Annotated in this window: 31 protein-coding genes and 1 tRNA gene (1 of these 32 running past the window's edge); 25 read left to right on the top strand and 7 right to left on the bottom strand. The window is 45.4% G+C overall.

Going from position 1 to position 41,988, the window contains the following annotated elements; translation table 11 throughout:
- Positions 1-173: 173 nt before the first annotated feature.
- The 4 genes from ACTQ3A_RS02115 to ACTQ3A_RS02100 all read left to right on the top strand — a co-directional run bounded on the left by ACTQ3A_RS02115 (position 174) and on the right by ACTQ3A_RS02100 (position 7,271).
- Positions 174-246, top strand: a tRNA-Thr gene (locus ACTQ3A_RS02115).
- 108 nt (positions 247-354) lie between these two features.
- Positions 355-1,722 (top strand): citrate/2-methylcitrate synthase, encoded by a 1,368-nt coding sequence (locus ACTQ3A_RS02110; protein ID WP_441099309.1) that lies wholly within the window; start codon positions 355-357, stop codon positions 1,720-1,722.
- A gap of 735 nt (positions 1,723-2,457) precedes the next feature.
- Positions 2,458-5,901: an EAL domain-containing protein gene (locus tag ACTQ3A_RS02105; RefSeq protein WP_441099308.1), complete on the top strand. Its 3,444-nt coding sequence runs from the start codon at positions 2,458-2,460 to the stop codon at positions 5,899-5,901.
- 203 nt (positions 5,902-6,104) lie between these two features.
- Positions 6,105-7,271 (top strand): iron-containing alcohol dehydrogenase, encoded by a 1,167-nt coding sequence (locus ACTQ3A_RS02100; RefSeq protein ID WP_441099307.1) that lies wholly within the window; start codon positions 6,105-6,107, stop codon positions 7,269-7,271.
- A 185-nt stretch (positions 7,272-7,456) separates the two neighbouring features.
- Here ACTQ3A_RS02100 and ACTQ3A_RS02095 read toward each other — a convergent pair whose 3' ends face one another.
- A complete protein-coding gene (locus tag ACTQ3A_RS02095; protein WP_441099306.1) occupies positions 7,457-8,845 on the bottom strand; it encodes an MATE family efflux transporter in 1,389 nt (462 codons plus the stop codon).
- Positions 8,846-8,978: 133 nt separating this feature from the next.
- On the opposite strand from ACTQ3A_RS02095, the gene ACTQ3A_RS02090 reads away from it, so the two are divergent.
- The 4 genes from ACTQ3A_RS02090 to ACTQ3A_RS02075 all read left to right on the top strand — a co-directional run bounded on the left by ACTQ3A_RS02090 (position 8,979) and on the right by ACTQ3A_RS02075 (position 14,961).
- On the top strand, positions 8,979-9,413 hold the full coding sequence (locus ACTQ3A_RS02090) for a hypothetical protein (protein WP_441495231.1): 435 nt from the start codon (positions 8,979-8,981) through the stop codon (positions 9,411-9,413).
- 190 nt (positions 9,414-9,603) lie between these two features.
- The gene (locus ACTQ3A_RS02085; RefSeq protein WP_441099304.1) at positions 9,604-10,965 is read left to right on the top strand and encodes an MFS transporter; all 1,362 of its coding nucleotides are present in this window, start codon (positions 9,604-9,606) and stop codon (positions 10,963-10,965) included.
- Between the two features lie 114 nt (positions 10,966-11,079).
- Positions 11,080-12,420, top strand: coding sequence for a carboxylesterase/lipase family protein (locus tag ACTQ3A_RS02080; protein ID WP_441099303.1), 1,341 nt, complete (start codon positions 11,080-11,082; stop codon positions 12,418-12,420).
- A gap of 180 nt (positions 12,421-12,600) precedes the next feature.
- Positions 12,601-14,961: a GH39 family glycosyl hydrolase gene (locus ACTQ3A_RS02075; RefSeq protein WP_441099302.1), complete on the top strand. Its 2,361-nt coding sequence runs from the start codon at positions 12,601-12,603 to the stop codon at positions 14,959-14,961.
- 119 nt (positions 14,962-15,080) lie between these two features.
- Here ACTQ3A_RS02075 and ACTQ3A_RS02070 read toward each other — a convergent pair whose 3' ends face one another.
- Together ACTQ3A_RS02070 and ACTQ3A_RS02065 are read right to left on the bottom strand one after the other, a co-directional pair.
- The gene (locus ACTQ3A_RS02070) at positions 15,081-15,626 is read right to left on the bottom strand and encodes a nitroreductase family protein (RefSeq protein WP_441495230.1); all 546 of its coding nucleotides are present in this window, start codon (positions 15,624-15,626) and stop codon (positions 15,081-15,083) included.
- 60 nt (positions 15,627-15,686) lie between these two features.
- Positions 15,687-16,091: a ThuA domain-containing protein gene (locus ACTQ3A_RS02065; protein WP_441099300.1), complete on the bottom strand. Its 405-nt coding sequence runs from the start codon at positions 16,089-16,091 to the stop codon at positions 15,687-15,689.
- A gap of 238 nt (positions 16,092-16,329) precedes the next feature.
- Between ACTQ3A_RS02065 and ACTQ3A_RS02060 the strand changes: the two genes are divergently transcribed.
- Positions 16,330-16,494: a hypothetical protein gene (locus tag ACTQ3A_RS02060; RefSeq protein ID WP_441099299.1), complete on the top strand. Its 165-nt coding sequence runs from the start codon at positions 16,330-16,332 to the stop codon at positions 16,492-16,494.
- Between the two features lie 15 nt (positions 16,495-16,509).
- On the opposite strand, the gene ACTQ3A_RS02055 is transcribed toward ACTQ3A_RS02060, so the two are convergent.
- Positions 16,510-17,307, bottom strand: a complete 798-nt coding sequence (locus ACTQ3A_RS02055) for an alpha/beta hydrolase (protein ID WP_441099298.1) — start codon at positions 17,305-17,307, stop codon at positions 16,510-16,512.
- Positions 17,308-17,930: 623 nt separating this feature from the next.
- Here ACTQ3A_RS02055 and ACTQ3A_RS02050 point away from each other — a divergent pair.
- The 13 genes from ACTQ3A_RS02050 to ACTQ3A_RS01990 all read left to right on the top strand — a co-directional run bounded on the left by ACTQ3A_RS02050 (position 17,931) and on the right by ACTQ3A_RS01990 (position 33,464).
- A complete protein-coding gene (locus ACTQ3A_RS02050) occupies positions 17,931-19,001 on the top strand; it encodes a Gfo/Idh/MocA family protein (protein WP_441099297.1) in 1,071 nt (356 codons plus the stop codon).
- Positions 19,002-19,113: 112 nt separating this feature from the next.
- Positions 19,114-20,733, top strand: coding sequence for a response regulator transcription factor (locus ACTQ3A_RS02045; RefSeq protein ID WP_441495229.1), 1,620 nt, complete (start codon positions 19,114-19,116; stop codon positions 20,731-20,733).
- A gap of 117 nt (positions 20,734-20,850) precedes the next feature.
- A complete protein-coding gene (locus ACTQ3A_RS02040; RefSeq protein WP_441495228.1) occupies positions 20,851-21,687 on the top strand; it encodes a sensor histidine kinase in 837 nt (278 codons plus the stop codon).
- Positions 21,680-23,077 carry a hypothetical protein gene (locus ACTQ3A_RS02035; protein WP_441099294.1) on the top strand — a complete coding sequence of 466 codons (1,398 nt, stop codon included), beginning with the start codon at positions 21,680-21,682 and terminating at the stop codon, positions 23,075-23,077. The genes ACTQ3A_RS02040 and ACTQ3A_RS02035 overlap by 8 nt, the downstream gene beginning before the upstream one ends.
- 147 nt (positions 23,078-23,224) lie before the next feature.
- Positions 23,225-24,292 carry a sugar ABC transporter substrate-binding protein gene (locus ACTQ3A_RS02030; RefSeq protein WP_441099293.1) on the top strand — a complete coding sequence of 356 codons (1,068 nt, stop codon included), beginning with the start codon at positions 23,225-23,227 and terminating at the stop codon, positions 24,290-24,292.
- A gap of 108 nt (positions 24,293-24,400) precedes the next feature.
- Positions 24,401-25,879, top strand: coding sequence for a sugar ABC transporter ATP-binding protein (locus ACTQ3A_RS02025; protein ID WP_441099292.1), 1,479 nt, complete (start codon positions 24,401-24,403; stop codon positions 25,877-25,879).
- A 13-nt stretch (positions 25,880-25,892) separates the two neighbouring features.
- Positions 25,893-26,855, top strand: a complete 963-nt coding sequence (locus ACTQ3A_RS02020) for an ABC transporter permease (RefSeq protein WP_441099291.1) — start codon at positions 25,893-25,895, stop codon at positions 26,853-26,855.
- A 54-nt stretch (positions 26,856-26,909) separates the two neighbouring features.
- Positions 26,910-27,878: a flavodoxin domain-containing protein gene (locus ACTQ3A_RS02015; protein ID WP_441099290.1), complete on the top strand. Its 969-nt coding sequence runs from the start codon at positions 26,910-26,912 to the stop codon at positions 27,876-27,878.
- Between the two features lie 303 nt (positions 27,879-28,181).
- On the top strand, positions 28,182-29,168 hold the full coding sequence (locus tag ACTQ3A_RS02010) for an NAD(P)H-dependent oxidoreductase (RefSeq protein WP_441099289.1): 987 nt from the start codon (positions 28,182-28,184) through the stop codon (positions 29,166-29,168).
- A 508-nt stretch (positions 29,169-29,676) separates the two neighbouring features.
- Positions 29,677-30,930, top strand: coding sequence for an IS110 family transposase (locus tag ACTQ3A_RS02005; RefSeq protein WP_441099315.1), 1,254 nt, complete (start codon positions 29,677-29,679; stop codon positions 30,928-30,930).
- A gap of 468 nt (positions 30,931-31,398) precedes the next feature.
- Positions 31,399-31,674 (top strand): putative quinol monooxygenase, encoded by a 276-nt coding sequence (locus ACTQ3A_RS02000; protein ID WP_441099288.1) that lies wholly within the window; start codon positions 31,399-31,401, stop codon positions 31,672-31,674.
- A gap of 354 nt (positions 31,675-32,028) precedes the next feature.
- Complete coding sequence (locus tag ACTQ3A_RS01995) at positions 32,029-32,484, top strand: C-glycoside deglycosidase beta subunit domain-containing protein (protein WP_441099287.1); 456 nt, start codon at positions 32,029-32,031, stop codon at positions 32,482-32,484.
- A complete protein-coding gene (locus ACTQ3A_RS01990) occupies positions 32,481-33,464 on the top strand; it encodes a sugar phosphate isomerase/epimerase family protein (RefSeq protein ID WP_441099286.1) in 984 nt (327 codons plus the stop codon). The genes ACTQ3A_RS01995 and ACTQ3A_RS01990 overlap by 4 nt, the downstream gene beginning before the upstream one ends.
- 166 nt (positions 33,465-33,630) lie before the next feature.
- Here ACTQ3A_RS01990 and ACTQ3A_RS01985 read toward each other — a convergent pair whose 3' ends face one another.
- Positions 33,631-34,440, bottom strand: a complete 810-nt coding sequence (locus tag ACTQ3A_RS01985) for a MurR/RpiR family transcriptional regulator (protein WP_441099285.1) — start codon at positions 34,438-34,440, stop codon at positions 33,631-33,633.
- A gap of 373 nt (positions 34,441-34,813) precedes the next feature.
- On the opposite strand from ACTQ3A_RS01985, the gene ACTQ3A_RS01980 reads away from it, so the two are divergent.
- The 3 genes from ACTQ3A_RS01980 (at position 34,814) to ACTQ3A_RS01970 (ending at position 38,509) form a co-directional block, all read left to right on the top strand.
- The gene (locus ACTQ3A_RS01980; RefSeq protein WP_441099284.1) at positions 34,814-35,593 is read left to right on the top strand and encodes a TIM barrel protein; all 780 of its coding nucleotides are present in this window, start codon (positions 34,814-34,816) and stop codon (positions 35,591-35,593) included.
- Between the two features lie 130 nt (positions 35,594-35,723).
- Positions 35,724-36,788 carry a Gfo/Idh/MocA family protein gene (locus ACTQ3A_RS01975; RefSeq protein WP_441099283.1) on the top strand — a complete coding sequence of 355 codons (1,065 nt, stop codon included), beginning with the start codon at positions 35,724-35,726 and terminating at the stop codon, positions 36,786-36,788.
- A gap of 62 nt (positions 36,789-36,850) precedes the next feature.
- Complete coding sequence (locus ACTQ3A_RS01970) at positions 36,851-38,509, top strand: ABC transporter substrate-binding protein (protein ID WP_441099282.1); 1,659 nt, start codon at positions 36,851-36,853, stop codon at positions 38,507-38,509.
- Between the two features lie 136 nt (positions 38,510-38,645).
- Here ACTQ3A_RS01970 and ACTQ3A_RS01965 read toward each other — a convergent pair whose 3' ends face one another.
- The gene (locus ACTQ3A_RS01965) at positions 38,646-41,009 is read right to left on the bottom strand and encodes a helix-turn-helix domain-containing protein (protein WP_441099281.1); all 2,364 of its coding nucleotides are present in this window, start codon (positions 41,007-41,009) and stop codon (positions 38,646-38,648) included.
- A 99-nt stretch (positions 41,010-41,108) separates the two neighbouring features.
- Positions 41,109-41,988: the 3' portion of a GH39 family glycosyl hydrolase gene (locus ACTQ3A_RS01960; protein WP_441099280.1), read on the bottom strand. It continues 1,511 nt past the right edge of the window; only the last 880 of its 2,391 coding nucleotides appear in the window; its start codon lies beyond the right edge, outside the window; the stop codon is at positions 41,109-41,111.

Genomic DNA, 41,988 nt, shown 5'->3' with positions numbered 1-41,988 from the left:
TCGCATAGCATTTGATATTTTACCCCATAAAAGCACGTTTAGATTGGATAGGGGTTTTTTGCGCTTTTTTAATGGGGCTTGGCCCCACAACTTATTAGGCTATACAGTAAAAACATGTTGAATTTTATGTAAAATTATGTATAATAATGGTTGTGCCACTTTTATGTGGACATGCCGGAATAGCTCAGCAGGTAGAGCACTTCACTCGTAATGAAGGGGTCATCGGTTCGAATCCGACTTCCGGCTTAATCAGGCGATTAATTCGGGCAGTGCTGCCATGAGTTAATCGCTTTTTTACAATCTGCCGGCGGAACGTCGGCACCTGACAGGACATACCAGGGAGGATATGAGTCTATGAGCTTTACAGCAACGGAACAGGATGCCAAGATCAGAGAACTGGTTGAGTTCAGCCGAAGATCCGGAAAGATCGATCTGAGTCTGTATCAGGAGTACGATGTCAAGAGAGGCCTCAGAGATAATACCGGAAAGGGTGTTCTGACGGGTCTTACGGAGATTTCCGATGTTATGGGAACAACGCTGAACGACGAGGGCGAGTCGGTGCCCTCAGAGGGGCGCCTGTATTATCAGGGATATAATGTCAATGATCTGGTGGGCGGGATGAAAAACCGCCGGTTCGGTTTTGAGGAGATCACATATCTTCTTCTGTTCGGATCACTGCCGACGGAAAAGCAGCTGAATGATTTTATTGAGATTCTGAGCAGCTACCGGGAGCTTCCGGAGGAGTTCACCAGGGACGTCATCATGAAGGCACCCAGCTACAACATGATGAATTCTCTGCAGAAGTGTATCCTGACGCTGTATTCCTATGACGCGCATGCGGACGATATTTCAATCCCGAACATCCTGCGGCAGGCACTATCCATGATCGCGAAGATGCCTCTTCTGGCCGTGTACAGCTACCACACGCACAGACATTATCATCTGGGGCAGAACCTTATCATCCGAAACCCGAAGCCGGAGCTTTCACTCGCTGAAAATCTGCTTCAGATGCTGCATCCGGACGGTCAGTATACGCAGCTGGAGGCGAAGGTGCTCGACACGGCTCTGATTCTGCATGCCGAGCACGGCGGCGGCAACAACTCGACCTTTACGACGCATGTGGTATCTTCTACAGGAACGGACAGCTATTCCGCGGTGGCGGCTTCCCTGGGCTCCCTGAAGGGACCGAAGCACGGCGGTGCAAACCTGAAGGTTCTGCAGATGTTTGAGGACATCAAGGAGAACGTTCATAACTGGGACAATGAGGATGAAATCCGCGCCTATCTGAACAAGATTCTTGACCGTGAGGCGTTTGATCACGCGGGGCTGATCTATGGAATGGGGCATGCGGTCTACACGCTCTCAGATCCCAGATGTGTCATTCTGAAGGAATACGCGAAGAAGCTCTCGATTGAGAAGGACATGGAAGACGAATTTCATCTCTATGAAAATGTGGAAAGAATCGGAAAGGAGTGCATGATTCACAAGCGCCGTCTCGTAAAGCCGATCTGCGCAAATGTCGACTTCTACAGCGGCTTCGTGTATTCTATGCTTGATTTTCCGAGAGAGCTGTTTACTCCGCTGTTTGCGATCGCGCGGATATCGGGATGGTCGGCTCACCGGATCGAGGAAATGGTCAACGGAGGCAAGATCATCCGACCGGCATATAAATACGTCGGTCATCACAGAAGATATATCCAGCTGGAGAACCGCGAGGACTGACAGAGGAGAATTTTATCTGAATTTGAAAAAGAGACAATCCGTTTCCGCGGATTGTCTCTTTTTCAAATTGCATGTACTATATACAAGGAAAGCGATGCTCCTGCTCAGGTGTTTTAAGACCGTTTTGCAGAAAATCCGTGTTTGGCTGATGCATCAGCCAGGAAAACGAGGATTGACAACGTTGCCGGAACTATTAAATCTTTATGATATGAAGGATTAGAATGGTTGGGAGATGGTTCGAAAAACACGTGGAATTATGATGGATGATGGTTTTGGGATTCAATTCAACAATGAATCGGTTACATGGGAGGAGGTAAATCCATGGAAAACTATCAACTGAAAAAAGGGCTTCTGGTCAAGACCTTTGGAAGCAGCATCGCGCAATTACACTATTAGAAATCCAGCTAAAAAAATATCGTCGTATCATCGGGTTGAAATGAGAAAAATTTAGAAATCGGAATGAATTACATCTGAATGCTTCGGGAATTTCTGCATGCCTTAACATACAGAAATTTCTGATAAATATAGAAGAGAAAAGAAAAACATTAATCTTTTTAATATAACGGTTGGGAACCTGTATTCGCATTTCCACAAAATGTGATATACTAATCCTGTGAAAATATGTTGGATCGAGTGACAGTCCGGGTACAGATGGCAATAATTTTGTCTTGCAATACAGTCAGCAGACTGGCTGCGCCCGGTTTGAGTCACGGTGTGTATATTGGAGGCGGCCGGATGAGCGTTGCCGTATATAAATTAACATCTGAAGAACAGCAGATTCTTGAGAATCTTCCGAATGCGGTGGGTGTATTTCAATCTGTCGATGGGAAGATGATGCCGGTATTTCTCTCAGGACAATTTCTGAAACTGTTCGGGTATGATTCGGGAGAACAGGCGATGGAAGCGCTGCGGAGAGACCTGTACCATGATATACACCCGGGTGATGCCGCCAGAATTGCGGAAAAAGGATACGGGTTCGAGCGGGATGATACGGAATATGATGTTATTTACCGCAACCGGAATAAATATCAGCCGGATTATCATATCATTCATGCAGTCGGGAGACATGTGTGGAAAGAGGGTGTGAGATTTTCGTATTTTTCATATACAGATGAAAGCCGGATTCTGAACGGAGGGCAGGAGGAACTGCAGTTATCAGAGTCATTTTCGCGGACAATTTCACTTGACAATGACCTGCATCGCAATCAGTTTGATGATCTGACGGGACTTCCGACGGTCAGCCGGTTTCTGCAGACCATTCCCGCGAGAATCCTCGAGATAAGGAGAGAACACAGGATTCCTGCGATTTTATGGATGGACTACAGCGGATTCCGTGAATATGAGACGTTGAACGGATTTGAGACGGGCGATGCCCTGATCCGTGGACTGGGCTGGCTGATTCGCGGCCGGTTCGGAGTCAGGAATACGGCAAGATTTAACAGTGATCACTTTGTAGCATGCGCGTCGACGGATAAGTTGGAACAGAATATCCGCAGTGTGTTTGAAAATGTTGCAAAATTGAATAGGGGAAATTCCCGTCCGATTGCTGTTGGCGTTTATGTGATCGATAGTGATGAGGTCAGCCTGACATCCGCAATTGACCGCGCGAAGCTTGCGTGCGATTCGCTGAACAATCCGTTGCACTCTTCCTACGCGTATTTCGATCAGGAGATGCTGGTCAAGGCAGAGCGGAAGCAGTATCTGCTGCAGAACTATCAGAGGGCAATGGCTGAGGGCTGGATTCAGGTCTATTACCAGCCGGTGATGCGTACTATCACGGGAAAGCTCTGCGGAGCAGAGGCGCTGTGCAGGTGGAAGGATCCGGTATACGGGATGATCTCTCCTGGAGAGTTTATACCGGCTCTGGAGGATGAGGGCAGAATTACTGATCTCGATCTCTTTATGTTCGAACAGGTCTGCCGTGACGGCCGGGAACGGATCAAGGCAGGCATGAATATCGTGCCGGTATCGGTGAATCTTTCCCGCAAGGATTTCCGTAAGCCGGATCTGGTCGACAGAATAGAAGGCCTGGCGAAAGAATATAAGATTCCGCGTGAGCTCATTAATCTTGAGATCACAGAGAGCGCATTCATCCGCCATCCGGAGAGGCTGAGTCAGTATATCAGCCGTTTCCATGAGCTGGGATTTCAGGTCTGGATGGACGATTTCGGCACCGCTTATTCTTCTCTGGGCTCTCTGAAGGACCTGAATTTTGATGAGCTGAAGATCGATATGAGCTTTCTGAGTACCTCGACGGAAAAAGCAAGAAACATCATCACGTCTGTTGTGGATATGGCGAAGAAAATTGGAATCCAGACGCTTGCCGAGGGCGTTGAGACCTGTGAGCAGTACGAATTCCTGAAGCAGATCGGATGCGAGAAGGTACAGGGATACTATTTCGGAAAGCCAATGGACAGGGCATCTTTCTCGCAGCACTGCCGGGATAGAAAAATCGGGGAAGAACGGCTCCGGTGGAAGAACTATTACGATGCTTTAAGCAGGATTGATTATCAGACGGATGAGCCTCTGTGTGTCATTGAGGATGACGGCAAAACCATGCGGCTGCTTTTTGCCAATGAGGCGTACAAGGATGTGCTTAGCCGTGACGGCATCAATGACATTGATTCATGGATTACGGAAATTAACACAGACAACAATCCGATGCATGTCTTCCACCGGCGGTATGCCAATGAGCAGCTGCGGAAGCTTAAGGGACCGCAGGTGATCACCTATCCGTCCGGTGATCATTATATGGAGCTGACCGGGAACGTCATTACGCATAATGAGAAGTCTTATATCTATGCCATGAATATCCGGTACATCCGGCTGAATACGACATCAAAGGATCAGCACAGAGCATATTACATACAGAGCATCTATTATCTGTGCGGTGATATTGCGGTTTGTAATCTTATGGACAATACCATGTACGGGCTCAAGTCCGTAAATTCTGCCCAGCCGATCGGAATCGGAGGCGAAAGCATTGATTTGATGCGGGCAGAGAAGATTTATACAGAGAAGTTTATCTATCCGCCGGATCAGAAGCGATTCCATGCTTTCTTCAATCTGAAGACATTAAGAACAAGGATGATGGAGAAGAAAGGACAGGATCTGAAGGGCTTTTTCCGAAGCAAAATGCCGGACGGCGAATATCACTGGATGCTGCACATGTGCATATCTATACCGGCAACGGATTTCTACCAGGTCCTTCTGGTAACTATTCCTGTAGACTTCAATTCGGAGGTCCGCGGACTTCTTCTGGGTGACCCGGACCAGAGTGGAGAGCCCGGGACTTATCAGGAGACGGATGAGAGGAGTATCACGCCGGCTCTGCTCTGGAGGAATCTGGAGAACTATTCAGATGCGATGTATTTCTGGAAGGATGTGAACCGGAGATTTGTGGGCGCAAGCCGGAGCTTTCTGGATTTTTATGGTTTTGAATCCGAGAAAGACATTATCGGGAAAACAGATGAGGAGATGCACTGGCATGTTGAGACAGAGCCCTTTAAGAACGATGAGCTCGATGTTCTGGCGAATGGTGAAAGAGTAAGTCTCGCAAAGGGAAAGTGTATCGTCCGGGGGAAACAGCGTACGATTCTGGCCAATAAGATTCCAATTTACAGAGACGGGAAGATCATCGGCCTGATGGGGAATTTTTTCGACGCAGAGAATCTGTATCAGCTTCTGGACGATCGGTATCAATCGGAATCGATCGATGCGGTGACGGATCTCCTGAATGCGACAGGACTATCCGGGAGCTTCAGAGACTATCTGGAGGCGCTGTGGACGGATAACAAAGTGTTTTCACTGGTACAGATCTATATTCCGGAATATGAGGATTTCGCCAGAAGATATGGAGAAGAGGCGGGACACACGCTGCTCCGCAGTGTCGGAGAGCTATTGCGAAAGGTGTTCGGTAGAGAAAGCACCATCGGGAGACTGACCGGGAGTTACTTCACCATTCTGGTTCAGGATGAGGATTCGAAGAAATTAAAGGCAGCACAGGAAAGATTTGAAGAAAAGATTTCAAGGCTGAGAAAGGTCGGTCAGTGGCAGTGTGCGCTGACTGCTGTAATAAGGGTGTCCGTGATGAATCAGACCAATGCGAGCCAGGAAAAATATGCGAAGAATCTGAATCATATGTGGGCAGGATTGAGCGTATATAAGCCGGAGGCATGAGCGCAGCCGGCGGCCGGCGCCCGCGGAAATTACCCCTTCTATTGACCGGAGGTTCAATGGAAGGGATTTTGTAATGCCTGATTGTGCTTCAGGGATCTTCCGGCAGATTATTTTCGGGGAAGTAAACATTGACAGGCAGGAATGTCTGGCGTATATTTATTATACCCATAGGGGGTATTGACTCGTTTGACAGGAGGTAATACATGTATAATTTCAGATTTAGTGTTCCTACAACGATTTATTTTGGTAAAGGGCAGATCTCACATCTGTCAGAGCTTGCTGATTTTGGCTCCAAAGTACTCCTTGTCTATGGTGGAGGGAGCATCAAGCGAAATGGTATCTATGATACAGCATTGAAAATCCTCGGAGATGCCGGGGTAACGGTCACGGAGCTGTCCGGTGTAGAGCCGAATCCCAGAATAGAGACGGTTCGAAGGGGCGTTGAGCTGTGTAAAGAGCAGAAGCTGAATATGGTTCTGGCAATCGGAGGAGGCAGTGCGATCGACTGTGCAAAGGTTGTGGCTGCCGGCGCGATGTACGACGGGGATGCCTGGGATCTTGTGCTGGATCCTTCTAAAATCAAAAAGGCTCTTCCGATTTTCTCCGTATTGACATTAGCGGCCACCGGCTCCGAGATGGATTGTTTTGCGGTTATATCAGACATGACAAAGAATGAGAAATGGGGAACCGGCGCGGATGTTTTGAAGCCAACCATGTCAGTCCTGGATCCTACATATACCTTTTCGGTGTCCAGAAAACAGACCGCTGCCGGTACGGCGGATATGATGAGCCATACCTTTGAGAATTACTTCACCAAGGAGCCCGGCTGTGATGTGCAGGCAAGATTTGCCGAGGGCCTTCTGAAGACAATGATCAAATATGGCCCGGTCGCTCTTGAGGATCCGGAGAATTATGATGCCCGTGCAAATCTGATGTGGGCGGCAAGTCATGCAATCAACGGGCTGATTGCGAATGGAAGTCAGCCAGCCTGGTGCGTACATCCGATGGAGCATGAGCTGTCCGCATTTTATGACATCACACATGGCCAGGGACTGGCGATTCTCACTCCGGCATGGATGGATTTTGTCCTTGAGAAAGATCCTTCAACTGCCGCAAATTTTGCAGAGTACGGAAGAAATGTGTGGGGAATTTCGGAAACAGAGGATGAGAAAGCTGCGAGGGAGGCGATTGCAAAAACCAGAACGTTCCTGTTTGAGACCATGGGACTTCCGGAGAACCTGCGCGCCGTTGGAATTGACAGCGAGGAACATTTCGAAGTGATGGCAGAAAAAGCGGCAAAGGGCAGTGTGGGCTGTTTCGTTCCTCTCACAAAAGAGGATATTGTGAAGATTTACAAGGCTGCCTTTTAATTCATATCAAATGCTGGTGTGAGGAGATTGAAAGCGTTCGTACAGATATCATCATAGTGCACTTGAAAGCGTTCGTACAGACTTCTAAGGCCGAGTAATGTAAAAAACACCCGTAAAGTCCTGCCAGGCAAGACTTTGCGGGTGTTTTCCTGCAGTGCGCGAAACATTCAGAAATTGATTCGCGATCACTCTACACCGTCGTCCGGAAGGGGCGAAACATCGCTTCGGTAGACCTTCCGGAAGAAGGTCAGCGACAGAATAAAGGAGGCGATTTCCGCGATGAAGAAACACCACCAGACGTTGTTGACATTTCCGGTCATTGAGAGAAGCCAGGCGGCCGGGATCAGGATGACAAGCTGTCTTCCGAGGGAGACAAAGAGGGAATAAAAGCTCTTTGAGAAGGCCTGGAAGATGGAGCTCATGATGATGCCCATGGCTGCAATCGGAAAATGAATGGCTATCGTCCGGAGCGCGACGACACCCATCTGTTTCATTTCCGCTGAGGCATTGAACAGATCAAGAAGTCTGTCTGGTATCAGCTCGAAAGTTGCAGTTCCGCAGAGCATCACACAGATAGCAAGCAGCATGGCAAATTTGAGAGCCTTGTTGATTCTCCGTTTGTGTCCGGCTCCGTAGTTGAAGGCCAGAACCGGGATCAGTCCGTTGTTCAGACCAAAAACCGGCATAAAGAAGAAACTCTGAAGCTTGAAATACACTCCGAAGACGGCGGTTGCGGTTGTCGAGAAGGAGATCAGGATCAGATCCATCAGGTAGGTCATGACCGATCCGATGCTCATCATCAGGATCGATGGTATGCCGACAAAGTAAATTCTGCCGATGGTTTTTTTATCCGGATGAAGAATGGCTCCGGCGCTGATATGAATATCGCGGTTTAATTTCAGATTCATCACAAAGCCGAGAACCGAGGCAATCGTCTGTCCGATGACGGTTGCATAGGCGGCGCCCGCCACTCCAAGTTTCGGGCAGCCCAGAAGGCCGAAGATCATAACCGGATCAAGGAAAATATTGATGATGGCGCCGGTGAGCTGCGAGATCATACTCAGCATGGTTCTTCCGGTGGACTGCAGCAACCGCTCAAAGGTGACCTGCATGAAAAGTCCGAAGGAAAGAGTCATGACGATGCCGAGGTAGGCATTGCCATACTGAATAATATCTGCCGAGGATGTCTGGCTTCGAATAAAGGGCCCGGTGATTGTCAGACCGAGAATCGCGGAGACGATAAAGCTGAAGAAGGCCAGAAGGATGCCATTATTCGCTGCCTTATCTGATTTGTCAAACTCCCGTGCGCCGAGCGCCCGGGAAAGCAGAGCGTTGATACCTACTCCGGTGCCGGCGCCTACCGAGATCATGAGGTTCTGCATGGGGAACGCAAGAGTAACCGCTGTCAGCGCATCCTCACCGATCTGCGCGACGAAAACAGAATCCACGATGTTGTAAAGAGCCTGTACCAGCATGGAAATCATCATAGGGACGGACATGTTGACGATCAGCTTCCGGATGGGCATGATACCCATTTTGTTGTCGGACCGGGGGTCTTGTGTTGATTGTTTCATTACGAAAATATCTCCTGAGGTTTTGATGAAGAGCAGATCGATTACCATTTGTGCCTTTCTTATAGATATTGGTACGGGCAGTCGATCAGCCTTCTTATACTAACACAGAATGAAGATTTTTGGTATACATCTCATGTCATTCTGGCTGCACGCAGTAAAAAAACAAAAAAGAGACGGTCGCGATAGCCTGTGGTATGAGAATGGCTTATGCGAAGGTCTCTTTATGTTTGCTATTTCATTTAGGGGAGGGAAAAATGGAGTATTTTTATGCTTGAATTCGTCATTTTTCGGAATCGGCCTCGACAGAGACGGAGATAGAATAGAACCATTTATCCATGATCGGATTAAGAAGTCTGCAGAACTGACGGGCAATATAGCCGACGATGATGGCAGAGATCACCGTTCCCTCCCGTACGCTGTTGACACCGCGGAAGAGGACAAGGGAAAGAATAACCGCGGACGCTATCATACTGACATCTACGAAAATTTTTACGATTCCAAGGCGTTTTTGTGGTGTATTGAAATGAAATTATGCAAAACAATGGCATCGCGAGCTGCACCACAGTAGTGTTTCCATAAAAGCATATGACAAAAAAGACAAGCAGAGAATATTTTTTGCGCACAACCGGAATTGAATGCAATAAATTGCTGCAAATAATGCAAATTTCCATGCCCATCGATTAGTGAATCAAGCGTTCCTCTGGTACACTTGCCTCATAAACAACGGGAGGGGAAATACCCGCATGAAGGAGGTTTTTATGGGAAAGAAAAAAGAAGTGGGTGCGCTTCAGGTCGGTATGTACGGTATGGGTAATTTTGCGGCGCAGCTGTCATGGACGATGGTCAGCACATACCTGGCAGTATTCTACACAGATGTTGTAGGGCTTGCACCGGCTGCTGTGTCACTGCTGATGCTGGTGGCGAAGGTTTGGGACGGCATTAATGATCCGATGATGGGTGCGATCATGCAGAAGACGAATACGAAGTACGGGAAATTTCGTCCGTATATTGTCGTTGGCGCGCTGGTGTTGATAGTATTCACTGTTCTGACATTTTCAGTTCCGGGATTTTCAACGCCGGGCAAGCTTGTTTGGGCGTATGTGACATATATTGGTCTTGGAATGTCGTATACGGTTGAGAATGTACCTTTTAACGCACTTCCTTCCCGTATGACGCGAAATCCGGAAAAAATCAATTCTCTTTTTGCGTCCTCGCTCACAGGTGGTGCAGTGGGTTCTATGCTTTTGATGAACATTACACTTCCGATCATTATGGTTCTGGGGCATGGAGATCAGGCAAAGGGATATCAGAAAGTCGCAATTCTGTATTCCGTCGTTGCGGCATTTCTCACGATTCTTGCAACGCACTTCTGCAAAGAGAACGTTGAGGACACAGAAGATGCGGAGAGGACAACGAAGATTCCGCTCAGAGAGTCTTTTAAGGCAATATTTGTGAATCGAAATCTGATGAAGCTCTTCATTTTTACACTTCTTCAGATGACTGCGGTTATGGGACGCGTAGGAGTGATGTTTTATTTCTATATGTATTGCGTTGGCAATCCGATGCTGATCGGAATTTTGATGACTATTCCGAGTGTGTCTGGAATCGGATGCATGATTCTGGCACCGGCTGTGATGAAGAAATTCGGAAGAAAAGCGATTCTTATTCTGGGTGCCGTTCTGGGTGGAGTCGGCCTGGCGATGATGTTCTTTGGCCCATATACGAATATTCCGTGGATGATCGTATCCAGTGTGATTTACGGCGCCTACAGCATTGGAATGCCTGGTACAGGAGGAATGATTGTGGATGCTATCGATGAATATGATCTGAAAACGGGAGTACGTACAGACGGACTTGCTTTTGCTGTAAACGGATTGATGAACAAAGTCGGTGGAGGAATCGGATCCGCGATCGGCCTGGCGCTTCTTGGAGCCTATGGATACAGGCAGGGTGTTGAAATCACTCCGCATATAGTGTCCGGAATCAACCTCGGAACGAATCTGATTCCAATGATTCTCTCTTTTGTATCGGTGATACCGATTCTGCTGTATAACCTGACAGAGGAGAAAATGGCAGGGGTTCGCAGTGAGCTTGAGAAAAGGAACAGCCTTAGCGAATAAGCTTGTTGAGAACGTGAACATCTGTGGCGATGAAGGAACAGAAAGAGCAAAGCTGGTGCACAGCGAATATAGATCCCGGAGTCGTTAATGAGGTGTTGTAGAAGGAGGAAACATATGAATGTGAAGGTAACGACAAAATGCGGACAGGTTCAGGGAGTGAAAGAGGGTGTTTCTGTAATTTTTAAAGGCATTCCTTTTGCAAAGCCGCCGGTAGGAGATCTTCGCTGGAAGGCACCGGTACCGGTGGAGCCGTGGGAGGGAGTTTATCAGGCAGATCATTTCGCGCGGATCTGTCCGCAGACGCTGGCGCAGGAGCCGAATCCCTATCACAAGGAGTTTTATGCGGATACCGCCTACATTCGTGAAATGAGTGAGGACTGCCTGTACCTGAATATCTGGGTTCCGGAGACGGCAAGTCCTTCGGATAAACTTCCGGTTGCATTTTATATTCACGGCGGTGGTTTCGGCGGCGGCTACAGTTCAGAGATGGAATTTGACGGGCAGGCGATTAATCGGCACGGAGTCATCTTTGTATCAATCGCCTATCGGCTTGGCGTTTTTGGATTCCTTGCGCATCCGTGGCTTACGGCAGAGAGTGAGAAGGGGATAAGTGGAAATTACGGAATTATGGATCAGATCATGGCGCTCGATTGGATTTATGATAACATCGAAGCGTTTGGCGGAGATCCGGCGAATATCACAGTTTATGGACAGAGCGCAGGATGCATGAGTACACAGGTGCTGGTATCAAGTCCGCTGACGGAAGGCAGGATTGCCAAGGCTATTCTGCAGAGTGGCGTAAGCTGCAAAAATCCGATGCTTCAGGCACCTTCTCTGGAAGAAGGAGAGGAGTACGGAAAAGCGGTTGTTGCAAATACGGGTGCAGCAAGTCTGGAAGAACTGCGGGGCATGGATGCAGCTCAACTCCTGGCGGCAAAGAATGCTTTTGACGCAGAATGTTTTAAGAAATATGGTTTTGACGGTGCCCTTCGAATTGTGCCTTATGTAGATGGGGTAATATTAAAAAAGAATGTCCGCGAAATCTATGAAGAGGGGACGATGGCGAAAATTCCGTATATGGTCGGCTGTGTGACAGAGGATCTCGGCACGCATGAAAAGGACCGGTGCAGAAGAGTTCCGGGTCTAATGCTGGATGAATGCAAGGCATGGGCATCCAGGCAGGAAGAAACAGGCAATCCCCCCGCATATGTCTACTGGTTCGATCACACGCTCCCGGGGGACGGGAAGCCGGCATGGCATACTCTGGAACTTTGGTATACAATGGGCACACTCCATAGGAGCTGGAGACCGATGAGGCAGGACGATGATGATCTGTCAGAGGAATGTGTTACGTATTGGACAAACTTCATGAAGACAGGTGATCCGAACGGGGATAGCGTTCCGGAATGGAGACCATACTTGAAAAAAGATGGTTTTGTAGCAAGACTGGTTTAATAATAATCAAACAGGGGCTGCCACACGAAGTAGTGTGGCGGCCCTTCGTATGATGAAAGGTGTCGATGCACCATCTAATATCACAGCTTTCCTTTTCAGCACTGCAGAAAGAAGATATACTTATTAGTAATTTTAGTGCCTGCTGAGCAGGGTAATGCGTTTAGAAATCTGGAGGAAGATATGAATCGTGGCAGAGTTGTATACCTGAATGAAGATCAGAAGCTAGTTCCCGCAGATCAGGTCAAGCTGGTGTATTGTCTTAGAGGCAGTATGAGTGTTACCGTCGGTGAAAAAAAACTGAGACTTGGTATGAAAGATCTTGTTGTGGTGAATTACAGGGAAAACTATGGTTGGACACTTTCCCCGAAGACGGTTGTAATGATGGTGCAGATCAATGACCTGGAATTAGTGAGAATGCTTGGACGGAAGGGTGACATTAATCTAAGCAGTACCGAACATCGGTCCAGAGACTATGGTCAAATCCGTTTTCTGCTGGATTCTATTTTGAAACATTCTGTCGGGCAGAAGAACGAATTCAAGATCTCGAGCTTATATTACATGCTATGGGATTATATCTGTGAGCAGTTTATTGCGGAGGAACCTCCGGAAAAACAGGACAATGTGAAGAAAATACAGAAGATCCTCAGTGACATTGAGGAAAATTATGCACAGGATATGAATCTGAGCACGCTTGCCAGAAAATATCATATGTCCGATTCTTCTTTTTCACGATATTTTCAAAAAAATACTGGAGAGAAATATGTCGATTATCTTCGCAGGGTAAGGATGACACATGCTCGTGAGTTTCTCCTTACAACGGACCGAACGGTAACGGAAGTGGCCTATGACTGCGGGTTCTCAAATCTATCCGTGTTCAATCGCAATTTCCGCGCTTTTTACCATAAAACCCCGCTGGAAATGCGGGAAATGGAACGCGCGGAACAGACAAAGGCGTTTGGTTCTTCCGAATTGTCAGCGAGAACGCTGGAGGCAGTTGTTGCCTTGTCTGACAACGAGCCGCGCCATTCCTCCTGTCCGATCTTTATTGATGCAGGCAATGAGAGCAGACCGGGGATAAAGACAAAAGTGGATATGATCAATATCGGACAGGCGGAAGATCTTCTGGATGTACGAATTTGCGAACAGATGGATGAAGCGGTAAAAGGATTAAAAATCCGTTACGTACGCATTGCTAATATTTTTTCGTCTTCTTTACGTATTCGAAGAGGACATGATGGCAGACGTTTGAACTTTGAACGACTGGATCTTATTCTGGATCATCTTGAGCAGCAGCATCTGATTCCTGTCATTGAACTTCCTGAAAAAGAACGCCGTGTTCTGATTAATATATCTTATCCGGGGACAAGGGCAGACGATAATTCTATTGAGAATGAACAGGTTTTTACCAGCCTTGATGAGTGGCAGGAAGTTTTGGATGGTTTTCTGGTGCATATTATTGACCGGTATCTGGTGGAGACTGTGAAACAATGGGTATTTGAATTCCGGTATGACGCTTTTCGGACAACAGGTGCCGGAAAACTCCAGTTTTTAGAAGTATATAAAACCGGATATCGTGTGCTTCGAGAACGGCTTCCGGAAGCACAAATCCTGGCAAGTGGTATATGCTGCAGCATCAGTCGCGAGATACTGCGGAAGCATCTTGTATTTTTTCGTGAGAAAGATCTCCTTCCGGATGGGCTGTCACTTATCATATACCCATATCATCTTGAGCAGAGGGAAGGCGTGGGAAATGAGTTAAGCGTTGTTTCAGATACAGCTTTTGTGGAAAATGAATTGAATCAATATACAGAAGTTTTAGAGGAATTGTCTTATCCGGATCTTCCGCTTTGGATAACGGAATGGAACACATCACTCTCAAATAGAAATGCTTATAATGATACGACTGCCAAGGCCTGCCATATGCTGACACAGATCAGGGATGCGTATGGACGAGTAGCTCATATGGGATATTGGAATCTGTCTGACTGGAGTGCACAATACATCGATACAGATAAGCCGTTTATGGGAGGTGTAGGAATTATCTCAAAGGATGGAATCAGGAAGCCCTCTTATTTCGCATTGCAGTTCTCGTGTCTGCTGGGAGAATCAATTTTGAAAAAAGGGCAGGGATATCTCATAACAGAAAGGATGGGTCACAATTATTGTGCTCTTCTGTTCAATCCGAGAAGGTTCGGATTTGCTTATCAACAGAGGCAGGAGGGAGATTTTAAAGCGGAGGATTTATCCTATGTATTTCAGGATAATCATTCTGTCAGTTATCATCTGAATTTTTCAAAACTTGTTCCGGGAGATTATCAGATTATCAGTTACAGAATGTATTCTGACCAGGGGAATCCTCTGTCTGAGTGGAAAAAACTGAATTATCGCGGCGCTCTCCGTTCCCACGAGGTATCTTACTTGAAATCAATCTGCATCCCAAGAATGGAATATGTGAATGAAAAAACTGCGGATGGATCTCTGCAGCTGAAGGTGACGCTGGGACCGAATGACTTTTCTGTTATTCTGATAGGTGCGCAGTAAACACTCATACAATACTTTGCGCACAAATTGCATTAGGGATGTGCAAATCACATGCCGAGTGAAGTGGGCGTATGGCAGATGTATTTCGGTTGTGCCCCGCAGATGCGGGGTACAGGAATTCAACGAATGATCCGGTAATAATCTTTTTTGTGTTCAATAGGGGACGGAAATCCAACGGAAGGATAACCAAGGATGACATTTCCGACACCGGCATATTTGCTGGCATCAAGCGCTGCTGCACGGAGCAGTTCTTTGCCCAGCTGATCTTCCAGCATACCGTCCGCCCGGTTGATCCACCTTCCGCCGAGACCAAGGGCAAATGCTGCATTCAGCATATTGCCGATTGCGAGCGATCCGTCCTTGATGTAATCCGGTGAATCGGTAGATCCGGCAACCACAATCAGTGTCGGAGCACCGTAAAAAACATCCCATCCCTCCGGAGCGCCTGCAATCCTGGCATTCAGTACACGCAATTTATCAAGCCATTCGCGATTCTGAACAACGATAAAAACGGAAGACTGACGGTTGCCTCCGGAAGGCGCGTTCATGCCGGCTTCAAGCACAAGCTTCAGCTCTTCATCGCTGATTTGATCTTTCTTGTATTCTTTTACACTTCTGCGTTTGATGAGGTCATTTATGGTTTCTCGCATTTTTTCTCCCTTCATAATTTTATAATACAAATTTATGCTTGCGATTTTCTGTGTGCTCCGCACGCTCGCAGTTTTTTAGTAGTATGGCCACGGACGGAAGCGGTTTTCCCCGGTTCTGTCAGGCTTTTCCAGCGTGACTTCTTTTCCGCAGCACCACTGACAGGCACGGACAAACATTGTAATATAATCGAAACGACGAAAGGTATCGATTCCGTGTCCGATTGAACATCCGAAAACCCTTCCATTTCCGTAGTGGTGCATCCATGCGATCGGCGTGTCTGTATTGACGCCACGCATATGCTCCAGTTTTCCATCCGGGACATCTACCGGGTGATGCTTTGGCGGCCAGCCCGGAACCCGATAGGCATCAATATCATCAAAATCACCGGTTGCTTCCAGCATAATCTTAAGATCACGGTTCATCTCCGTCATGTTGTGCTCGCTAGCCACTTTTCCGGATAGTATCAATACCTTGTTCATTAGCTGATCCCCTTCGTGTCATTATTACTATGTGTTGTACAGCACATGCCTGTCTTTCTCCGATGTTATATTGAAAGAAGAGAATGATCAACTACATTTTTTGCCTGATAAAAGCAAAAATTTTCTGTATTAAATATACTGCATTGGATAGATATTGCGATAGATTCATTATTTAACGCAAGAATGAATATTTATATATGAAATTTATTAGAATTCATAAGAAGTGAAGAAGAATACTATGAAGGACATCAGAATTGCTATTATCGGGCATGAATTTATAGGCCATGAGCATGAGATGATTCTCGGCAATTTCCCGGGAACCAGTCCGGTAGGATTTGCGGATAGAGATCCGAAACAGCTTGAAAACGTAACAGGACGGCCTGAAGAGATATTCCAACAATGAGGAACTGCTTCGGAACTAAGCGAAGCAGCTTCTGTTGTCTTCCTTAAGCCAGCGGAGGGCCGGCTCAATATTTTCTGACCAGAAGTTCCAGTCATGACCGCCGTCTGCGGCGCAAAATTCACAAGGAAAGCCTGCTGCGCGGGCATCTTTTGTGAAGGCGGTATTTGCCTGATAGAAAAAGTCTGATGGAGAGCATGCAAGGTAGAAGGACGGGGAATGTGTCAGATCTCCGTAAGGTTTTCTGGCAATCGAAGACTGCAGCAATGTCTTAAGGCTGTAGGATGGATCCTTTGAATGATAGAATGCGGCAGGAAAAGGTGCTCCCAATACATGCATAAAAGACGTCGCTTTGTAAAAATCAAGTGCTCCCGACAGAGAAATAACCTTGGAGTACTGGTCCGGATTCCTTAGAGCTGCATAGCAGGCACCGTACCCGCCCATGGAGTTTCCACCGATGAAATTATCGGAAGAGTCCCAGGAAAATGGAAAGATCAGGTGCGTATATTCGTAGAGTTCATGAGCGATAAAGCTGTACATCGGCAGACCATCCGGGGCATCCAAATAGAAAGTGTTGCCCACGGAAGGAAGGACAATTGCCAGATCAAAAGTATCCACCAGTTCTGCAATTCGGGAGTTTTGGATCCAGTCACTGGCACTTTCCATAGCGCCGTGAAGCAGATAGAGAACCTGAAATGGACCGCCGTCTTGCTTCGTCTCCTGAAACGGTCCGGGTTTGGACTTGGGGAGAAGGACATGGAAGGTCACAGGTGTCCCGAGAACTTTGGATGGGTAAGTGCTGATGATGTGATTCATAAGAATGCCACCTTTTAAAATTGTGTTGAAGTTTGCAAAATGCAGTCCAGCTGGTAAGAATGGCGAAGTGGATAATGCCATGAGAATATTATAGTCGAATTAACGGGGATATTCTATGTAATTTTTATTTGTATTTTTTGATCTCCTTCCAGAGAAAAGCTGCAAAGGGAATGGAGAATAATCCAACGTTTTACTTTTAGGACGTAAGCATAGCGAAGGAAATTGTCAAGTTCTTTGCAAATGCGATGGAAGGGATACCGGAAGAAATTGGTCAGAATCAGATCATGATGAAGAATATTCTGGGGTATTGAGACTGGTGACAGGTATGAACTTCCGGACACAGGATGATGTTGCTGAGATCATTGATGTTAAATATTTGATTGAAAAATGAAATTAAAAAAAAAGTATTCATGTATAATCTTAAATTTCTCCTGAAATAATCACGTTAAATGTAAAATTAAGAGCGCCATAAGGCGTAAATTTATGGAGAATAACAATAAATAGAAAAATATGTGTCTGTGATTTTAGTCGCTCGTCAGACTGGATATGGACTGATGGGAATGTATTTTATACAGCAGAGAATTTTATTTCAGAAATTTTCAGGAAGAAAAGAGGAGAATACTATGGAAGACATCAGAATTGCTATTATCGGGCATGGATTTATGGGACATGAGCATGAGAAGATGCTCAGTGATTTCCCGGGAATCAAGCTGGTAGGATTTGCGGACAGAGATCCGAAACAGCTTGAGGATGTAACGGAGGGTTTGAAGAGATATTCCAGCAATGAGGAACTGCTGGCGGATCCAGATGTTGATGTTGTACTGATTGCGGCCAATAACAATCAGCATAAGAAATTGGTGATCCAGGCGGCAAATGCCGGAAAGGACATCATTTGCGAAAAGCCGGTTGCTATGAGCCTGGAAGAACTGGATGAGATGGAGGCCGCTGTAAAGGCAAATGGAGTGAAATTCACCGTTCATCATCAGAGAAGATTTGATCCGGATTTCCGTACTGCAAAAGCTGTATATGATTCGGGCACTTTGGGAGACGTATACTCAATCAAAAGTCAGCTCTATGGATTCAACGGAAACATGCACGACTGGCATGTATTTGTAAGTGAAGGCGGAGGGATGCTGTACGACTGGGGTGTACATCTTCTTGATCAGGTGTGCTGGATGTTCCCGGGCGCAAAACTGAAGTCTGTTTATGCTGATATCCGAAATGTAATCAATAAGGAAGTAGATGATTACTTCCAGATTATGATGCGTTTTGATAACAATGTTACGGCGACGGTAGAGCTTGGTACATATTATCTGTCAGACAAAGTAAATGATAAATGGTTTGAGCGTCATTGGTTCGTAGCCGGGAACAAGGGCACTGCTTATGTAGACGGGTTCTTCCCTGAGGGAAAGATTGTCAGGACGACGCACCTTCTGACAAATGTCAGCGGACACAGGACGATGACTGCTGCCGGTCCGACCAGATCGTTCGGACCGGCTCCGGAAGGCACAATCATCACAGAACCGCTTCCGGAGGTTCATACTGAGCACAGGAATTACTTTGAAAACTATGTGAAGGCATATCATGGGGAAGAGGAATTCCTGGTGAAGATTCCTGAAACCAGAAGAATTTTGAAGCTGATGAACGCTGTAAGAGAATCAGGAAGAACCGGAAAATCAATCGACTTTGAATAATGATTTACAGTAAGGAGCTGCCTCGGAACTAAGCGAAGCAGCTCCTTTTGTCTTCCTTGAGCCAGCGGAGTGTATTATCCGGATATTTTGGGCATATTGCTAAAGTTACGTCATGGAAGGAAGAAAAATGTTGAGAGTGATTATTGCGGATGATGAGAACCTGATATGTCAGATGATTGTGAAGGTGGTTGACTGGGAAGGATTGGGCATGAATGTGTGTGGAATTGCTCATGATGGCCTGACGGTATTGCGCCTGATTCAAACAGAAAAGCCGGACATTGTAATTACTGATATTCGGATGCCTGGAATAGATGGTCTCGATATGATTCGAAAGGCGGAAGCAATCGATGAGCATGTCAGGTTTCTGATCATTAGTGGATACAGAAGCTTTGATTATGCCCATATGGCAATAAACCTTGGAGTTAGTCATTATCTTCTTAAGCCGATAGATCATGTGGAATTGGAGGACACATTAAAGCAATTATATTATGAAATAACTAAAGAGCAGGATGAAAAGAATGCAATTGAGGAGCTCAGGTATAAGTCACAGAATAATAAGACCCAACTACGACGGCATTTTTTAAATGATATCATTCATAAAAAAAATATTCATGATAATTCTCATGAATTTGATAATGAATTGTCGGGTACAGTGGAATTCAGTGGGCAGATATTTCGTGCTTTTATTGTCAAATTGGATATGCCGGAAGTGAAAGACAGCTCTGAAATTCTTAATATACTCGTTTGTAAAGTGGAACAGTTTATGGCAAAGCAGAGCTTTGAATATGTGAACAGTACATTGAATACGGGAATTGTTTCGATTGTGAATTATACATCCGGACAATCCGATGAAATCAGAAATATCCTCTTGGATCTTGAGAAGAAACTTCAGTATGAAACTGGCAAATTTGAAAATTGCACAGTTACGATAGGTGTCGGTACGGAACGAAATGTGATCCGGGAAGTAGCTGACTCGATTGAGGATGCTGTGACGGCAGTAAATTGCAGAATAAAAAAAGGAAGAGACTGTGTGATATTCTATGATGAACTTTCTTACGGCCTGTTTCCTGTTGATGACTTCCTTAATATGGAGAGAAAAATTCACATCAGTCATATTGTGGAGGCTCTGGATGCCCAGGCTATTCACGAAGAAGTGGACGGGTTTTCAAAATATCTGAAATTCCATCCGAATTACCATCCAAAGATTGTTTTTGATTACGTCAAATGTATTGAGCAGATCGTGAAAGAGGTCCTGACCAGAAATCATGTAAATGAAGACATCATCATGGATTTTGGAAAAGAGATTGAAAAAGCTTTGGATATAGAGATCGATACTAATAATATTCTCTGGTCGATCAGCACTTTGTGTCAAAGAACGTTTGGAAAAATTCTTGAAGACCGCAAACAGAATACGGAATTACCGATCCGAAAAGCAAAAGCATACATGGCTGAACATTTTTTCGAAAACATCACGCTGGATACGGTGGCAAATTTTGTCGGATGGAATGCAGCTTATCTTAGTATGCAGTTTAAAAAATCTGCGGGAATTGGATTTTCTGAATATCTTACTTTTCTTCGCATAGAGAAGGCGAAACAAATGATAAAAGAGACAGATACTCCGATAACGCAAATCGCAGAGGCTGTCGGATACTTTGATTATCGGTATTTCAGCCGGATTTTTAAAAAGAATATAGGACTTAAGCCAAGTGAATATCGGAAATTATATCAGTGAGGTAAATAGCTTTTGTATATTTCATGGATGGTGTTAGGTGTATTGTTGGGATTATTGGTAGCTGAGGAAGTGAGAAACTGGAGAAATGGAAATCTTCTTCAGAAAATGCATCAACAGATGAATGAGGAAAGAAAAAAGGTGGGACTTTCGTCCATCCCGTTTAAGACACAGCGTGTTTGGAACTCTTCTGATTCGTTAAGAAGAATGAATGTGGCATTATCAGAGCTTTTTGACATAGAGGAGAAAATGCGGAGATCGTCGCTGGAACAGGAATTAATGACCGAGAAAATGCGCTTCACACAGCTTCAAAATCAGATCAATCCACATTTTCTTTACAATACACTGGAAAATATCAGGGCCAGAGCGATCATTGATGACAATCTAATAGTTGCAGATATGACAGAAGCATTATCGCAGTATTTTCGATACAACATCAGCAAAGGAAATGACATTGTAACACTTTCCGAGGAACTGAATAATATCAGGCTTTATATGAAGATTCAGAGATTTCGATTTGCCGACAGGATGTCTTTTCAGCTTTTTATTCACGATGATGGTGGAATTGCGGATCATTGTCAGATTCCGAAGATGACACTGCAGCCGATTGTGGAAAATGCGATTTTTCATGGGTTGGAAAATAAACGTGAGAAGGGAACCGTAACGATCCATGTAGAGTTTACAGATGCTCATGTCGTTATCTGGGTTACAGATGATGGAGTGGGAATGTCACCTTTGCAACTTAAGAATCTGAGAATCAGCTTATCGCGCAATCCACTTTATAGTGTGTACACTCACCGGGGAGGCGGTGGGATCGCTTTGAAAAATGTGAATAATCGATTGAAATTATTATATGGAAATGAGTGCGGTATTGTAGTCAACAGCACGGAGGGTGTGGGAACGCAGGTTCGGCTGGAAATCCCTTTGATTTTGAAAGATGGAATCAGACATGAATAAAGAACTCCTTAGAGCGAATGAATTAAAGCTGAATTATGAGAATGACACTGCGGAATCCTTTACTTTTATTCTGTATGTGGGCGAAATCGTGGAGATGCTGGGAAATGAGAATTCAGGAGGTCGGGCTCTCTTTGCTTTTCTGGAAGGGAAAATACCGGTTATGGCCGGTACCCTATGGTTTCGGGGACACCTATATTGTGCCGGAGAATATTTTAATCAACCGCTGATTATTAATATTATTGGAAAAAGACCTGCGCTGATTCACAGTCTGACGGTTGGAGAAAATATGATCCTTTTTTCCGGAAGTCGCAGGCTGATGCAGATCATACGGAAAAAGAATATTATGAATCAGGCAAATTTTCTTCTAGCACAGGTTGATGCAGGATTCAGGGCAGAAAAAAAAGCAGAGGATCTGGATGCAATACAAATGTGTATGCTGGAGTTGTTGAGAGCAATCTATGCGAATGTTTCACTTGTTTGCATAGATAATTCGTTTTCGGAAATAGGCCAATCGGGAATCAGTCATATTTGGAGGGCTCTTTCATTTTTGAAGAAAAGGGGAATCAGTGTAATTTACAGAGGAGAAGGCGTGCCCAAAATGGTCTCTCTGGCGGATCGGGTAATGATCGTCAGAAATGGACGGGTGATCAGAGAGTGTTTTGAGAATGATTTTACGATGGAGCAGTTTTTGGCATGGATGCGGGGTGGAAAAATCGTATTGGCCGAGAAGGGGAGAAATAAGGAAGGCGGAAAAGAGGTGCTTCTTCTTCGTAAATTGACCGGCCCTAAATATCTCAATCAATTTGATCTTCGAATTTGCGAAGGACAGATTGTAGGAATTTATGATATGAATAATCAGGCGAATCGGGAACTTGCGTCAATTTTGACGGGCTCAGTAAAGGCTGTGAGTGGTGAAATATTTCGTGAGGGCAGACTGTTTACTCCAGACGGCAAATTCGGGGGATGGCTAGCCTATCTGCCATTGGAGTTTCAACGATGCAGTGTAGTGGCGGGATTATCGCCGGAAGAAAATCTTATGCTTCCTGTGATGCGCAAGACGCAATTTTTGGGCGGAATTCTGAATGTAAGAGTAAGGAATTTTCTTCGAGAGGAAAACAAATGCTGGCTTCCAGATCGTCATGAAATAGAGCATGACGGCATCGGAAGCCTTAAGAAAATGCGAATGTTCTATGAGAAAATTCTACTTCAGAAACCACAGCTGCTTGTGAGTGAGGTGTTCAACACCGAGGCAGATGTGGATTTTTTTCAAATGCACAGAAATTATCTGATGCAACTCTCCAAAAATGGAACAGCAATAATTATTGTCTCTCAACAGTATAACGATTTGCTTAAGCTATGTGATCGGGTGGAGATTGTCAATTCTGACTGAAATATTTGAGAGACACTTCATATCATCTAAAAAAAATCCACATTTTCAATAAAGCGTGGCATCGTTAACCGCTGCGCGTATGACTATAATTAATGCATCGATAAAGCAAAACTATATATTTTGCAGGGACAGAAAAGGAGAAGATATATGAAGAATAAGGTTTTGGGTATGATTTTAGCTGTTGCGATGACTGCGGGAATTGTTTCCGGATGTGGCAGTACTACAGCATCCTCTGACGCAAATGCAGACTCCGCGGGTACTGTGGAAACCTCTGCATCAGCAGGTGTTTCTGATGAGGCAGCCAAAGAAACCTCAGAAGCTGCAAAAAAGACAGACGATAAGCAGCTCTTTATAGGTGTCACATTTCCTACGGTAGCAAATGATTTTGCCGTGGCTCTTCGCGATGGGACGATAAAGGCTCTTGAAGCAGCAGGGTGTAAGGTACAATTTGATTCTGCCGACGGAGATGTTACTGCTCAGGCGAACCAGGTTGAAAATGATATCACCTTGGGGTGCGATGCAATTGTTGTCTGGCCGGTTAATGGAGACGGTATTGCGAGTACTGTAAAAAATGCAGTGGATGCAGGTGTAGAGGTTCTAGGGTTCGCAAATGCAATTCCGACAGCTACTGCAAATAATGTAGCAGCAAGCGATGGAGATATGGGAAAAGCTCTTGCACAGATGGCTGGTGATTGGATCGATCAAACTTATGCTGATGCAGGTGATGGCGATGTTACTGTACTTTGCATTACGGCTTCTAATACCCCACAGGCGATTGAACGAAGTGATGCGATGAAGACAATTCAGGATAATTCAAAGGTGAAAATGATTACCGCAGATGTCGACTGGGACAGCCCGGATCAGTCAAGACAGCTTGTCGAGAATCAGCTCCTGGCTAATCCGGATATTGATGTAATCCTGACCCCTGGCAATACTCCGGGAATTGCTGCGAACAACTATGTCATGAGTTCGTCTTCTCCAATTAAGGATAAAAGCAAGTTTGCCGTGTTTACAGTAGATGAAACAGAGGAGGTCACTTCTGCAATTAAAGCCTCCGAAAACAATGAAGCCGTTCTTAGAGGAACTATTTCGATGGGCTCAATCGACAATACAATTAATCAGTTGATGAAATCGGTACAACCCTTCATTGATGGCGGTGATATGGCAGATGTAAAAGGCGATGCGACTGTTGTCACAGCGGATACTCTGAAATGACTGTGTTTATACAGCGAAAACGATTAAAGCCTTAGAGAAAAGGAGCCTTCGCGGGTTAACCTGCGAAGGCTTTTGTGTCTAAACGGCAATGTCTGAAGGAGGGAATGGATGAATAAAGAAATAATACTGAAAATGCAGGATATTTCTAAATATTATCCTGGGGTTAAAGCGCTGGATCACGTAAGTTTGGAAGTTCATACGGGAGAGGTACATGCTCTGCTGGGTGAAAATGGAGCTGGAAAATCAACTTTGATTAAGGTCCTTTCCGGAGCTGTTGAGAATGATGAAGGAACGATCTATATTCAGGACAGAAAGTTTGATAAAATGACACCCTCACTGTCGGGTCAGAATGGCGTTCAGGTTATATATCAGGAGTATAACTTGATCCCATGGCTGACAGTGGCAGAAAACATATATCTTGGCAATAAAATGCATGGATTGATTGATTTAAAAAAACAAAGACAAGAGGCAAAAGAATTGCTACAGAGATATAAAATCAATCTTGATCCGGGTGCTTATGTAGGACAACTGCCTCCGGCTAAACAGCAACTTGTTGAAATTGCAAAAGCGGTTTCGAAAAATCCTAAAATTATCGTAATGGATGAACCTACTGCACAGCTTACGCTTGCAGAAGTACAAAATCTATACAGTCTAATACGTATGTTGAAAGAAAAAGGGTGTGCAATTATTTATATTTCACACAGACTGGAAGAATTATTTGCTGTAACAGATTGTATCACGATTATGCGTGACGGGAAGTATGTTACAACAGTCAGAACCAGCGAAGTAAATAAGGAGCAATTGATTTCGCTGATGGTTGGACGAGAGTTGAAAAACAACGGCCAGAGAAAGAGCTGTGCCACAAATGAGGTTGTCCTCAAAGCAGAGCATATCACTGGATATGCAAATACAGACTGTAGTTTCGATTTAAAAAAAGGCGAAATACTCGGATTTGCCGGGCTTGTCGGTGCTGGAAGGACCGAATTGCTGCGGGTGATTTTCGGTGCAGACAAAAAACTTGATGGAAAAATCTATATCCATGGTAAAGAGGTAAATATTACAAGCCCGGAAAAAGCAATTCATTACGGAATAGGACTGATCCCTGAGGACCGTAAAATGCAGGGATGTTTTTTGAATCAGCCCATAGCCTGGAATATTGGTATGGGTAATATGTATTCAATGACCAGACATGGATTGATCAGTGAAAATATTATTTCTGAAACGGCTTTAAAGTATAAAAAGATGCTGAATATTAAGACGCCATCTCTTAACCAGTTGGTCAAAAACCTTTCAGGCGGAAATCAGCAAAAAGTAGTTCTTGCTAAGGTTCTGAATGCACATACAGACATTATTATTTTTGATGAGCCTACAAGGGGAATTGATGTAGGGGCAAGAGCAGAAATTTATGAATTAATGGATCAGTTGGTTAAAGAAGGGAAATCTATTATCATGATAAGCTCAGACATGGAGGAGCTTCTTCAGATGTCTGATCGCATAATTGTTTTGTCAGAGGGAAGGATAACCGGGGAAATTCAGAAATCAGAGTTTTCACAGGAACGTGTGTTGAGTCTTGCTTCAGTAAATTAAGAGGGAAAAGAAAATGGAAAAGACAACGATGTCTTCTTTTATAAAGAAGAATATGATGTGGGTAATTTTAATTGTGCTGATGATAGTTTTTGCGATTCTGTCGCCGAACTTCCGTTCATTTCGTAATCTCATGAATATCCTGACACAGAACGCTTATTTCATAATTGCTACAGTAGGTGTTGCAATGATTATGATTAGCGGAGGTACAGATCTTTCGGTTGGTAATGCCATGGCAGTGATGGGAGTCAGCGTTGCTTTGATGATGGAACATGGACTGCCGGTACCTCTGGCTGTCATTATAGGAGTTTTGATTGGTGCTTTACTTGGAGGATTTAACGGTTTTTCCTCGAATCTGCTCAAAATTCATCCGATGATTGTTACTCTTGCGACCATGACAATGTTTAAAGGAATTTCTTATATTCTTTCCGGATCTAAGTCTTTCTATAATTTCGATCAGAGCTATTTGAACATCGGGCAGGCAATGGTTGGAGTAATTTCCGTACCCGTTATTATTATGATCATTATTTGTATTCTGGTCAGTTTTGTTCTCAATAAAACAGTATTCGGCCGATTTATTTACGCGGTTGGCGGGAATGCTGAAACAGCAAGACTGGCAGGGGTGAATGTTCATAAGATCAAATTTCTTACGTTTTCCTTTGCGGGCGCATTGTTTGGAATCGCTTCTATTATTCTAACTTCTCGCGGCGGATCAGCCAGTTCGCAGATCGGACCAGGTGTTGAATTTGACGCGATTACAGCCTGTGTCCTTGGAGGCGTTTCATTCATCGGCGGCGCAGGACATGTTTCGGATGCGGTAGTCGGTTGTTTGATTCTCGGTGTACTTACAAACGGAATGCAGATGATCGGTATGGATGTTAACTCTCAGTATGTAGTGAAGGGTATTCTGCTTCTTGTATCGATTGGCTATGATACTTACCAGCAGCAGGCAAAGGCCAGGAAAAAGCTGACGAAATAATCCATTAAATAATTGGGTATCGCATGAAATATTTGAGGGCTAGGGAAAAATAAGATGAGAATTCTGATTGTGTATTATTCACAGACGGGGAATACACAGAAAATTGCACGTGCTATTAGAAGTGGGTTAAGAGAAAATGGAGATGAAGTAACGCTGCGTTTCCTGAAGGAGGCCTCATACAGGGAGCTGGAAAATTATGACGCTTTGGGATTTGGGTCGCCGGTTTGGTATGAGATGCCTCCAAACATGCGAAAGTTTGTAGAGGAAATGCCTGATCAAAAAGGAAAGCCTGGATTTTCATTTTGCACTCATGGAACGATGCCCGATTTATATTTCCCGTTGGTAGTCCCAAGACTTGCAAGAGTGGGTATGAAGATTGTGGATTGGAAAGATTGGTATGGTAACTGCTCTATCCAGATATTTCCCGAACCTTATTATACAGCCGGTCATCCTGATAAGGTGGATTTGTCAGAAGCGGAAGAGTGGGGGAAAGATCTCTCAAGAAAACTGGACAAGGTCTATAGAGGGGATGACCGGGAGATCCCGCGCTGTCCTGCTCCTGATATGATGCCGGCACATGCTAATGCGGCTATTGATCATCTCGGAGGGTTTCATAATGTGCATGGAAGCTTGATTCGTGATCCCCAAAAGTGTTTATGGCCAAAATGTCACATATGTATGGATAACTGTACTATGAATTATATCGACTATACTGTAAATCCACAAAGATTTGGCTCAGAGGGGAACAGGTGTGACGACCGTCACGGTTGTACTTACTGCGAAATGTTGTGCCCGACGGGTGCAATTAAGCCGATGGTACCATATGAGGAAGCTGCGCCTGTCGGAATTGACCATGGATCAGAGCTTTTTTGTATGGTACTAGAAAAAGCGGAAAGAGAAGGAAAATTCAGACGTCTGACCCCTTTATCGGAAGTCGGAACAACAACCCCATATTATTCCGTTCATACTGGACATCCCAGGATCAGGCAGATTGATACAAAGAATGATAATTATGAGAAATAAACAGCGCAGGTGCCAGAACATATCAACGGATGGTCGTGTCTTTGCCTTCCATATATGTTGTGAATGATTTATTACGTTTTGCTGGTTATAATTGAATCATTTTATTTGACCTGATCCTGGGATATCATAAACTGTAATAGTCAATTTATTCTTCATTTCCGGTGAGTATGCGAGAATACAGAATTTGGGTGTAATGTTAATATGATAGGAGTACTGAGAGATGTACATACTAAAAAAGCGTGCGCTCGAAACTACTGCTAATCCGGAACATTCGGATTCACAAAATGGAAAGTGAGAAATCATATGAACATTCTTGGAATTTCATTTGGCAAAAAAAATGCAAACACGGACATTCTGGTCAAGGAAGCCCTCTACGGCTGCCGTGAGGCAGATGCGGATGCGGAGATCCGTTTTGTTAATACCTGCAATATGAACATTGGAAGGTGCAGGGGATGCGGGGCCTGCTCCACTGCGTTGGAAAAGGGAAAAGATAATGACTGCGTTTTCAAGGATGATTTTCAGGAACTGGAAAACCAGGTCCGCTGGGCAGATGCCATTATTCTTGGGGCTCCCGTCTATGTTCTGCAACCTGTGGGTCAGTTTAAAGATTTTGTAGATCGATTCTCTTGCAGACATGACTATTCGGCAATTACCTGGGTTCTGGACAAAAGAAGAAAGGGAGAAATGCCGGGTAATGCAGATGACTTCCCAATGGAACGGTTGAAGAAGAGAACAGTTTCTTATATTTCTGTAGGCGGGGCGTCAACAGAGAATTGGACATCCATGGGAACCGCGACGCTTCATCTGTTCGGATTCCCACCTATGATGAAGGTAATGGGAAATTACAATGCAAACTCCATGGGTACGATTGCAAATCCGTATCTTGACGATCAACTGATGAATGATATGCATGAAATGGGGAGACGGACGGTTCAGGGATACGATGATGACAGCGTAGAGTTCTTCCAGAGCACAGCCAAGCCGGCAGGGGTATGTCCGGTTTGCCATCAGAGAATCATCACCATTCTTCCGGGTACTACCCGTGTAGAATGCCCGATTTGTGGAATCGAGGGTGAGCTTTCCATCGAAAATGGCGCGGTTCATGTCGAATTTTCCAAGGAACAGCAGGAGCGGGCAAGAGGAACCTTCAAGGGACTTCGCGAGCACACCGTGGAAATTCAGGGCTTCGGAGCGATTTGTGCGCCGAAGATCATGAATAATAAAGAGAAGCTGGACAAACTGATGAAGGAAAGAATCCGGAATTTCGATACGGCTATTCAAAATAAGTAAAGATACAGGTACGGCTTGTCACAGGTGGCGCATGAGAAGAGATCCATGCAAAACCACGGTGACAAGCCGGTTTTTTAGGAATCTTTTATTCCGGATGTCGGTTTTGTGTCGAGATAGAGCCGACGGTATATTTCACTGAGCGTCAGTATAAATGTTTCAGAAAGAAGGACGCTTTCAATCAGATTCCGAATTAACAAAATCGTGGTATGGAATGGAAGTAATACACTCAAATACTTTTTTCACAATTGGACGCTGTGAACGGCTTTGAGCGATTATGTATCTGGTACATTGGGGTTCAGAGATCGGTATAAAGCATACTTGGGGTGGGGCGGGAGTTCTGGCAGGAGCCAGGGCGACACCGATTCCTGCGCGGCATTCCTGTAATTCATATATAACGCCAATTGAATAAAAAGAAACCTCAGGTAAGATTGAGGTGTCATCTGACCGGATGAAACACACAACAATCGAATCGGAGGTTTCACTATGAAATACTAAACAGAATGAACGGATTTCTCAAGTCTCTTCGGATACTCTTGTTATCGGAGTCGATATCGGCGAGGAGAAGCACTACGCAAGGGCGTTTGATTACAGAGGTCTAGAGTTCTCAAGAAGAGCTCTTTCATTTAGCAACTCAGCTGCCGGATTCAACATATTTTACAAGTGGCTGGAAGAAATAAAAGAACGTACCAGAATGAAGAAGGTAATCATCGGCTGTGAGCCGACGGGGCACTACTGGTTCACATTTCAGAAGTTTCTCCATGATCACAAACTGAAACTGGTAGTTGTAAATCCGTACAGTGTTAACAGAAGCAAGGAACTTGATGATAACAGTCCTGAGAAGGACGACATCAAAGATCCCAAGACGATAGCCGGACTGGTAAGGGAAGGCAGATACAGTACAGCATATATACCGGAAGGTAACTATGCGGAGATCAGAGAAGCACAGGTGTGCCGGGATCAGATCATGAAACAGCACGTAAGACTATCGAATCAGATCCAGACATGGCTACAGCAGTACTTCCCGGAATATCTGGAAGTTTACAATAAGTTCGATGCAGAAAGCGGGTTTCTGGTACTTGAGAAGGCACCACTTCCAGCAGACATCATAAAGCTTGGTGCAGAAGGGATAAAGCAGATCTGGAAGGACGCGAAGCTGCGCGGGAGATTAGGAATCAGCAGGGCACAGACCCTTATAGAAGCAGCGCAGGAAAGCGTCGGACTGCAAGGTGGAGAAGCAGCCAGGTTCCGTATCTGGGTGCTGATCAGCGATTACCGCAGGAAGCAGGAACAGCTTGAGCGGGTTGATGAAATTCTGCAGAAAAAGGTGATGTTAGTACCGAACGTGGAGAAACTGTTCGCCATAAAAGGAGTAGGGTTCAGCTCGGTTGCGGGATTTATAGCAGAGGTAGGTGATATCGGACGTTTCACCGATCCGAAACAGATCCAGAAACTTGCGGGACTGGAGATTACAAAACTTAGTTCCGGTAAGCGGAAAGGCAAGCCCGGGATCAGCAAGCGCGGGAGGCGAAGACTGCGCAGGGTGATGTATGAAGCAGCAAGGGCGTTGATGATATGGGATCCAGCGTTCGGCGATCTGTTCCTGTATTATCGCAACAGGATGTGTCATCCGCTGGGTAGCATGCAGGCAAAGATAGCGGTGGAATGCAAGGCAATACGGGTGTTCTACGCGATCCTGAAGCATGGATGTGACTATGATCCGAAGAAGCTGCAGAAGGACATCATCAGGCCGGCAACGGCATAACAGCAACAAGTAAACAAACAGCACGAATGTAACAGGGAACGTCCGCCAGATGATCAATTGGCGCTGAATTACAGGAGTGCTCCCTACGAAGACAAAGCAGAGCGAAGCTGCTGAAGCATATCGTTTGGGGCAAGACCCCGTATAGGAGCAAGAGCGGCGCCCGAACTATGGACAGGCTGAACGAAGGAATTTGGGACATCAGCTGAGCAATGGATGATCCTGTTAGACATGAGAGGGTGGCAGCCATAGGGAACCAAGGGGAACGATTCGCCTTCATAAAAAGGATGACGTTTTATTTCATGAACCTTTATTCCTGGAAAAGCAGCACAGAGAAGCATCAGGATGCAGCTTTTCGCCCATACATTGTTTTGTCTGTAGTCCAAGAAACTTTATGACACTGCCAGAGATGGCTTGAAATCAGGCTTCTTTGGTAAATATGCATAAAAGAAAGTAGAGAGATAAAAAGATATGGTAATCGTATTAAATGATAACAGAGTAAAAGATGTAGCGGCATATATGCCTCTGGCAAAAGCATTTGCAGAAGATACAAAAACAGAAAAAGGCTGTATTGAAATGAATGTCGGAGTTGATCACAAAGTTCCAGGCAGAGTTATATTTGTATCAAAATGGGAAACGAAAGAAGATTTTATGAATAGTATTGGCGGACCTGCTTTTCAGAAGCATATACCTATGATGGGACAGTACTATATCTCCGGACAGGATATTTTTCTGGAAGAATGTTAATGAAAAATCTGCCCCTTTTGGTTCGGCTGTGAAATGTGAAAAGTCTAGAACCAGTCTGACAGCAGATTTTTCGATTGGTTATTTAATGGTTAAAGCGGATCAGCTTAGGCGTCAGAAGAGATAAAAGGTTTATTATACAGTGATCCAAAATAAGTGATCCGGATGAAAAAGTCATAACTGGAAAGGAAATTTTGACTTCAAATTAAAAAGGCAAAGATAAGAGTTCTGAAAAAAGGGTTCACGTCACGTGCAAGGAAGCAGCTGGTTTAATACAGTTTGTGGCACGACTTATCGTATGGGCGTTTACTTAACATGTAGACGTTTGGTTCCGGCAATCCGGAAGGGAGGAAGATCATGGGATTTGCGATGAGAATGAATCTGAACGGATCGATTGTAAAGACTGATACCTTCAGAAACTATTATATTAACGGGAGAAAAAACGGTTTTGAATTTGATGTTCAGCTTGCCTATTATAGAGGACATTATCTCTCGGACATCGATTTGCTGGAAGTATGGTTGGATGGAGAGAAGATGCCACAAGAGGCAGTGACCTTTGAATTAAATGGAAAGGAAATGCCGGTTTACAAACTTTCTTATGCAGTTACAGAGTTTTGGAGCCAGGTGCAGCCGGCCAGGATTCGCGTTATCCGAAAAGGCGGCGTAGGAGATGGGAAGCATGAGCTGGATTTCCGTCTGATGCTTCGCGTTCCGTATATGCAAATCGGACCGGGACATGACTTTATGGCACTTGATTCGGGAGAAAAAGTTACTGTCAATGTAAAGGACCAGAAGGAAGGTGAGACAGAATGAGCCAGATGAAGCTGGGTGCAACCCTGTTTTGCTACGGAACAGAATATGCAAGATTTCAGTATGATTTTGAGGAATGCGTAAAGCAAGCGGCACTTGCAGGAGCATCGGGGTATGAGATCGTTGCGACGCAGATGATTCCTTCTTACCCGAATGTCAGTGATGAATTTCTGGGACTGGTTAACGATTTGAAACGTAAATACGGAATAGGTCCGGTGTCCTACGGAGCAAATAACGATAAAGGAATGCGGACAGACCGAAATCTGACGGATGATGAAATGCTGGCTGATGCAATCATCGATCTGAAATCGGCAAATAAGCTTGGATGTAAGGTCATGCGGGTTCAGTACATGATGAGCCCGGAGGCATTTGCCCGGCTTGCGCCATATGCGGAGCTCTTTGATGTACGATGCGGCATTGAGATTCACAACCCGGAGACACCGGGTTCGCCTGTGATGCAGAGATATCTGGATGTTATCAGACAGACCGGATCTAAATATCTGGGGTTTGTGCCGGATTTTGGATTTCTGGCAGTACATCCGAATCGTCCGCAATGGATCAAAGCCTTAAAAGCAGGAGTAAAGGAAGAGCATCTTCTGCTTGCCCAAAGGTTGCGTGAGAAAGGCGTGTCTCAGGAGACAGCGGTGAAAGAGGTTATGGCGGCCGGCGCCTCTGCAGCGATCATGCCTGCTCTTGCCGGTATGTGGGGATATGTTCAATTTCATGATGAGAGCGCACTCTCCGGTCTGCTTCAGGAACTGAAAGACATTCTTCCGTACAGCGTGGAGTGTCATTGCAAATATCACTATCTTGATAAGGATTTCCAAGAGGCAAGCATTCCTTATGCCAGGATCTTTCCGGTGTTAAAAGATTCAGATTTTAACGGATATCTGATTTGTGAATACGAAGATGAACTTGGCTGCGGCGGGACTGAATATACAAAGAGAATGTTCCAGATGGAGAAAAGGCTGCTGGATTTGTAACGCGTTTGATATGGTGATACATAATCAGGGATTCGGATGAGGGAAGTATAGGAGAAAACACATTTTAAGTGATAGGACAGTATAAGTGATAATACAGGAACGGCTTGTCACATGCGGCGCGTGAGAAAGATTCACGTAAACTGCAGGTGATAAGCCGTTCTTGTTTTTAAGAATTTTTTGTTCCGGATGCCGGTTTTGTGTCGAGATAGAGCCGACGGTATATTTCACTGAGCGTCAGTATAAATGTTTCAGAAAGAAGGACGCTTTCCAGGGCATTGGAAATATCCACTCCCTGAAACAGCTGCTGATCGACAAATTCTGCATACTGACTTTCTTTGGAACTGAGAAGAATTACGTAAGCACCGGTATGGCGGATTTTCCGGAAGACAGGGGTCATATCCATTGTTTCTGCGTGTTCGATGGTCTGGCTGAAAATGATAGAACGGCTGGTCAGTGTATCCGCATAAAGCATGATCTCGGGTGGCAATTCCGCTACACAGGTCTCAATTCCGGTCATGGCGAGATTCTGCTGGAAGGAGTTGATGGCAGCTGTGTGATAAGGAAAGAAAAAACAAACTTTGTCGGCTTCGTGAATCTGCCGGGCGAGTGTGGTAAGGGAATCTTCCCGAAATGTTTTCTGCATCAAAACATGTGTGGATTCCATCTGCTCTGAAATCTTCCGGATTAATGCGCCGTTGTCGTTCAGCCGGGATGTGTCCATCAGGCGATTATAATAGGAGTAGTGGTGAACTGCCTGTCTCAGCTCATAGTGAAAGTCCTGATAATTTCCGTAGCCGAGCATGGACAGCATTCGGCGTATCGTTGTACGGGAGGAGTCGGTCAGATCTGCGAGCTCATAGATATTGGATTCCGCAGCTTCCGGCAGGTGCGTAAGAATATTTTTGATCACGCTTCGATAAGTACTGTCCGGCATCAGGTGATCATACAATCCGATAAGATTCTGAAGTACATTCATGGCTTTACTCTTATAAAACAGTATCCCGATAAGGGGAAGGGCTGGTCTAATCTTTCTATTTGTGATTGTGATAAATCTATTTCTGCATTGACCCGGTTACGCAGACAATGCGATGTGGGTCATGATTTTTGACACTGTAACTATTTTATCAGGAAATTCTTAAATTACAACGTTCAGGTTTCAAATCTGATACCAATGCATCTTGTACGGCACCTGTGCGCTGATAATGAAACCAAAGAACCCTATATAGAACGCGGGCCAAGAGGACGTTCGATATACTTATATTCAAGAACAGAGCAGTGCTGCATCAGGATGAGTGAAAATTGGCGGGCAGAACTGCTGAAGACTGTTGAATGTAGGAGGAGGGTTTTCTATGAAACTGAGTTTATGTCTGGATTTGCTGTATCTTGAGATCGGCCCTACAGGCCCTGTATTTGCGGATACAGAAAAGCTGCTGGTGGGAATGGACCTCGCGAAGAAGACTGGCATTGATACCGTGGAATTCTGGGACTGGTACGGGAGAGACTGGAAACGTCTGCTTGAGAAGAAAAAGGAGCTTGGGCTGAACGTTTCTGCTATTTGCGCAAAAGACAGAGGAAATCTGGATGATCCGTCGAAACTGGACGAAGCGCTGGCCGGACTCAAGGAGACGCTTGAAGTTGCCAGGCAGTTTGAGTGTCCGAATGTCATTGTAACTGCCGGGGCCAATTCTGCAGTGGATCATGAGGAACACAAAAAGGCAATCATCGCAGGATTAAAAAAGATGGCTCCGCTTGCGGAAGAGGCCGGAATCACACTGATTCTGGAGCCGATTTCCGGGGAGTATTTTACCGATTCTGAGGAAGCCTTTGATATCATCCGGCAGGTTGAAAGTCCAAGGGTTCGTCTGCTCTATGATATCTTCCATTTTCAGTGCATGGAGGGCAATATCATCCAGACCGTCACGGAGAATATCGGGAAAATCGGCCACTTCCATGCGGCCTCTGTGCCAGGAAGAAATGAGATTACCAGAGGAGAGCTGAACTATCCGGCAGTCATTCACGCGATTCAGGAATCGGGATATCAGGGATGCTTTGGACTTGAGTACCTGCCGACGGCAGGCAAAGAGGAGAGTGTACTTGCCTGCAAGGCGCTTTTCGAAAAGAGTCTCTGAGCGCAGGCTGCAGATACTGTGGGACTATAGAACCACAGAGCTATAGAACCATAGAACGCAGGGCAAGATGAACAAAGAACGAGGTCAATCAGAACACGAAAATACAAGGAAATTAACAGGGAGGAAAAAGATGAAAACTTTGCACATTGCTATTATCGGTACCGGCGTCATTGCTACAACAAAACATATTCCGAATCTGATCAAGAGAGATGATGTAGAAATCACCGTGCTCTGTGATGTGGATACGGAGAAAGCACAGAAGGTAAAGGAAGAGTTTGGCCTTAACGGCGCTGTGATTACGCCGGATTGGAGAGAGGTGGTTCGCAGCAAGGATGTGGACGTGGTGCATGTGTGCACACCGAATCCACTCCATTATGAGATCACGATGGCGGCATTTGAGAACGGAAAACACGTTCACTGTGAAAAACCGATCGCGCTGAACTATCGGGATGCAAAGACCATGGCGGATACAGCGAAGGCAGCACATCTGAAGTTCACTACGGGTACTCAGTGGAGATACAATCCGGCACCGATGCGTATGAAACAGATGGTTAAGGACGGTGTATTCGGAGATATTTTTTACATCAAATCCCAGCAGCTTCGGCCCAGAAGGCTTCCTGCATATGGCGTGTATACGTCTAAGGAGCTGAACGGAGGTGGCGTTCTGATGGATGGCGGCCCTCATTCCATTGATCTTCCGATGTGGCTCACAGACAACTATGAAGTGGAAAGCGTGAGAGGCGTAACCTTTGATAAGATGAAGAATTTTCCGGAGGGAAATGACCTGGGTCCGTGGGATCCGAAACATTTTGATGTGGAGGACACCGCAATGGCCATGATCACGATGAAGAATGGTATGCTCATTTACATGGAAACAGCGTGGGCAAGCAATCTTATCCAGCCTGCCATGGGCGTGGTAGCTGAGATCTGCGGAAATAAGGCTGGCGCAGATATGGTCGGACCGGGATTCGAAGATCACGTTCGTCTCACAAGAGTAGTTGATGGAAAACTTACTACTACCACAGAGAAAATTGAAGAGAAAATGGATATGAATGCTTACGATATCAATCATTGGATTGACGCAATTCAGAGTGACGGAGATCCTGCCGTGCTTCCTGAGCAGGCGGTTACGGTAGTGCGTGTGGTAGAAGCTATCTACAAATCCGCAGCAACGGGTGAAACGATACATTTTTGATGGAAGAAAAATAATACTTCCCGGATAAAACGGGAGATTGGCAAGGTATTGGGGGAACTAATATGAAGGCAAAAAGGATTGTTGCGATAATAGCGGCTGCAGCAGCCGCAGTATCATTAGCGGGCTGCGGCTCCGCTTCCGGGAAAGCAGGAGGAAATGTAAAGTCAGGTTCGCAGACGGCATCTTCCGTTGTGGCGGATGAAAAATCGAACACAGGTGTAGAAGGTGTTCTGGACGCAAATGCAGATCCGAAAAATACGGAGACATCAGATGAAACGGTAACGGTTGCATTTTCGGCGGAGCCGTCTGGTCTTTGGGGAGCTGGAACCGGAAAAGTGGAGAACGAAGCACAGATTGTTGACGCTGCCATCATGGACGGTCTGGTATCGGTTGACAGAACCAGCGGTGAAGTAGTTCCCAGACTGGCAAAATCCTGGGACTGGGTGGACAGTACACACTGTAAATTTACTCTGCGTGATGATGTTACTATGACAGATGGCACGCCTCTTGTGGCTGACGATGTCGTATATTCTGTAAACTGCTGGATGGAGTACAGTGCAAGCAGCGATACCGGGCGTTTTCTGAGCGGAGCAGAAGCTGATGATGAGCACACGGTGACCATCGGATTTAATACAGAGGCACCGGATATGCTTTACATGCTGGCCTGGTCGAACTTCGGGATTGTGTCTGAGGATGAAGTGAATGCATTGGGAGGACCGGAAGCCGCGGATAAGAATCCGGTTATGGGAGTCGGACGCTATAGGTTCAAAGAATGGAAGAACGGACAGTACATTACTCTGGAACGCAATGATAATTATTATGACAAGGATTATAAAGGATATTTCAAAGAGATCAAGCTGATCTTTGTAGCGGATGCTGCATCACGTGAGATGTCGGTAGAATCCGGAGATATTCAGGTGGCTTATGATATGCCGCTGAATACAGCAGTTTCTTTTGTAGGGAATCCTTCTGACAATGTAATTGCTTATTCCTTCGGGCAGGTGACGCACCTTTGGTATAATATGGGAAATAAAGCCGGCGCAACCAAGGATCTGAAGGTCAGACAGGCAATCGACAAAGCCATTGACTTTGACGCAGTGGCAAATGTGGGAACCGCAGGTTTTTCGGGGCCGGCTCTCGGTTACTTTGAAGAGAGCAGCCCATATTATACGGAAACTTTCACTCCTGAAGAGAGAAAACAGGATATTGAAGGAGCTAAGGAACTTCTGAAGGAAGCGGGATATGAGAACGGACTGGATATAACCATTGTCGGGATGCAGGATATGTCGAACATGTTCACAGTGCTCCAGGAGAGTCTGAGACAGGCGGGAATCAATCTTACCATCAACATCGTAGACACCCCGCAGTTTGTGCAGGCGGCGAACGGAGGCGACTATGACATCATCTGTGTGGGTGATCTCTGCGATGCCCGCTATCCGGCTATGATGCCTTTCTTTATACAGTCCTGTATTGATAATTTCAATATCGGCGGGTCAAAATACACCACACCGGAGATTGAGGAGCAGGTTAAGGCGTTTATCGCGGAAACAGACCGTTCAAAGGCAAAGGAAGAAGCTGCTGCATTGGAACAGACCTGGAAGAAGGACATGTATTTCTCCAATATGTACAAGGAGATGAAGGCTGCGATCACAGCTAAGGATATCAAAGGCTATTATACAATAGAAAGAGGATTTATAGATTTAACCACTTTGTACAAATGATATTTTAATAGGCACAGGCAGTCTGATATCTGCCTGTGTCTGAGAATCGGGCGGCTTAATCCGGAAATGGGATTGAACCACCCGATTTTCTCTGCTTGCCGGACAATATGAGCAAACGCCTTTTTGATGGCGTATATTAGAGAATATGAGTAAACACCCATTCCCTGATCTCGTGAGGGCGAAGGTGAAAATGCAGGTGCAAATCGGGGTCGGCCTGCATGAAGGAAATATTCTGTCTTGGAACAGAGGTCTCCCGGTAGTAGGAAATTTCATCGTTTCGAAGATTCATAATTGCTTTTTCGAGATCCTCGGAGTTGATTCCGCTGGATTCCATGATACGCAGGTATTTGTCCAGAACACTTCCATTGGCGCGGTTCAGGATATATTCTGTCACTTTGTAACGTCCGGATGGAAGACCGGAAATTCTGATATTCCATGTCTCGTTTTCTTCTTCGTTAAAAACAGAATAAGTTTCCTCTATTTTCAGATGCCGGTCCGGCGACATACAGAAGGCAGGGCTGAAGTGCGCATAGTTATATACGAGCAGCTGAAAGCTTTGCCCGGAATTTCTGGTGAAGCAGTAGTTTCTGCCGGAGCTGCACAGATAAGATCCGAGACGCCTCAACATCTGAAAGCTGTGAAAGACAGGCATCTGGATTCCATTTGCGGCGATCAGGGCGGATTGTTCGTGTGACGGAGAGATAAAGGAGGACATTCTTCTGGTATCAATCAGGGTCGAGTAAATGATCTGGTCACACAGAGATCTCAGATTAAGGACGTTATAACACAGGAAAGCACTTTGAAAGCAGGATTGAACCGGATAAGCAGAGCCGAAGAGCATGGATCCGATGTCCGTGAGACGGACGGGGATATTTCGGTATAGTGGATATTTCCGGATTGTTTCGAGACAGGCTTTCAGCTGAAGAAACAGACAGTCCCGACGCGGTGACATCAGTGTTTCCTTTATTGACACTGTGGGCGTGTGCTCGTATAAGTACCCGAAGAATGAAAAAAATCCGAACGATATCATCTCCTGTGACAGCCCATCCAGCAGATTCTGCAGCTCGTGTATGCCGAAAAACATTGGAAACTGAGGCCCTCCCAGCTGAACTTCCGGAAGAAACTGATGAAGATGGCTCTGGTAATATCGGAAGCGAGCTGCATAGTCAGAGGCTTTTTCCAGAGAATACTCGCCGGGTCTTCGCAAAACGGAAAGCTCAAAGTGCCAGGTATTCATATATGGAAGACCGTAGCTGTTGATCAGGTGCCGAAGTACTGCGTTTAGTATGTGTGGATTCTGGGAGAGGTCATGCTGACCAGCGGGATCTCCGTGATCATGATTATAAGTAAAATCTACAAAAAGGGAGATATTTCTCTGCCTGGCAGATTCAACGGCAAGATCGAGATTGGAAAAGTCCAATGCTCCGTTTCGGGGATTTATGCGAACCAGTTCTTCCGTGAAGAGGTTAAAGCATCGGAAGCAGCGAAAAGGAAGACGATCTCCATATGTTTCAAGGCCGAGAAAAAATGAATCCTTCAGCATGTTGGAGAGCGGACCGATGTTAATGGTATCCTGCCAGTTTTTTTGAAAAGGGGTCAATTCGTCGGAGGAAAGCGTCAGATTCATGCTGACCGGCTGGCTGGCAATATTCTGCCATGTAATCTGTGCGCTGACTGCGTCAGGATTCTTCCCTTCTGTTTTCTTGCGGGTCCGATAAACGGCAGGGGGCATTCCGTATTTGGCGCGAAATGCTTTTTCCATGGATGAAATTCCGGGAAAGCCGTTGGTAAGTGCGATATCCGTGATAGAGCGGTTGGTGTTTTCAATGTCAAAGACGGCATGCTCCAGCCTTATCTCCCGCAGAAGTGTGGAAAAAGTTTTTCCAAAATTCTTTCTTATAAATTGAGACAGATACTGCGGAGTCAGAAAAAATGTACTGGCCAGTCCGGACAGAGACAGGGGCTGACCATAGTTGGCTTCAAGAAAGTCGTAAAGCTTCTGGGCCCTGGACTCTGCTGAGGTGTTCGAAAATCTGGCGGATAGTGCGGCGGTATGGGTGAATCTCTGGCTAAGCTGCTCGAGCAGTTCAAGCAGCAGGGACAAAATGAGAGTTTCATCCTGATTTGTAATGTAGGCGGAGCCGATTCGTATCAATATATCAATAAGGGTCGGGTAATAGGGATTGTCGCTGTCCTTGACCGAATTGCAGAGAATTGATCTGCCGTCTTCTTCTATGGTACTGATAAAGGAACGGTTGACGGAAATACAGAGAAGAGAATCTGTATCTACAGAGATACAGGAGAATTCCTTCTCGGGAGCAATCAGAATCACGCCGTGATGAGGAAGAATACAGGGAACAGATTCATCCGGAAGGATAAGCGTGATGGATCCGCTGAGGGGGATAAAGAATCGAAAGTCTTCTGATGCCGGCGCGTGCAGATAAAACGTATTCAGGATATGAGCGTGGATATCAACATGGATATGTCTGTTTATTTTCATGCAAATACCTCCAGTCATTTCTTTGTCTCTTGATTTTCATAGATTAGTTGACACTACCCTATTCTTTGATTTTGTATTCACCATTTGCTCCTTAAGTCCTTATATATGCTTCTCAAGCGTTACCAGGCGGACTTCATTGTAACTCAGAGAAGCGGTCAGGTCGAAATGGTCTTCGACGGTTACTGCCTGTATCTCGACAGCTGGAGCGGAATCATGGAGAAGAAATTCATACTCCTCCGCACGGAGATCATTCCAGTAATTGAGCTTTCGCCAGCTGTTCAGTATATTTCCGTGAAGCAGGTCGATCTGTTCTTCACGCATCAGATAATTGCCTGGTTCGACGCCTCTGATACGCAGCGTCAGATCCAGCGGGGGTTCACTCTCAAAGGCAGAAAACGGATAGTGAAGGACATCTTTTCCGCGGGGAGTCATGGCAAACTCCTTATTCAGCCGAACCAGACGGAAAAACAGGATGTGCCAGTTTGCCCCGTTTCTCGTTACGATATAGTTTCGTGATCGCGCGACACAGATATTATCCAGAAGATTAAGCATGCGCAGAGCATAAAAACCGGATTTCGGCAGTCCGCTGGCGGATACGATGCCGTTGCCGCCCCAGAAAGGCCTTCCGGTGATTTCGTACTGGAGAGAGGTGTCGGATGCCAGCCAGTAAGCAATTACCTGCGCAAGAGAGTGGTTCTGAATCATCTGATACACAAGATATGCTGAAGGGTAGGTGGAATCGTTGATGAAATTTCCCGAACTTGTAAAGGCTCCAAGCTCTGTTACATAGAGCGGCGTATGGGCAAAACCTTCCTCTCTGAGAATTTCACTCATAGCAGTTAGTTTGATCTGCAGCAGATCTGTCTCGGAGCTTACCGGATAATTGCCGTCATCGTGAGAATTTACCGGAAGATAAGGAAAGTAGATTACGGAAATAAAGTCCGGCCGGTGTGTCATATGGCACAGCGAGGTCAGATAT

This window comes from Bilifractor sp. LCP21S3_F8, from assembly GCF_052117805.1.
Lineage (GTDB): Bacteria > Bacillota > Clostridia > Lachnospirales > Lachnospiraceae > Bilifractor.
This window is presented reverse-complemented; position numbering and strand designations above follow the sequence as displayed.

Bases quoted from the DNA above. Each gene is read 5' to 3' on its own strand.
- ACTQ3A_RS02085 (WP_441099304.1), top strand. From the start codon at position 9,604: ATGGGAAAGAAAAAAGAAGTGGGTGCGCTTCAGGTCGGTATGTACGGT.
- ACTQ3A_RS01970 (WP_441099282.1), top strand. From the start codon at position 36,851: ATGAAGGCAAAAAGGATTGTTGCGATAATAGCGGCTGCAGCAGCCGCA.
- ACTQ3A_RS02105 (WP_441099308.1), top strand. From the start codon at position 2,458: ATGAGCGTTGCCGTATATAAATTAACATCTGAAGAACAGCAGATTCTT.
- ACTQ3A_RS02020 (WP_441099291.1), top strand. From the start codon at position 25,893: ATGGAAAAGACAACGATGTCTTCTTTTATAAAGAAGAATATGATGTGG.
- ACTQ3A_RS02070 (WP_441495230.1), bottom strand. From the start codon at position 15,626: ATGAAGGGAGAAAAAATGCGAGAAACCATAAATGACCTCATCAAACGC.
- ACTQ3A_RS02000 (WP_441099288.1), top strand. From the start codon at position 31,399: ATGGTAATCGTATTAAATGATAACAGAGTAAAAGATGTAGCGGCATAT.
- ACTQ3A_RS02065 (WP_441099300.1), bottom strand. From the start codon at position 16,091: ATGAACAAGGTATTGATACTATCCGGAAAAGTGGCTAGCGAGCACAAC.
- ACTQ3A_RS02055 (WP_441099298.1), bottom strand. From the start codon at position 17,307: ATGAATCACATCATCAGCACTTACCCATCCAAAGTTCTCGGGACACCT.
- ACTQ3A_RS02035 (WP_441099294.1), top strand. From the start codon at position 21,680: ATGAATAAAGAACTCCTTAGAGCGAATGAATTAAAGCTGAATTATGAG.
- ACTQ3A_RS01995 (WP_441099287.1), top strand. From the start codon at position 32,029: ATGGGATTTGCGATGAGAATGAATCTGAACGGATCGATTGTAAAGACT.
- ACTQ3A_RS02050 (WP_441099297.1), top strand. From the start codon at position 17,931: ATGGAAGACATCAGAATTGCTATTATCGGGCATGGATTTATGGGACAT.
- ACTQ3A_RS02015 (WP_441099290.1), top strand. From the start codon at position 26,910: ATGAGAATTCTGATTGTGTATTATTCACAGACGGGGAATACACAGAAA.
- ACTQ3A_RS01980 (WP_441099284.1), top strand. From the start codon at position 34,814: ATGAAACTGAGTTTATGTCTGGATTTGCTGTATCTTGAGATCGGCCCT.
- ACTQ3A_RS01965 (WP_441099281.1), bottom strand. From the start codon at position 41,009: ATGAAAATAAACAGACATATCCATGTTGATATCCACGCTCATATCCTG.
- ACTQ3A_RS01985 (WP_441099285.1), bottom strand. From the start codon at position 34,440: ATGAATGTACTTCAGAATCTTATCGGATTGTATGATCACCTGATGCCG.
- ACTQ3A_RS02080 (WP_441099303.1), top strand. From the start codon at position 11,080: ATGAATGTGAAGGTAACGACAAAATGCGGACAGGTTCAGGGAGTGAAA.
- ACTQ3A_RS02090 (WP_441495231.1), top strand. From the start codon at position 8,979: ATGTCATTCTGGCTGCACGCAGTAAAAAAACAAAAAAGAGACGGTCGC.
- ACTQ3A_RS02025 (WP_441099292.1), top strand. From the start codon at position 24,401: ATGAATAAAGAAATAATACTGAAAATGCAGGATATTTCTAAATATTAT.
- ACTQ3A_RS02060 (WP_441099299.1), top strand. From the start codon at position 16,330: ATGAAGGACATCAGAATTGCTATTATCGGGCATGAATTTATAGGCCAT.
- ACTQ3A_RS02010 (WP_441099289.1), top strand. From the start codon at position 28,182: ATGAACATTCTTGGAATTTCATTTGGCAAAAAAAATGCAAACACGGAC.
- ACTQ3A_RS02030 (WP_441099293.1), top strand. From the start codon at position 23,225: ATGAAGAATAAGGTTTTGGGTATGATTTTAGCTGTTGCGATGACTGCG.
- ACTQ3A_RS02110 (WP_441099309.1), top strand. From the start codon at position 355: ATGAGCTTTACAGCAACGGAACAGGATGCCAAGATCAGAGAACTGGTT.
- ACTQ3A_RS02095 (WP_441099306.1), bottom strand. From the start codon at position 8,845: ATGAAACAATCAACACAAGACCCCCGGTCCGACAACAAAATGGGTATC.
- ACTQ3A_RS01990 (WP_441099286.1), top strand. From the start codon at position 32,481: ATGAGCCAGATGAAGCTGGGTGCAACCCTGTTTTGCTACGGAACAGAA.
- ACTQ3A_RS01975 (WP_441099283.1), top strand. From the start codon at position 35,724: ATGAAAACTTTGCACATTGCTATTATCGGTACCGGCGTCATTGCTACA.
- ACTQ3A_RS02040 (WP_441495228.1), top strand. From the start codon at position 20,851: ATGAATGAGGAAAGAAAAAAGGTGGGACTTTCGTCCATCCCGTTTAAG.
- ACTQ3A_RS02100 (WP_441099307.1), top strand. From the start codon at position 6,105: ATGTATAATTTCAGATTTAGTGTTCCTACAACGATTTATTTTGGTAAA.
- ACTQ3A_RS02075 (WP_441099302.1), top strand. From the start codon at position 12,601: ATGAATCGTGGCAGAGTTGTATACCTGAATGAAGATCAGAAGCTAGTT.
- ACTQ3A_RS02045 (WP_441495229.1), top strand. From the start codon at position 19,114: ATGGAAGGAAGAAAAATGTTGAGAGTGATTATTGCGGATGATGAGAAC.